The 55851-nt window shown below is 64.2% G+C and carries 55 protein-coding genes and 3 pseudogenes (1 of these 58 only partly in view); 31 read left to right on the top strand and 27 right to left on the bottom strand.

Annotated elements, in window-relative coordinates; all coding sequences use genetic code 11:
• Positions 1 to 124, bottom strand: partial view of a flagellar motor switch protein FliM gene (gene fliM / locus AC629_RS29750; protein WP_084808414.1) — the 5' portion only. Its footprint begins 1079 nt before the window's first position; the window shows 124 of its 1203 coding nt (coding positions 1–124); the start codon lies at positions 122 to 124; its stop codon lies off the left edge, out of view.
• Positions 125 to 143: 19 nt separating this feature from the next.
• A complete protein-coding gene (fliL, locus tag AC629_RS29745; RefSeq protein ID WP_084808413.1) occupies positions 144 to 644 on the bottom strand; it encodes a flagellar basal body-associated protein FliL in 501 nt (166 codons plus the stop codon).
• A gap of 383 nt (positions 645 to 1027) precedes the next feature.
• On the opposite strand from fliL, the gene flgF reads away from it, so the two are divergent.
• The 4 genes from flgF to flgH are packed head-to-tail and all read left to right on the top strand — an operon-like array spanning position 1028 to position 4501.
• Positions 1028 to 1789 (top strand): flagellar basal-body rod protein FlgF, encoded by a 762-nt coding sequence (flgF, locus tag AC629_RS29740; RefSeq protein WP_084808412.1) that lies wholly within the window; start codon positions 1028 to 1030, stop codon positions 1787 to 1789.
• A 16-nt stretch (positions 1790 to 1805) separates the two neighbouring features.
• Entirely contained in the window at positions 1806 to 2594 is a 789-nt protein-coding gene (flgG, locus tag AC629_RS29735) for a flagellar basal-body rod protein FlgG (RefSeq protein ID WP_084808411.1), read from the top strand.
• Positions 2595 to 2605: 11 nt separating this feature from the next.
• A complete protein-coding gene (gene flgA / locus AC629_RS29730; RefSeq protein WP_084808410.1) occupies positions 2606 to 3733 on the top strand; it encodes a flagellar basal body P-ring formation chaperone FlgA in 1128 nt (375 codons plus the stop codon).
• A 3-nt stretch (positions 3734 to 3736) separates the two neighbouring features.
• The gene (gene flgH, locus AC629_RS29725) at positions 3737 to 4501 is read left to right on the top strand and encodes a flagellar basal body L-ring protein FlgH (RefSeq protein ID WP_084808409.1); all 765 of its coding nucleotides are present in this window, start codon (positions 3737 to 3739) and stop codon (positions 4499 to 4501) included.
• A gap of 152 nt (positions 4502 to 4653) precedes the next feature.
• Here the strand turns inward: flgH and AC629_RS29720 are convergent, their stop codons facing one another.
• The 4 genes from AC629_RS29720 to AC629_RS29705 all read right to left on the bottom strand — a co-directional run bounded on the left by AC629_RS29720 (position 4654) and on the right by AC629_RS29705 (position 8127).
• Complete coding sequence (locus tag AC629_RS29720; RefSeq protein ID WP_084808408.1) at positions 4654 to 5433, bottom strand: 2-keto-4-pentenoate hydratase; 780 nt, start codon at positions 5431 to 5433, stop codon at positions 4654 to 4656.
• A gap of 79 nt (positions 5434 to 5512) precedes the next feature.
• Positions 5513 to 6541 (bottom strand): SDR family oxidoreductase, encoded by a 1029-nt coding sequence (locus AC629_RS29715; protein WP_084808407.1) that lies wholly within the window; start codon positions 6539 to 6541, stop codon positions 5513 to 5515.
• Between the two features lie 391 nt (positions 6542 to 6932).
• A complete protein-coding gene (gene dksA, locus AC629_RS29710) occupies positions 6933 to 7298 on the bottom strand; it encodes an RNA polymerase-binding protein DksA (RefSeq protein WP_008554760.1) in 366 nt (121 codons plus the stop codon).
• Between the two features lie 217 nt (positions 7299 to 7515).
• Entirely contained in the window at positions 7516 to 8127 is a 612-nt protein-coding gene (locus AC629_RS29705) for an NAD(P)-dependent oxidoreductase (RefSeq protein ID WP_084808406.1), read from the bottom strand.
• Positions 8128 to 8266: 139 nt separating this feature from the next.
• On the opposite strand from AC629_RS29705, the gene AC629_RS29700 reads away from it, so the two are divergent.
• A complete protein-coding gene (locus tag AC629_RS29700; protein WP_084808405.1) occupies positions 8267 to 8638 on the top strand; it encodes a winged helix-turn-helix transcriptional regulator in 372 nt (123 codons plus the stop codon).
• 4 nt (positions 8639 to 8642) lie between these two features.
• Here AC629_RS29700 and AC629_RS29695 read toward each other — a convergent pair whose 3' ends face one another.
• Positions 8643 to 9056: a flagellar assembly protein FliX gene (locus AC629_RS29695; RefSeq protein WP_084808404.1), complete on the bottom strand. Its 414-nt coding sequence runs from the start codon at positions 9054 to 9056 to the stop codon at positions 8643 to 8645.
• A 269-nt stretch (positions 9057 to 9325) separates the two neighbouring features.
• Between AC629_RS29695 and AC629_RS29690 the strand changes: the two genes are divergently transcribed.
• The 4 genes from AC629_RS29690 to AC629_RS29675 all read left to right on the top strand — a co-directional run bounded on the left by AC629_RS29690 (position 9326) and on the right by AC629_RS29675 (position 11863).
• Positions 9326 to 10450, top strand: coding sequence for a flagellar basal body P-ring protein FlgI (locus tag AC629_RS29690; RefSeq protein WP_084808403.1), 1125 nt, complete (start codon positions 9326 to 9328; stop codon positions 10448 to 10450).
• Entirely contained in the window at positions 10450 to 10830 is a 381-nt protein-coding gene (gene flgJ / locus AC629_RS29685) for a flagellar assembly peptidoglycan hydrolase FlgJ (RefSeq protein WP_084808402.1), read from the top strand. Before AC629_RS29690 ends, flgJ begins: the two co-directional genes overlap by 1 nt.
• Positions 10831 to 10841: 11 nt before the next feature.
• Positions 10842 to 11339 (top strand): hypothetical protein, encoded by a 498-nt coding sequence (locus tag AC629_RS29680; protein WP_084808401.1) that lies wholly within the window; start codon positions 10842 to 10844, stop codon positions 11337 to 11339.
• A gap of 161 nt (positions 11340 to 11500) precedes the next feature.
• Positions 11501 to 11863 (top strand): hypothetical protein, encoded by a 363-nt coding sequence (locus tag AC629_RS29675; protein ID WP_084808400.1) that lies wholly within the window; start codon positions 11501 to 11503, stop codon positions 11861 to 11863.
• 24 nt (positions 11864 to 11887) lie between these two features.
• Here the strand turns inward: AC629_RS29675 and flbT are convergent, their stop codons facing one another.
• From flbT to flaF, 3 genes are all read right to left on the bottom strand, one after another.
• Positions 11888 to 12274 (bottom strand): flagellar biosynthesis repressor FlbT, encoded by a 387-nt coding sequence (gene flbT, locus AC629_RS29670; RefSeq protein WP_084808399.1) that lies wholly within the window; start codon positions 12272 to 12274, stop codon positions 11888 to 11890.
• A gap of 277 nt (positions 12275 to 12551) precedes the next feature.
• On the bottom strand, positions 12552 to 12917 hold the full coding sequence (locus AC629_RS29665) for a hypothetical protein (RefSeq protein ID WP_084808398.1): 366 nt from the start codon (positions 12915 to 12917) through the stop codon (positions 12552 to 12554).
• 31 nt (positions 12918 to 12948) lie between these two features.
• Positions 12949 to 13317 carry a flagellar biosynthesis regulator FlaF gene (gene flaF / locus AC629_RS29660; RefSeq protein ID WP_084808397.1) on the bottom strand — a complete coding sequence of 123 codons (369 nt, stop codon included), beginning with the start codon at positions 13315 to 13317 and terminating at the stop codon, positions 12949 to 12951.
• Positions 13318 to 13644: 327 nt separating this feature from the next.
• On the opposite strand from flaF, the gene AC629_RS29655 reads away from it, so the two are divergent.
• A complete protein-coding gene (locus tag AC629_RS29655) occupies positions 13645 to 14901 on the top strand; it encodes a flagellin N-terminal helical domain-containing protein (protein ID WP_168195610.1) in 1257 nt (418 codons plus the stop codon).
• A 206-nt stretch (positions 14902 to 15107) separates the two neighbouring features.
• On the opposite strand, the gene AC629_RS29650 is transcribed toward AC629_RS29655, so the two are convergent.
• The 9 genes from AC629_RS29650 to AC629_RS29610 form a co-directional block, all read right to left on the bottom strand.
• Positions 15108 to 16367, bottom strand: coding sequence for a flagellin N-terminal helical domain-containing protein (locus tag AC629_RS29650; RefSeq protein WP_084808395.1), 1260 nt, complete (start codon positions 16365 to 16367; stop codon positions 15108 to 15110).
• A gap of 411 nt (positions 16368 to 16778) precedes the next feature.
• Entirely contained in the window at positions 16779 to 18278 is a 1500-nt protein-coding gene (locus AC629_RS29645) for a pyridoxal phosphate-dependent decarboxylase family protein (RefSeq protein WP_084808394.1), read from the bottom strand.
• A complete protein-coding gene (locus AC629_RS29640) occupies positions 18275 to 19528 on the bottom strand; it encodes an ATP-grasp domain-containing protein (protein WP_084808393.1) in 1254 nt (417 codons plus the stop codon). Before AC629_RS29640 ends, AC629_RS29645 begins: the two co-directional genes overlap by 4 nt.
• Before the next feature lies 1 nt (position 19529).
• Positions 19530 to 21179 (bottom strand): hypothetical protein, encoded by a 1650-nt coding sequence (locus AC629_RS29635; protein WP_084808392.1) that lies wholly within the window; start codon positions 21177 to 21179, stop codon positions 19530 to 19532.
• 170 nt (positions 21180 to 21349) lie between these two features.
• Positions 21350 to 23227: a flagellar protein gene (locus AC629_RS29630; protein WP_084808391.1), complete on the bottom strand. Its 1878-nt coding sequence runs from the start codon at positions 23225 to 23227 to the stop codon at positions 21350 to 21352.
• Positions 23228 to 23247: 20 nt separating this feature from the next.
• Positions 23248 to 25131: a flagellar hook-associated protein FlgK gene (flgK, locus tag AC629_RS29625; RefSeq protein ID WP_084808390.1), complete on the bottom strand. Its 1884-nt coding sequence runs from the start codon at positions 25129 to 25131 to the stop codon at positions 23248 to 23250.
• 35 nt (positions 25132 to 25166) lie between these two features.
• On the bottom strand, positions 25167 to 26984 hold the full coding sequence (locus AC629_RS29620) for a flagellar hook-basal body complex protein (protein ID WP_084808389.1): 1818 nt from the start codon (positions 26982 to 26984) through the stop codon (positions 25167 to 25169).
• Between the two features lie 291 nt (positions 26985 to 27275).
• Positions 27276 to 27788: a peptide-methionine (R)-S-oxide reductase MsrB gene (msrB, locus tag AC629_RS29615; RefSeq protein ID WP_084808388.1), complete on the bottom strand. Its 513-nt coding sequence runs from the start codon at positions 27786 to 27788 to the stop codon at positions 27276 to 27278.
• 86 nt (positions 27789 to 27874) lie between these two features.
• A complete protein-coding gene (locus tag AC629_RS29610) occupies positions 27875 to 29332 on the bottom strand; it encodes an NAD(P)/FAD-dependent oxidoreductase (RefSeq protein WP_084808387.1) in 1458 nt (485 codons plus the stop codon).
• 93 nt (positions 29333 to 29425) lie between these two features.
• Between AC629_RS29610 and AC629_RS29605 the strand changes: the two are divergent.
• From AC629_RS29605 to AC629_RS29595, 3 genes and pseudogenes are all read left to right on the top strand, one after another.
• Positions 29426 to 29963: pseudogene (locus AC629_RS29605) on the top strand (SixA phosphatase family protein).
• Between the two features lie 56 nt (positions 29964 to 30019).
• Entirely contained in the window at positions 30020 to 30445 is a 426-nt protein-coding gene (locus tag AC629_RS29600; RefSeq protein ID WP_084808386.1) for a universal stress protein, read from the top strand.
• A gap of 96 nt (positions 30446 to 30541) precedes the next feature.
• Positions 30542 to 31003 carry a hypothetical protein gene (locus AC629_RS29595; RefSeq protein WP_084808385.1) on the top strand — a complete coding sequence of 154 codons (462 nt, stop codon included), beginning with the start codon at positions 30542 to 30544 and terminating at the stop codon, positions 31001 to 31003.
• A gap of 13 nt (positions 31004 to 31016) precedes the next feature.
• Here the strand turns inward: AC629_RS29595 and AC629_RS29590 are convergent, their stop codons facing one another.
• Positions 31017 to 31253: a DUF1127 domain-containing protein gene (locus AC629_RS29590; RefSeq protein WP_084808384.1), complete on the bottom strand. Its 237-nt coding sequence runs from the start codon at positions 31251 to 31253 to the stop codon at positions 31017 to 31019.
• A 185-nt stretch (positions 31254 to 31438) separates the two neighbouring features.
• Here AC629_RS29590 and AC629_RS29585 point away from each other — a divergent pair, with 185 nt between their 5' ends.
• On the top strand, positions 31439 to 32782 hold the full coding sequence (locus AC629_RS29585; RefSeq protein ID WP_074117337.1) for an aminotransferase-like domain-containing protein: 1344 nt from the start codon (positions 31439 to 31441) through the stop codon (positions 32780 to 32782).
• 78 nt (positions 32783 to 32860) lie between these two features.
• On the opposite strand, the gene AC629_RS29580 is transcribed toward AC629_RS29585, so the two are convergent.
• The gene (locus AC629_RS29580; RefSeq protein WP_084808383.1) at positions 32861 to 33460 is read right to left on the bottom strand and encodes a YdcF family protein; all 600 of its coding nucleotides are present in this window, start codon (positions 33458 to 33460) and stop codon (positions 32861 to 32863) included.
• 162 nt (positions 33461 to 33622) lie between these two features.
• Complete coding sequence (locus AC629_RS29575) at positions 33623 to 34210, bottom strand: hypothetical protein (protein ID WP_084808418.1); 588 nt, start codon at positions 34208 to 34210, stop codon at positions 33623 to 33625.
• A gap of 79 nt (positions 34211 to 34289) precedes the next feature.
• Between AC629_RS29575 and AC629_RS29570 the strand changes: the two genes are divergently transcribed.
• Positions 34290 to 34724, top strand: coding sequence for a hypothetical protein (locus tag AC629_RS29570; protein ID WP_084808382.1), 435 nt, complete (start codon positions 34290 to 34292; stop codon positions 34722 to 34724).
• Between the two features lie 4 nt (positions 34725 to 34728).
• Here the strand turns inward: AC629_RS29570 and AC629_RS29565 are convergent, their stop codons facing one another.
• The 3 genes and pseudogenes from AC629_RS29565 to AC629_RS29555 all read right to left on the bottom strand — a co-directional run bounded on the left by AC629_RS29565 (position 34729) and on the right by AC629_RS29555 (position 38615).
• Positions 34729 to 37128 (bottom strand): bifunctional diguanylate cyclase/phosphodiesterase, encoded by a 2400-nt coding sequence (locus AC629_RS29565; RefSeq protein WP_084808381.1) that lies wholly within the window; start codon positions 37126 to 37128, stop codon positions 34729 to 34731.
• Positions 37129 to 37232: 104 nt separating this feature from the next.
• A pseudogene (locus tag AC629_RS29560) lies at positions 37233 to 38189 on the bottom strand (MFS transporter); the annotation flags it as partial.
• Positions 38190 to 38243: 54 nt separating this feature from the next.
• The gene (locus AC629_RS29555; protein ID WP_084808380.1) at positions 38244 to 38615 is read right to left on the bottom strand and encodes a tRNA-binding protein; all 372 of its coding nucleotides are present in this window, start codon (positions 38613 to 38615) and stop codon (positions 38244 to 38246) included.
• Positions 38616 to 38717: 102 nt separating this feature from the next.
• Between AC629_RS29555 and AC629_RS29550 the strand changes: the two genes are divergently transcribed.
• Positions 38718 to 39077, top strand: a complete 360-nt coding sequence (locus tag AC629_RS29550; protein ID WP_084808417.1) for an ArsC family reductase — start codon at positions 38718 to 38720, stop codon at positions 39075 to 39077.
• 3 nt (positions 39078 to 39080) lie between these two features.
• On the opposite strand, the pseudogene AC629_RS29545 reads toward AC629_RS29550, so the two are convergent.
• Positions 39081 to 39413 (bottom strand): annotated as a pseudogene (locus tag AC629_RS29545) (hypothetical protein); the annotation flags it as partial.
• A gap of 371 nt (positions 39414 to 39784) precedes the next feature.
• Here AC629_RS29545 and AC629_RS29540 point away from each other — a divergent pair.
• The 7 genes from AC629_RS29540 to AC629_RS29510 all read left to right on the top strand — a co-directional run bounded on the left by AC629_RS29540 (position 39785) and on the right by AC629_RS29510 (position 46349).
• Positions 39785 to 40540 carry an ABC transporter ATP-binding protein gene (locus AC629_RS29540; protein WP_084808379.1) on the top strand — a complete coding sequence of 252 codons (756 nt, stop codon included), beginning with the start codon at positions 39785 to 39787 and terminating at the stop codon, positions 40538 to 40540.
• A gap of 48 nt (positions 40541 to 40588) precedes the next feature.
• Positions 40589 to 41281: an ABC transporter ATP-binding protein gene (locus AC629_RS29535; RefSeq protein ID WP_084808378.1), complete on the top strand. Its 693-nt coding sequence runs from the start codon at positions 40589 to 40591 to the stop codon at positions 41279 to 41281.
• A gap of 33 nt (positions 41282 to 41314) precedes the next feature.
• Complete coding sequence (locus AC629_RS29530; RefSeq protein ID WP_084808377.1) at positions 41315 to 42538, top strand: ABC transporter substrate-binding protein; 1224 nt, start codon at positions 41315 to 41317, stop codon at positions 42536 to 42538.
• Between the two features lie 71 nt (positions 42539 to 42609).
• Entirely contained in the window at positions 42610 to 43473 is an 864-nt protein-coding gene (locus AC629_RS29525) for a branched-chain amino acid ABC transporter permease (RefSeq protein ID WP_084808376.1), read from the top strand.
• Between the two features lies 1 nt (position 43474).
• Entirely contained in the window at positions 43475 to 44443 is a 969-nt protein-coding gene (locus AC629_RS29520) for a branched-chain amino acid ABC transporter permease (RefSeq protein WP_074124409.1), read from the top strand.
• 156 nt (positions 44444 to 44599) lie between these two features.
• On the top strand, positions 44600 to 45244 hold the full coding sequence (locus AC629_RS29515; RefSeq protein ID WP_084808375.1) for a DUF47 domain-containing protein: 645 nt from the start codon (positions 44600 to 44602) through the stop codon (positions 45242 to 45244).
• A 100-nt stretch (positions 45245 to 45344) separates the two neighbouring features.
• The gene (locus AC629_RS29510) at positions 45345 to 46349 is read left to right on the top strand and encodes an inorganic phosphate transporter (RefSeq protein ID WP_084808374.1); all 1005 of its coding nucleotides are present in this window, start codon (positions 45345 to 45347) and stop codon (positions 46347 to 46349) included.
• On the opposite strand, the gene sugE is transcribed toward AC629_RS29510, so the two are convergent.
• The gene (gene sugE / locus AC629_RS29505) at positions 46342 to 46656 is read right to left on the bottom strand and encodes a quaternary ammonium compound efflux SMR transporter SugE (RefSeq protein WP_084808373.1); all 315 of its coding nucleotides are present in this window, start codon (positions 46654 to 46656) and stop codon (positions 46342 to 46344) included. The genes AC629_RS29510 and sugE overlap by 8 nt on opposite strands.
• A gap of 157 nt (positions 46657 to 46813) precedes the next feature.
• Here sugE and AC629_RS29500 point away from each other — a divergent pair, with 157 nt between their 5' ends.
• The 8 genes from AC629_RS29500 (at position 46814) to AC629_RS29465 (ending at position 55714) form a co-directional block, all read left to right on the top strand.
• The gene (locus tag AC629_RS29500) at positions 46814 to 48433 is read left to right on the top strand and encodes a peptide chain release factor 3 (RefSeq protein WP_084808372.1); all 1620 of its coding nucleotides are present in this window, start codon (positions 46814 to 46816) and stop codon (positions 48431 to 48433) included.
• Positions 48434 to 48650: 217 nt separating this feature from the next.
• Positions 48651 to 49229 carry a UCP034077 family protein gene (locus tag AC629_RS29495; RefSeq protein ID WP_084808371.1) on the top strand — a complete coding sequence of 193 codons (579 nt, stop codon included), beginning with the start codon at positions 48651 to 48653 and terminating at the stop codon, positions 49227 to 49229.
• A gap of 72 nt (positions 49230 to 49301) precedes the next feature.
• Complete coding sequence (locus AC629_RS29490; protein WP_084808370.1) at positions 49302 to 49886, top strand: NnrU family protein; 585 nt, start codon at positions 49302 to 49304, stop codon at positions 49884 to 49886.
• A 133-nt stretch (positions 49887 to 50019) separates the two neighbouring features.
• On the top strand, positions 50020 to 51612 hold the full coding sequence (locus tag AC629_RS29485; protein ID WP_084808369.1) for a class I adenylate-forming enzyme family protein: 1593 nt from the start codon (positions 50020 to 50022) through the stop codon (positions 51610 to 51612).
• A gap of 166 nt (positions 51613 to 51778) precedes the next feature.
• Entirely contained in the window at positions 51779 to 52432 is a 654-nt protein-coding gene (locus tag AC629_RS29480; protein WP_084808368.1) for a tetratricopeptide repeat protein, read from the top strand.
• A gap of 33 nt (positions 52433 to 52465) precedes the next feature.
• On the top strand, positions 52466 to 53029 hold the full coding sequence (locus tag AC629_RS29475; RefSeq protein WP_084808367.1) for a hypothetical protein: 564 nt from the start codon (positions 52466 to 52468) through the stop codon (positions 53027 to 53029).
• A gap of 49 nt (positions 53030 to 53078) precedes the next feature.
• Positions 53079 to 54461, top strand: a complete 1383-nt coding sequence (gene der / locus AC629_RS29470; RefSeq protein WP_084808366.1) for a ribosome biogenesis GTPase Der — start codon at positions 53079 to 53081, stop codon at positions 54459 to 54461.
• Positions 54458 to 55714 (top strand): TCR/Tet family MFS transporter, encoded by a 1257-nt coding sequence (locus AC629_RS29465; RefSeq protein WP_084808365.1) that lies wholly within the window; start codon positions 54458 to 54460, stop codon positions 55712 to 55714. The genes der and AC629_RS29465 overlap by 4 nt, the downstream gene beginning before the upstream one ends.
• The last annotated feature ends 137 nt before the right edge of the window (positions 55715 to 55851 follow it).

Genomic DNA, 55851 nt, shown 5'->3' with positions numbered 1-55851 from the left:
CCATGGTCTCAGATAATTCGTTCTGAGCAGCAGCCTTCGCGGCCTCGGCGGGATCCTCGGAATCGAGCGAGGCCTCCCACTGGGCGGCAATTGCATCCTGGTCGACTTGGTCAGTGCCCGCCATGATCCCTAGCCCGTCATGCTCACTGGATCACGACTTCCTTGAACAGCACCGCGCTGACCTGGATCGGGGCCACGGCCGCGTTGACGCGCTTGGTCAACTCTTCCTTGAGGCGGAAGACGCCGGCGGAGCCGTTGAGGTCGGAGGGGCGCAGTTCGCGCACATAGGTCTGGAAGATGTCGGTGACGCGCGGCATCGTCGGCTTGATCGCCTCGATCTGCTTCTCTTCCTTCAGTTCCAGCACGATCTTCAGCCGCAGATATTGCACGCGCTCGCCCGGCGCGCCGGCGAGGTTGACCATGATGTCGGGCACGTCGACGAAGGACGGCGGCTTCGGCGGGGGCGCCGCCTCGGCGTGATGCTCGTCGTCGCCGTGACGGAAGAGCAGAAACCAGGTCGCGGCGCCGCCTCCGAGCAGGACGAGCGCGGCGACGATGATCACGATCAGCTTGAACTTGCTCTTCGGGGCAGCGGCTTCCGCGCCTTCGGCGGCTGCGCCGCCTTCCGCTTCATTCTCTGCCATGGTCGATCGCGCTCGCTCATCTCATAAGGGGCGAAAGAGCGAAGCCTCCTGGCAGACAGTGACGCGATACAAATGCCCCAGCGCAATGCGCTCCTCTTGCACGCAAACGCTACGGTAATAATGGTTAACGGAACCTTTCGATTGGGCCTCAGGTAGGAAAAATCTGCCGGGCAAACATGGCTAACAGAACCTTTCTGCCGCCTTCCCGCGCCGGCCAAAAATCTCCAATACATTGAAAGTACACAATTTTCTAAGTTGGCACGACTTTCGCTGAGAGAGTGCCGAGACCCCGCGGTTTGGGAGAACCCGACGGTCTCGATCACGGGGTTCGCCAAGGCGCTTGGGAGAGCGAGGTGGCAGATCTCACTCAGGGGAGATTTCCGATGCAGAACGCGCTTCTGATCGGCTTGTCACGTCAGATGACGTTGGAACGGCAGATGGATGTCATCGCCAACAACGTCGCCAATGCCAACACCAACGGCTTCAAGGCCGACCATTCGCTGTTCGAGGAGTACCTCAACTCGAACGCGCGCGAGGACAATTTCGTCGGCTCCGACCGTCGCGTCTCCTATGTCCAGGACCGCGGCACCTTCCGCGACGTCGGCCAGGGGCCGATGGAGCCGACCAACAATCCGCTCGACATGGCGATCGACGGCAACGCCTTTTTCGCGGTGCAGGCCAATGGCGCCGAGCTCTACACCCGCGACGGCAAATTCTCGCTCAACAGCACCGGCCAGCTCGTCACCTCCGACGGCAACCTCGTGCTCGGCACCGGCGGCCCGATCACCTTCCAGCCGACCGACCACGACATCAACGTCGCGCCCGACGGCACGATCACGGTGCTCGAGGGCACGGCAAAAACCGACTCGATCCGCGGCAAGATCCGCATGGCCTCGTTCGACGATCCGGCCAAGCTAACCAAGCTCGGCGCCAACCTCTACAGCGTCGGCTCCGCGACCCAGCAGGCCAACACCAAGTCCAGCGTGCGCCAGGGCTACATCGAGAAGTCGAACGTCAACTCGGTCGGCGAAATGAGCCGCATGGTTGAGATCATGCGCAGCTACACCGCCATCGCCAGCCTGCTCCAGCAGCAGAGCGACCTCCACAAATCGGCGATCGAGAAGCTCGCCGACGTTCCGGCCTGACTGAGGGAGAACTGACATGCAGGCGCTTCACACCGCAGCGACCGGAATGGCGGCACAGGAACTCAACGTTCAGGTGATCTCCAACAACATCGCCAACCTGCGCACCACCGGCTTCAAGAAGCAGACTGCGGCATTCCAGGACCTGATCTACGAGCACGTCCGCCGCGTCGGCGCCCAGTCGTCCGACCAGGGCACGATCCTGCCCGTCGGCGTCGACATCGGCGGCGGCGTCAAGACCGTCGGCACCCCGCGCAGCATGACGCAGGGCACGCTGTCCCAGACCGGCAACGATCTCGACCTCGCGGTCTCGGGCGACGGCTTCTTCAAGATCCTGATGCCTGATGGCACCTACCAGTACACCCGCGACGGCACCTTCCAGACGGACCATCAGGGCCGCATCGTCACCGCGCAGGGAAACCCGGTGCAGCCGACGATCACGATCCCGAACAACGCGTCGGGCCTGACCGTCAACGTGCAGGGCCAGGTCTCGGTGACGCTGCAGGGCTCGTCGGCCTCGACCATTCTCGGCCAGATCGGCCTGACCCGCTTCATCAACAAGGCGGGCCTCCAGCCCGTTGGCAGCAATCAGTTCACCGAGACGCCCTCCTCCGGTCCGCCCCAGGACGGCACGGCGACCGCCGAAGGATACGGCAACATCACCCAGGGCAGCCTCGAGCAGGCCAATGTCGACGTCGTCTCGGAGATGAGCGACCTGATCGCGGCCCAGCGCGCCTACGAGATGAACGCCAAGGTGATCAGCGCCGCCGACCAGATGATGCAATCGACCACGGCGCTGTTCCGCTGAGGGTGATGACAATGATCCGCACCACCCTTGCCACGATCTCCGCTCTCCTCGCGCTGGCGCTACCGGTAGAGGCCGCCGACGACGTCATCGCCGTGCCGACGCTGCGCGCGAGCGTCACCGTGACCGCCGACGTGGTACGGGTCGGCGACCTCGTCGACAATGCCGGGTCCGCCGCGCTGATCCCGGTCTACCGCTCGCCCGATCTCGGCACCACCGGCGCGCTGCCGGTTGCGCAGGTCCTGAGCGTGTTGCGCGCCAAGCAGGTCATCGGCGTGATGACCGGCGACATCAAGGAGGTGTCGGTCACCCGCCCCGCCCGCACGCTCGCCAACAAGGACCTCGAAAATGCGGTCGCCTCCGCGCTCGAGCGCCGCTTCGGCCTTGGCGATGCCGCCAACATCAGCGTCACGTTCGACCGCGGCGTCGCCGACATGCATCTCGATGCGTCCAACACCGGCGCGCTTCAGCCGGTCGCAACCCGCTACGACGCGCGCAGCGGCCGCTTCGACATCGCCTTCGAGATCGGCAATGACAGCAATCCGGCGCCGACCAAGCTGCGCTTCACCGGCACCGCGATCGAGACGGTGGAAGTGGCCGTGCTGACGCGCGACATCGATCGCGCCGAGCTCCTGAAATCCTCCGATATCACGGTCGAGCGAAAGCCGAAGGCGGAAGTCACCGGCGAGCCCGCCTCGCGCGACCGCACCATCGGCATGCTGCTCCGTCGGCCGATGCGGGCGGGCACCCCTATCCGCGTCGCCGACATCGTCAAGCCCGACTTCGTGCAGCGCGACCAGAACGTCACGATCATCTACCAGGTGCCCGGCCTCTACCTCACGACGCGCGGCAAGGCGATGGAGAGCGGCGCCGAGGGCGACACCGTCAGCGTGCTCAACCTGCAGTCCAAGCGCACACTCACAGGCGTCGTCACCGGCCGCGGCCAGGTGACGGTCGAGGGCGCCAGCCAGTCCGCGCCAATGGCGCCCGCGGTCGAACAGACTTCGTCGATCAAGCGGGACGAAACGCCGGCCGCGGCCCTCGCCCGGAGCCTGGTCGAGGCTCCGCTGTCTCCGGCCCAGATTGCGCAAGCCCAGATCCCGCAAGTTCACGTCTCGCAAGCTCCAGCCAAGTCAGAGTAAGTCATGTCCTCGTTCAGTTCGGCTTCCCGTCTCCGTCGCATCGCGATCTCGGCCCTGCTGCTGGCAACCTGTGCACTGGCGAGCGGCTGCTCCTCGATCGATCGCCTGTCGCAGATCGGCGAGCAACCGAAGCTGTCCGCGATCGACAACCCCACGACGCAGCCCGGCTACAAGCCGGTGCAGATGCCGATGCCGAAGCCGGAAGTCGCCTCCTACAATCCGAACTCGCTGTGGCGCAACGGCAGCCGCGCCTTTTTTAAGGACCAGCGCGCCCATCAGGTCGGCGACCTCCTGACGGTGACGGTCAATTTCACGGACAAGGCCAACATCGCCAACGAGACCCAGCGCAGCCGTACCGCCACGGAAGATTCGGGGATTAAAGATTTTATCGGCAGCCAGACGGTGACGCAGCCCCTGAAGATCCTGCCCGGCCGCATCCTGACTACAGACTCCACCTCCTCCTCCGACGGCAAAGGCTCGGTCCAGCGCCAGGAAGCGTTGCAGACCAACGTCGCCGCCGTCGTCACGCAGGTCCTTCCGAATGGAAACCTGGTGGTTGAAGGCAAGCAGGAGATCCGCGTCAACTTCGAGATTCGCGAACTGGTTGTCGCCGGCATCGTGCGGCCCGAGGACATCCAGAGCGACAACACCATCGACTCCAGCAAGATCGCGCAAGCCCGCATCGCCTATGGCGGCCGCGGCCAGATCACGGACGTGCAGCAGCCGCGCTACGGCCAACAAGTCATGGACGTGCTGCTGCCCTTCTAAGTCTCTCCCGAGCTCCCACATCGTGTTCGCGAACCTAGGCGCGAACGACGGTGTACTACGCGGCCTCCGGTAGCTCCCCTGCCGGAGGCCGCATATATTTTGGCGATGGTGCGGCGGCAGCGAGTTCAGCGCCGCCCCCCGAACTCCTGGCGTCAGGTGAACTCCGCCTCGACGGTCCCCAACCCTTCCAGCTCCATCCGCACCTTATCTCCGGCCTTCAGCCACAGCGTCTTGACCAAACTCCCGGTCAGCACGAGCTGTCCCGCGTGCAGGCCCTTGCCCTCGGCGGCGAGATGATTGGCGAGCCAGGCGAGCGCGTTGTGAGGGTGGCCGAGCACGTCGGCGCCGGTGCCGTGGCTCACTTCCTCGCCGTTGACGATGGCGCGGCCTTTGACCGCCCCCAGGTCCGGCACTGACGAGCGCGGCACCGCCTCACCCAGCACGCAACCGGCGGCGAAGAAGTCGTCGGCGATCAGTGTCGGCGCGCCCATCGTTTCCCATTTCACGTAGCGGTCATCGACGATCTCGATCGCGGGAGCGTAGGCGTCGACCGCCTCGCCGACCCATTCGGCTGTAAACGGCGCCTCGCCGGCGGAGAGAGTGCGCAGCAGGCGCACCGCGATCTCGCATTCGACGCCGACCCGGACGTAGTCGGAAGCGGCGAGCTTCACGCCGCTGTCGTGCACGCCCTTCTGGAACACGCCGCCGCCACAGGGATGCCGGATGCCGATATAATCCTGCATCACCTGGCTGGTGCAGCCGATCTTGTAACCGACGAGCGGGCCGACATTCTTCGGCAGAAGGTCGTGCAGCGCGCGCTGGACCTGATAGCCCTCGTCCTCGTCGGCAGGTGGATGCTGCAGCGCCGCGAGTGGCGCACGGTTGCGGCGCGCCAGCGCAATCGCCTTTGCGGCTTCGAGAATGTTGTCCATCGGCGCCGCCTCCCACGCTACGTTGTTCAGAGCGGCAGTTCAGCATTCCCGTCCGGACCTGACAAGCGTGGGTGTCCTCTCAGCGCTTGACGAGGCCGAGGCGGATCAGGCTTTCGGCCGTGCTGAGGATCGCTTCGTCGGTGGAACGGGGCTGCCAACCGAGCAGCGACCTCGCCTTGGCGCTGGTGAAATGCCTGACCTTGCCGAGCATCGGCACGACGGCACGCAGCCGGGGAATCCGGTTTGCAGCCAGCCGCACCAGCCAGTCCGGGGCCTGGAACCGCGGCACCCGGCGCGCCCCCGGTCCGAGTTCCCGCCGCAGCACTTTGGCAATGTCGAGGATCGACATCGTCTCGCCGGAGACCGCGATGAAGCGCTCGCCCCTGGCTTTCGGCGCGGTCATCGCCCGCAGATGCAGGTCGGCCACGTCGCGGACGTCGACCACGCCGAAATAGATCCGCGGCACCGCCGGCATGGCGCCGTCGAGCAGCGATTTGACGATCTCGATCGAGCCGGAGAAATCCGGCCCCAGCACCGGACCGAAAATGGCAGCGGGATTGACGACCGACAGTTCGAGCCCGCCACCCTCGCGCGCGATGAAATCCCAGGCCGCCCGTTCGGCCAACGTCTTGGATTTGACGTAGGGCTGGACGTCGGCGCCATCGAGGTTGGTCCAGTCGGTCTCGTCGAACGGCTTGTCGCGCGGCGAATGGCCGTAGCCGATCGCACCCAGCGACGAGGTGATGACGACGCGCCTGACGCCAGCCTCGCGCGCGGCGCGCAGCACCCGCAGCGTCCCGTCGCGCGCCGGGATGATCATCTCGTTCTCATCCTTGGGCACACTGGTCGACAGGGGCGAAGCGACATGGAGCACGTAGTCACAACCGGCGACCGCCCCGCGCCAGCCGTCGTCCCGGGTGAGGTCGGCTGTGAAGAAGGACAGGCTCTCCGGCGAAGCCGCCCCACCCTCGCGCAGCATTGCGCGCACGTCGGCTTGCCGATCCGGCCGGCGCACCGTGGTCCGCACCGCATGGCCGGCGGCCAGAAGTTGCAGGACAACGTGGATGCCGACGAAGCCCGACCCGCCGGTGACCAGGACAGTGCTCATTGCCAAATTCCCTTCGCTGCGTGGTGCCTGCGTTTAAGGAAATATTGAGCTGGTCAAAGCTTTATGGCGACGCGCACTTGGGAACTCTCAAGCGACGCGCGAGGCGTGATTGCCGCGATACTTGATGCAATTTGATCGGCGTCTCAGCATTCGGGTCGATCTCTTTGATGCGACTCGCAAAATCTCCCGCGCCTGAAGTGAAGGCTGTTTCTCATCCAAACTCACATGAGCTCGGAGGAATAGACCTTAGCCCATTGATCGCGATTCACTTTTCGCGATTGTGCTCGCGCGTTGAGGCGCACGGCTGCTGGCAGCAGGCAAAATGCTAGTTGTGGCGCGAAACGGCGCCCAGGTTCCAAAAACAAAGAGCCGCAACTCTGCGGCTCGGACTCTATTCGTCGCGGTAGACCTTCTCGCGTTTCTCGTGGCGCTCCTGCGCTTCCACCGAGAGCGTCGCGATGGGCCGGGCCTCGAGCCGCTTCAACGAGATCGGCTCCCCGGTATCCTCGCAATAGCCGTAGGTGTTGTCCTCGATACGCTGGAGCGCGGCGTCGATCTTGGCGATCAACTTGCGCTGGCGGTCGCGGGCGCGGAGTTCGATTGCGCGGTCGGTTTCGGACGATGCCCGATCGGCGAGATCGGGGTGGTTCACGTTCTCCTCCTGCAGGGCCTGCAGGGTGAGCTTGGACTCTTTGAGGATCTCATCCTTCCAGGCGAGGAGCTTCAAACGGAAGTACTCCTTCTGCCGGTCGTTCATGAAAGGCTCTTTTTCGGTCGGTCGATAGTTTTTCAACTTTTCCAAGGGCGGCCTACCTAGCTAAGCAACGACTCGCTCAACGGAACGGGGTCCCGTTGAGCGGGGCCTTATATAGCTATGCCCTGTGACAGACAATATTTCCCTGATCGCCCAGATGGCGCCCCCAAGCCCTTGCACAAGAAGGTTTATCCGCGAGGCTCCAGCGGCGGCTCAGTGCTCAGTAGCCAACCGTGAAGCGCTGCCTCAAATGGACCGGCCGCTCGATCTCATCGGCGAGCGCAATGGCGTAGTCCGCGAAGGTGATCCAGCTTTTCCCGTTCGCATCTGCGAGAAGCTGGTCGGTCCCGAGCCGGAACCTGGCCGTCCGTTCTCCCTCGGTGAACAGCGCCGATGGCGAGAGGAAGGTCCAGTTCAGTTCCTTTTCCTGCCGCAGCAGCTCGAGAAAGGCCGAACCTGCCTCCGCCTCAGCCTTGTATTGGGCGGGAAAACCGGAAGCTGTGACCAGCTCGACGCCCGGGGCGACCTCAAGACTGCCGGCTCCGCCGACGACCAGATAACGACCCACCTTGGAGTCCTTCGCCGCGCCGATCAGCTTGAGTGGGTTGCTGGCCAGGAAGTGCACGGAACTCACGGCAACGTCGTGCCCCGACCAGAGTCTGGCGAGACCAGCCTGGTCGAGCACATCCCCCTTGGTGGGCGTGACATTTGGCAGGGCCGCGATCTTCTCGGGGTTCCGGGCGATAGCCGTGACCGCGTGGCCGCGGCGGGACAGTTCCTTGGTGATCACCGACCCGGCCCGGCCCGAGGCACCGGCGACTGCGATTTTCATGGGAGGCTCCTTTGCTATAGTAACTAATGGTTACTAGATATCTCAAAGGATGCTGGTGTTAAGAGAGCACTTTGTGCTTACCTGATTACGCCTAGGTAACCGGCAAGCGCCTGAACGAACGGATCGCGAGGACCCGACAATGAAACCCGATGTCTATGCAGCGAACTGCCCCACGCGCCAGATCCTCGATCGCGTCGGCGACAAATGGGCGGTGCTGATCCTGCTGCTGCTGCGCGAGGAGCCGATGCGTTTCAATCAGCTGCGTCGCACGATTGAAGGCATTTCGCAGAAGATGCTGAGCCAGGTTCTCAAATCGCTCGAACGCGACGGCCTGATCAAACGCCGCGCCATCGCGACCGTGCCTGTGACAGTGGAGTATTCGATCACGCAGCTTGGCGTGACGCTGGCGGCGGCGGTCGATCCCTTGCGCGATTGGGCCGAACAAAATCTGAAAGACGTGCTTGCCGCCCAGCGCCGCTACGACTCGCAGCAGAAGGAAGAAGCGGCGTAAGGCGCTACGCCTGCCCGGCCTTCGCCAGCTCGACCTCGACGCGCAGCTCGATCTCGGAGAGCACGCTATCGAGGCCAGGATCGCCCGAGGACGATTTCAGGTTCGTCGCCGCATCGCGCAGCCGCATCACGGTCGAAGCGTCGAGATTGCCGGACAAGAGCCCCATCTTGAGATCGTCGAGCACGTCGAGCGCCGTCCTGCCGCGGGCGACCGAACGTTTGCGGCGCTCGACCGGATCCTCCTCGATGCCTTGCAACGCAAGCAATGCGTCGATGTTGGCGGCGGCCTTCGGCGCCGCTGCGGCCCGCGTCTCCTGCGCCGACGAGGTGTCGGGCAGCACGAAGGTGCCGGAGCCCGTCCGCCTGGCCTGGCTGGCCGGCGTTCCAAGCGTGGTGCCGTTCGGTCCGTAGATGCGCATCGCAGCAATCCAGGTGATCGATGCCTCACCTTCGCGGTATTATGGTTAACGGCGCGTAAACAACCCGGCAAAATCTGCCGCCATGCGGCAGTTTCGCTCCTCAGGGACAACACCTGCTGGCGCCGGCCGCAACAGATTTATTCAACTCATTCAATCACCTACCCCCGCCGCCCCGCGTTGGCACAGCACTCGCAAGGAAAGCGTCGGACCAGCTCGTCATGGGAGTGTCGCAGACGGTCCGAGATTTGAGGAGCCTCGGGGAGCAGAGGATGCCAGGCGTTCGTTGGGTGAGAATCGTTGGGGTGGCCTGCGCCGCGCTGTCAGCGCTGGCGCTCTCGGTCGCGCCTGCAGCCGCGACCTCGCGCATCAAGGATCTCGCCAACATCGAAGGCGTGCGGCAGAACCAGCTCATCGGCTACGGCCTCGTGGTCGGCCTCAACGGCACCGGCGACACACTCAACAACATCCCCTTCACCAAGCAGTCGCTGCAAGCGATGCTCGAACGCATGGGCGTCAACATCCGCGGCGCCACTATCCGCACCGGCAACGTCGCCGCAGTGATGGTGACCGGAAACCTGCCGGCCTTCGCCACCCAGGGCACGCGCATGGACGTCACTGTCTCCGCGCTCGGCGACGCCAAGGATCTGCGCGGCGGAACCCTGCTGGTCACTCCCCTGCTCGGCGCCGACGGCAACGTCTATGCGGTCGCCCAGGGTTCGCTCGCGATCTCCGGTTTCCAGGCCGAGGGCGAAGCGGCCAAAATCGTGCGCGGCGTTCCGACCGTGGGCCGCATCGCCAACGGCGCCATCATCGAGCGCGAGATCGAATTCGCGCTCAATCGACTGCCGAACGTGCGGCTCGCGCTGCGCAACGCCGACTTCACCACGGCCAAGCGGATCGCGGCCGCGATCAACGACTATCTCGCCGTCAAGACAGCCGAGCCGATCGATCCCTCGACGGTGCAGCTTTCGGTCCCGCCCGAGTTCAAGGGCAACGTCGTCGCCTTCCTCACCGAGATCGAGCAGCTTCAGGTCGATCCAGATCTCGCCGCCAAGATCGTCATCGACGAACGCTCGGGCATCATCGTGATGGGCCGCGACGTCCGCGTCGCCACCGTCGCAGTGGCGCAAGGCAACCTCACAGTCACCATCTCCGAGAGCCCGCAGGTCAGCCAGCCCAACCCGCTGTCGCGGGGACGCACCGTGGTGACGCCACGCAGCAGCGTCGGCGTCACCGAGGATGGCAAGAAGTTCGCCGTCGTCAAGAATGGCGTCTCGCTTCAGCAGCTCGTCGACGGGCTCAACGGCCTCGGCATCGGCCCCCGCGACCTCATCAGCATCCTCCAGGCCATCAAGGCCGCCGGCGCAATCGAAGCCGACATCGAGGTGATGTGATGCAGACCGGCATGATCAATACCGCGCACGTCGTCAACTCCGCTTTCTCGAACTCCGCCTTCTCGGTGGAGAGCCGCAACGGCCGGCCCGATTTCGAGCTCGCCGCCGCGCTGCAGAAGGTCTCGCCGCAGCAGCAGACCAAGGCGCAGAAGACCGCCACCGATTTCGAGGCGATGTTCCTCAACAGCATGTTCTCGCAGATGACCTCGAGCCTGAAGGGCGAAGGCCCGTTCGGCGACACGCCGGGCACCGGCGTGTGGCGCTCGATGCTGACCGAGCAATATTCCAAGAACTTCGCCAAGGCCGGCGGCGTCGGCGTCGCTACTGAAGTCTACCGCACCCTCATCCTGCAGCAGGCGAAGACGATCCGCACGGCATAAGGTCAAACGAGATGAACCACTTCAACGCCTCACGCCGGCCGATGCAAGCGCCGCGCCCGAACGCTGCGCCCGAGAGCGCCGTGGCACGCAAGATCGCCGAGCACCTGATGGATGCGATGAGCTCGCTGCTCGGACTGATCGAGCGCGAGACCGAGCTCGTTCGCGCCGGCAACGTCCGCGAGGCCATGACCCTCGAGGGCCAGAAGCAGGAGCTGTCGCGGAACTATGTCGGCGCCGTCAGCCAGTTGAAGGCGAACCAGGCCGACCTCGCGAAATCCGCGCCCGAGCTGCTCTCGACGCTGCATCGGCACCACGACGCGTTCCGCGCAATGCTCCAGGTCAACCTCACCGTGCTCGCGACCGCACACGCGGTCTCCGAAGGCGTCGTGCGCGGCGTCAATGCCGAGATCCAGAAGCGAAACGTGCCGAACACCTACACGGCGGCCGGGCGTCGCGCCGCTCCCGGGCCGCGCCACATCACGCCGCTCGCGGTCAGCCGCTCGCTCTGAGCGCGCAAGCCAAGAACACGCGACAATTTTAGCAAAAAGCGCGCGGCTGCGTCGTCGCGCGGTTAGGTACGTTTCCTAACCCGACCTTTAATCCTGGTGTTCCATAGTTGCGCGATCAGACGGGTTGGGATTTGACTCGGGGGCAAAGCCAGGAGGCTGCCGTGAGTACAGATTTCAGCATTCGACCGGTGGGGATACCGGTCGCTACGTTACCCATAGCGACGTCGAGCGCGGCGGCGAACGATGCCGTGCGGACCGATTTGCCCACGCACCAGACCGTCGGCGCGAGCGACGCTGGGGCGGCCGCGCGCAATGATCTGCAGTTTAGCCAGAACGTTTCGCGTCAGGTCGTGTTCGACCAGGCCGCCGCATCCTTCGTTTTCCAGGTCGTCAACGAGAAGAACGACCAAGTGGTGGAGCAATTTCCGGACGAGGCGATGCTGCGCCGCCGTGCCTATTTCCACGCGCTCGACCTCAGCAAGGCCGATGCAGAACGCCCGCTGTCGACCGATCGCAGCGCCTGACGTCGTGAAGGCTGATCGGCAGAGCTAAACGGTCTGCTTCAGCAGCTCCTCCTCCCGTCTGATGAGCTTCTGGATCTCCTTCAACGAGTTGTACAGAGAGCCGCTCAGAATCAGCGTGCTTGCATCCTCGATCGACTTTCTAAAGCTCGGCACCGCCTCGAGCAGATCCTTGACGAAGCTCACATAGAGCTCCTGATATTTCGGAATATCGTTCTCCAGGTACATCATCTGGACGCAGAGATAGAGCCGCTTCACGGGCGTATTGGCTGTCTCCGCGGTCAGCAGATCCTTCTCGCGCAGGATCGGCGCCTCTCCAGAGATCAATAGCCTGGTTCGCGTATCGGAGTTGGTGATGAGACTTTGACCGATGATGATTCGCTCGAAGGGCTTCAGTTCAACTTTCAGCGCCATCGCTGTTACCTCCTGCGCTCATACCAAGAACAAGCCGTCTTCGGCTGGCCCATTCGACGAAGCGAGAGATGAAAGGCTCCTGCTCCGGCGGGCTGACCAGGTTCATCGAATGGAATCCCACCGCCGACTGCGCAGGAGCCACTTCGAACGTCCTGCTTGCGGCCCAAGCCACTTCCGTTGCCAAACGGTAAACGGATTTGGTTAACGAGACTTTAACTACCCCGGCGCGGCACGCTGACCGGTGAGCCGAACGCCGCGATGCGAAGTCCGGCCGCGATCAGACCAGGTCGGCGTAGGCCGTATTGAGCACGCTCGCGCCGGTCGCAGGATTGGTGACGACCGTCTTGATCTGCGCGTGACCGACCTTTTTCAGCAGGAACTTGGTATCGCCGATACGGAAGGAATTGTCCTTGATCAGCACGTCCTGGTACTGAATTGGACCCGTGCCGCTCTGGTACTTGACCTTGGCGCGAAACCCTTGAACGTCAAAGATGGAGAACGAAAACTTCTCGCCCGTGGAGTACGTGCCCTTCCAGGTTCCCGTGTAAAGGGTGGAATCGACCGGAACATACTTCACATTCGATGACGACGGCGTTGGCGCCGTCTTATAGCTGTTGCTCAGAATGCTAAAGATGTCTGCCATCGCTTGAATTCCGTTCGCTCGGAACGTCCTCTCAGGCGCGCCCGCTCAATCCCGCCGCGATGTTGCGGTTGATCTCGATCAACGGCTTGAAGTGCTCCCGCTGCGGGCTGATCTGCAACGCCGCTGTCTGGGACAGCACGAAGACGCTGATGTTGGCGATGTTCTGCCGCACGTGCAATGGCTGCGGGTTTTCATCGCGCTGAGCTTCGCTGAGAAAGATCGACCAGAGCTTGCGGTTGTAAATCAGCGCTTCGGACATCTGCGCATAGGTCGCATCCGGATCGGTCATCGCGACATGCAACTTGTTCGCAGCTTTCAATAGTGCCTGGGCTTCAATATCTCGCGGGGATGAGGTGGCAGTCGCGACGCGCGCGTAGGCTTGAGCGGCAGCACTAGACATTCGTCACCTCAGCAACCCCTTCTCCCGTCCGGCAAGCTTCCGGATTCCGTCTTGCTAACCCCTAAAGGCGGCCAATTAAGATTAACTTACTCGCTGCCTGAATTCGCCTCATCACTGGACGGCGCCGCGCTTTTGGCCGGGAAAGTCCGCTTCGGCCGAACACTGCCACTGCCGTCGCCGTACCGGAACGTCTCGTTAACCACGTTTCGTAAACAGTGGTTAACCATATTTTAAAAGCTCTTGTTCACTCTTTGCGACGGCTGAAACCACTGAGCGCATTGACCCGGACCAGGACGCCGGCGGTGCCCACCAAGGGAAGTCATTCAAATGTCCGACATTGTCCTAACCGCGTCAGTCCGCCAGAATCTGCTCTCGCTGCAGGGAACCGCCGAGCTGCTCGCGACCACGCAGACGCGCCTCGCTACCGGCAAGAAGGTCAACAGCGCGCTCGACAATCCCACGAACTTCTTCACGGCGGCCGGCCTCGATGCCCGCGCCAGCGACATCAGCAATCTCCTCGACAGCATCGGCAATGGTGTCCAGGTGCTACAGGCGGCTGATACCGGCATCACCTCGCTGCAGAAGCTGGTCGATACCGCCAAGTCGATTGCCAACCAGGCACTACAGCAGCCAACGGGCTACAGCACGAAATCAAACATCCAGTTCACCGGCACGGGCGTTCCCACCGGCACGGGCGGAGCCATTGCCGCGGACCTCACCACCAGCAAGCTCAACGGCGGTATATACACCTTCACGAATGCCGCCGGCACGGCTGTCACGATCACCATCGGCACTTCGCCAACGAGCTTCAATCCGGTGACCAAGACCGCGCAGGTCCAGTCCCTGGCCCAGCTCAACCAAGCGCTGGCGGATGCAGGCGTCAACCTGGCGGCCTCGATCACCGGCCCCGACAGCCTGACCTTCATCTCCACCAATGACGGCGCGGGTCAGGTGATCACCGGGACCGCTGCACCCACGGCTCCCTCGGCTCTGGACGCGATCAACATCAGTGCCGATGCTGTCGGCGGCGGCGCAGGTGGCGCGGTGGTGGCAGCGGTGCCCGACCCCGTGTCGCAGCAAGCTCGCGCAACTCTCGTCAGCCAGTACAACCAGATCCTTCAGCAGATCACCACGACGGCGCAGGACGCCTCCTTCAACGGCATCAACCTGCTCGATGGCAACTCGCTGAAGATGATCTTCGACGAGACCGGCAAGTCGACGCTCACCATCGCAGGCGTCACCTTCAATCCGAACGGTCTCGGCCTGACCCAGTTGGCCCCCGGCACCGATTTCACCGACAACGTCCTGACCGGCAAGGTGCTGACGGCGCTCACCAACGCCAGCGCTACGCTGCGCTCGCAGGCCTCGGCCTTCGGCGCCAACCTGTCGATCGTGCAGATCCGCCAGGACTTCTCGAAGAAGATCATCAACGTGCTGCAGACCGGCTCGTCCAATCTGACGCTCGCGGACTCCAACGAGGAAGCGGCCAACAGCCAGGCACTCTCGACCCGCCAGTCGATCGCGGTATCGGCGCTCGCGCTCGCCAACCAGTCACAGCAGAGCGTGCTGCAGCTGCTGCGCTGACGGCTCGTCTCCGCTACGCTCGCGAAAGGCGGCAGGGCTTTGTCCTGCCGCCTTTTGTTGTCGCAAGACTCTTCGACGCCAGCATTGGATCAATTGCGACTGCGGCGTCCGAGCAGGATTGATCGACATCTCAAACAACTCATACGCTCAAATGAAAAAGCGGCGGGACCGAAGTCCCGCCGCCTGGTCTTCGCTATCCGTTGAGCTCAGCGCAACAGCTGCAGCACGCTCTGCTGCGCCTGGTTGGCAAGCCCCAGCGCCGATGTTGCGATCGACTGGCGAGTAGACAGCGCCTGGCTGTTGGCCGCTTCCTCGTTGGAATCGGCCAAGGTCAGGTTGGACGAGCCGGTCTGCAGCACGTTGATGATGTTCTTGTTGAAGTCCTGACGGATCTGCACGATCGACAGGTTGGCGCCGAAGGCCGAGGCCTGCGAGCGCAGCGTGATGCTGGCGGTGTTGAGCGCCGTCAAGACATTGTTGGTCATGAAGTTGTCGGTGAGGTCGGTGCCGGCCGTAAGCTTGCTCAGACCGAGACCATTGGGATCGAAGGTCACACCCGCGATTGTCACGGTGGATTTGCCGGTCTCGTCGAACACCAGCTTCAGGCTGTCACCGTTGAGCAGGTTGATGCCGTTGAAGGAGGCGTCCTGCGCGGTGGTCTTGATCTGGTCGATGATCTGGTTGTACTGCGCAACCAGACCGGCGCGGGCGTTTTGCGACACCGTGTCCTTGACCGCGGCCGTGACCGAGCCGAGGGTGCCGCTGGCGGCCGCTGCCGAGATGTCGACCGCGTCGAGCGCGGTGGGAGTGGTGGCGGCGGCGCCGGCAGTGATGGTCTGGCCCGACGCATCGTTGCTCGAGGTGAAGGTCAGCTTGGTGGGCGCCGCGGCGTCGAACGAGGCCTGCAGGTTGACGCCCGCGTCGGACAGCGCCTGGTTGAGCTGATCGAGCGAGTTCACCGTGGCCGTCTTGGCGGTGCTGTCGAAGGCCGTGTAGGAAGCGCCGATCGTAATCGTAGCCGCCGTACCCGCCTTGGTGGTGAAGGTGATCACCGAACCCGTGAGCGCGCCCTGGTTCAGGTTCGCGGCGGTGGCGGTGCCGGCTGCTGCGTTGGCGCCGGTGAAGGCGACGCTGGCCTTCGACGTGTAGCCCGAGGGCTGCTGCAGCGCCTGGTTGGCGATCGACTTCGCGGTATCGACCAGCTTGGAGAGCGAGGTGATGCCGGTGTCGGCGGCCTGCAGGACCTGCACGCCGTTGCCGATGCTGTCGAGGAGGTTGCTGATGTCGCCGGCGCGGTTATCGAGGCCGGCGGCCGTGAAGAAGTTGGTGGGGTTGTCGAGCGCGCTGTTGACCTTCTTGCCGGTGGCGAGACGGCCCTGCGTGGTCGCGAGCAGGTCGGCGGTGCCCTGCAGCGAGAGCAGGTTCTGGCGGACTGAGGCAGTGAGGGTGATGTTGGACAGAGACATAGAACAACCTTTCTGGCGTTACACAACATCGGCCTTCTTGGCCGGGTACCGGACCCTACGAAGCCATTGATCAATGAAAACTGAATCGGACCGGTAGGATGCTCCGAATCCCTGCGGGCTTCGAAACTCATGCTTTAAGAAGGATGAAGATCGTTCGGAATACTCGCATCGCACGCCGATATCGTGGTTAACAGGCAACGAAGGTGTTGCAGGAGCGATCGCTCACGCGGCCAAATCGCGGCGGTAGCCGTCCACGAACGCGCGATAGTCGCTCGTGACCGACCCGTTGATGGAGAACAGGTACGACTCTCAAAGTCGCGATCAGCACGGCCGCCTGAGCGCTGTCTCACACCTGAAGCAAAAACGCCCCGGACCAGATCCGGGGCGTTTTTGTTTCGAAGCTCTCTGAAGTCACTGCGCCGCGAGCGGCGGCGCCACGACCTCGATCAATCCGTCGCCGCTTCGCTGCGCGCCGAACTCCAGCACGGCAGCCACAAGCGCATCGATGTCGGTCTCGTCGGTGCGATGATTGACGATGGCCGCGCGGATCGCGAACTTGCCGTCCAGCGTCGTGCTCGACGGCGCCGCGATGCCGGACTCCTGGATATCGGCAACGATCTCGCGGTTGGTCTCATCGTTGGCGCGATAGCGGAAGCAGACGATGTTGAGATTGACCGGCGCCAGCAGCTCCAGCCGCGGCTCGGCGAGAACGCGCACTTCCAGATATTTTGCCAGCGCACAGCTTCGCGCGATCACCGCACCCAGTCGGTCGGTGCCGAACGTCTTCAGCGTGAACCAGGTCTTCAGCGCGCGGAAGCCGCGCGACAGGTCGGGGCCGAGATCGCAGGGCCAGACGGTGCCCGCCGCAAGCCCCCTCGCCTCGCGGCGCAGATAGGCCGCCGGCTGCGCAAAGGCCTGCCGATGCTGCTCGCCGTCCCGCACCAGCAGGAAGCCGGCGTCGTAGGGCACCTGTCCCCATTTATGGAAGTCGAGCGCAATCGAATCCGCAAGCTCGATGCCGCCGAGCATCGGCGCGAGCTCGGCCGAGAGAATCGCGAGCGCACCGAAAGCACCATCGACGTGAAACCAGATTCCCTCTTCGCGGCACAACGCCGCGATGGCCTTGAGATCGTCGATCGCGCCGATGTCGACCGTGCCGGCGGAGGCGACGACGAGGAACGGCTTGAAGCCGACCTCGCGATCGATCGCGATCCGCGTGCGCAGCGCGGCGACATCGATACGATGATCGGCATCGACGTCGATCTTGCGCAGGGCATCGGTGCCGAGCCCGGCAATGTCCATGGCCCTCGACACGCAGCCATGCGCGGCACACGACGTGTAGGCCGTGAGCAGCGCTCCGTCATTGCCGATGCCGTGCTGCCGCGCCAGCGTACCGAGCGCGCTCGTCCGCGCCACCAGCACCGCCATCAGATTGGCCATCGATGTGCCGGTGACGAAGATGCCGCTCGCGCCTTGCGGAAAGGCGAACAGGCGGCGCATCCATTCGACGATCTGGCGTTCGACCTCGATCGGCATGTGGTCACGCCCGCCGAGATTGGCGTTCAGGCCGGCCGCGAGCATCTCCGCGAGCATGCCGACCGCGGTGCCGCCGCCATGTACCCAGCCCATGAAACCGGGATGGACGTTGCCGGTCGCATAGGGCGCAACACGCTCGGCGAACTCGCGATAGACCTCGGCGAGATCGCTCGCCTCGCGCGGTACATCGGCCTTCAATGCCGCGCGGACATCGTCGGGGATCGGCTGCCACACCGGCCGCGCGCGAACATTGGCGATGCTATCGATCGTCTCGTCCAGCATGCGATGGGCGAGCGCGCGAAACGCGCTCCAGTCCTGCGGATCGAGCGAGGTGTGCCTGACGGAGCTTTGCGTCTTGCGGATCATCTCGTTCATGCTGCACTCTCCTTGCTCGCTTTGGCATGGCGCGACAGCATGGCCGTGAACGCGGCAAAGATCTTCCGCATCTGCGGCGGCTTGTACGGGAACACGACCGGCGAATCCATGTTGTGCACGACGGCGGTGTTGTCGGCTTCGAAGACCAGCAGTTCGCGGTCCTGGTTCTCGGCACAATCGACGATGAAATAATCGAGGCCGACGCGCCGGCTCATCTCCTCGAGCGCGGCCTTATGGCGCGCAGCGAAAGCTTGATCGAAGTCGAGCATGAAGATGGCTTCCTCGGCTCGCTTCTCTTCGCTGAACGCCATGTAGGCGTTGAGATACCAGATGTCCCAGCGATCGGCGATCGCCATATGGCAGGCGTAAGGCTTGCCATCGACCATCGTGAGGCGATATTTGCGGTACAGTCCGTCCGGGCTCGCGTAATCGACGAAGCGCGCGACGAAGAAGTCCTGCTCTTCCCGTTCGGCAAGATAGGCCGTGAGCGCCGAAGCATCGTCGAGCTTTGCGAGCCCGACGCCGGCATGCGAACCGCGCGGCCGCGCGATCATCGGAAAATGCAGTTCGCTCGCGATGTCCCCGCAAGCGAGTTGCCCTTTCGAGAGCTTCGACAATTGCGCACGCGTCGCGTGGATGGTGGCGGGAATGTCGAGACCGGCGATGCCCGTCAGCAGCCGATACAGCTTGTCGCGATCGAGGTTGCCGATGAGATCGGGGCGGTTGAGCAGCGGCCGCGGCCAGTACGGCGCGGCCTTTCCGATGACGGCGAGCGCCCCGCGGCATTCTTCGGAATCGGACGCAACGACGATTGCAACGTCGTGATCCGGCAATTGCTCGGGCAGCCCGATGCCGTCGACCACATAGAGCGTCAACAGCTCGATATCGGAGTCCTCCAGCAGAAACTCGATCGGCGTGTTGCCGCCCATGTCGATCGCGGCCGCGAGCGCGAGCACACGCAGGCGCGGTCGTTCGACCGCGCAGGGCGAGCGAAACAGCCGATGAAAGGTCAGCACCTCGGCCTGGATAGCAAGGCCCATCTGCTTGTCACCGAGAAGCTGGACGATGAGCGAGAGATCGAGCCCCTCGCCCGCGTGTCCCGCTCCTGCAGAGAGCTTGGTGACGAGTTGGTCGCGCAGCGGCTGCAAATCCACCCCCTCGAAGGCCTGACGCGTCAGCTGCGCAAAGCCCATGCGGTCGGCAGATTGCGCCGCCGTCATGCTGACGGGCGACAAACTCGGATGTTGCATCTTAGACCTCGATGGCTGGCGTACCCGGCGACACCGCGCCGGCGGCGCGGTCAAGCAACAGCTCGATCTTGACCAGGACGTGGGCGACCCGATCGAGCACGTGTTGCAGATTCATTTGCGATCGTGTGACATCGGCTGACCACGCCTCCGTCACGAGCCGTGCGCCGACGCAGAGGCGCAGCACGGACTGCGGTGCGCTGTAGGGCCACTCCAAGCGAGCCGGCTGGCCGATCAGGCAGCGCTGCTCGGCGACCTGCCGGTCGGCCGCGCTACCGCTGATCTCCTCGCTCATATCACGCGCCAGTGCCCGGTGAACGGCGCTGGTCTCGGCAATCGAGACCGGTCTGCCGTCGCGCTGCAGCGTGAATGGAAAGATCGTGGCTTGCGCGAATTCTTCGTCATCAGCGCCACCGCTCTCAGCTGGGCTCGGGACGGCTCGAAGCGATGGTGACAACGCGATCATGCTGTCGATGCCGACGGCAAGTTCGGCCAGCGCCTTGGCGCGGAAAGCCCCGGGGACGGCATAGTAGCTGCCGATCTCCGCGAGCGCCGCCTCCCAGCGCAGCCATTGCCCGAAATTCGGCCGTCGCTCGAAGCGAGAGCGCAACCCCGTCCAGGCCATCGGCCAGTCGCAGCGGCCGGCATAGTCGAAGAAGCCCGGCGCAATCTCGCCAAGTCGATCGACCGCGCGAGAAAATCCCTTGGGAACCAGCAGCGCGCCGCTGAAGGCAGGTCCGCCGAAAAACTTCGAGCCGGTCATCAGCACCATGTAGCCGCGATCGAGGCAGGCGCGCAGGCGCCGGCGCCCGAGCCGCATCTGGCAAGCATCAACCACAACCTGCACTTGGCTATGCCAGCGCCTGGCAATCTCGTCGAGGCAGGCCTCGCTTGGGGCACGCCAGCCGAGTTTTGACGAATCCATGATCTGCAACAGAACGCGGCGGCCTTGCGCGAGGCTGTTCTCGATTGCGCGCAGTACCGCGGCATCCGCATCCGCGCGCATCGCGATGTCGGACCCGGTGTCGAGCAGCGGCACCGCAATGCTGTCGCCGGCAAGCCCCGCAACCGCGCCATCCTTGCGGACCGCAAAGCCACTCGCCGTCATGGAGCTGAAATGGTGCCCGCGCGCGGTATGGACCGTACCGCTGCCGGTCTGGTCGGTCCCGACCACGATGGTCACCAGCGATGCGCCAAGCACTGCGCGCGCCAGGAACAGGGCGTGGAGCTGCGAGTCCGTTCCGGACGGCGAGAACACGACGTCGACGCGCGGCGAAAGCTGGAGATGGCCGCGCAACTCGTCTCGCATGTCCTCGCAGCGCGCGTCGAAGGCGACTTCGACCTCGTCGAACAGGCACTTGTGCGTCAGCTCTTCGCGCGCCAGCGCGGCGCGGTCATAGGCTACTTGCGAGATCGAAGACGCCGTCGAGGACGCGAAATTCCAGAGCTCCGGCTCCGGCGAGGCCGCACAGCCATAGGCGTTGACGCGATCCATCGGATCGAGCAGCAGCCGCGGATCTCCGCCGGAGACGAGAAGCGTATCAAGCGGAGTGAAGAGATCGAGCAGACGGTAGCGCGAGTCACCGTCGGACGCTCGCTCGGTGATTGGCAGATGGGATGCGCCGGCGCTCATCCCGAAAGGCTCACGCCGCATCGGCCGCCGCCGCGGGCGCCGGCGCGAATTGCGAGGAAATGCTCGACACCTGCCCGCCGAAGCACGGCGTGGCCACCACCAGCTGCATCTTGTCCGACATAGATGGCTCCGCCCCGCTCAATCCTCACCAAGAGGTAAAGAGGCGTGGTTAACGGCGCCTTAACGTTTCCTTACAGGAACTTGACGAGCGAGAGCTGTGCGAGTTTCGCGGTAGTCTGGTAGGATGCCTGGAGCACGTTCTGGAGCGCAAGGATCTCGCTCGCCACCTGGTCCGGCGAGGCCGACTCCGCCTGGTCGATGATGTTCTGGAGCTGCGCCTTGGCCTGGGTCTGGCGCGTGGTCGCGTCCTTCATGGTGTTCTGGGCCATCGCGATGTCGGTCTGGATATCCTCGATGCGCTGCTGCCCGGGCTGCTGGGTCAGCGCCTGGGCCGTACGCTGGCTCAGCGCCGCAATCTGCCCACTCGCGTACTGCCCGGTCGGCGAGGTCGAGAACGTGCCGAACACGGCGATCGACTGCAGCTGGCGCCGGATCGCATCCTCATCGGCCTGGGCGCCGTACTGCACCGTGACGGAATCGTCGACCCGCGCCACCGCGGTGGAGCGTGCCGAGCCCGGCCCGTCATTGCCGGTGTACCACTTCACGGTGTTGGCCGAGCCGTTGACCAGCGTTGTCGCCGAGCTCGCCGGCGAAGAGCCGACGCGCAATGGTGGCTGCGTAGCTGTCACCGGGGTCGAGCTGAAACCGAGCGAACCGAGCGCGGCCACCGCGCCCGGAGTCGAGCCCGATATGCTCAGGCTCGCTGCATCGTCGGTATTGATCGTGATTGCGCCGCCGTGGATCGTCGACGGCTTCGAGGTCCCCGTGATCGAGTCGATCTTGCTGAGCAGGGTCTGGATACTGTCGGTGACATTGAGCTGGTTGCCGGTCGCGCCCGAGGCAACGAAGCTAAGCGCGGTACCGTTGACGGTGATGGTGTCGCCGACAGAGAAGCCTGGCGAGATCGAGTCCGAGGGAACTGTGCCGGACAGTGCGGTCGCTCCGCTGATGGGTGTTGCCGCCTGGCTGGTCTTGGCACTGCCCATCGCCGAACTCGCGGTGTTGAAGAAATTGTCACCGGCGACGACGGCGGACGCCGCCACCAGCGAGGTATTGGCAAGCTTCGTGATCGCGGAGTTGAGGGCCGCATTGAGATTCGCGGCGGTGTTGGCCGGACTGGTCGTGTCGATCGCGAAACTGCCGGCGGGCGTCGGCGTGGCGGTCGACGCGGTCAGGTCGATCTGCTCGGTCGAGCCGTCCGGCAACGTGAACTTGACGCTCAGCTTGTCGCCATTGCTCGGATTGGTGCCGTTGAGATCGACCGAGAACGACACCGGAGAGCCGCTCGGGCCGCTGACGGTTGCACCCGTCAGCGTCGAAGAGACTGCCGCGATCTTGAGCCCGAACGGCGAGCCGGCGACGTCCTCCGACACCTTTACCGAGCTCGGCGTCGGCTGCGTCTGCACCAGCCGCCCCATGCCGTTGGCGCCGAGGTCGGCGGCCTGACGCTCCGCCATGACGGTCTTGAGGCCGGCCTGCGTCGTGGTGCCGTTGATGATGTCGTCGGCATTGGCGACCGACGGGGTGTTGAAGGCCGTTCCGGAAAACAGGTAGCGATTGCCCGTCTGCGTGTTCAAAACACCGACCATCGAGCCGAACTGGGCCGCGGCCGTGTTCTGCGCAATCGTCTGTCCATTGACGTTGAGGTCCTGCCCGGTGTTCGCGGCCCCCGTCTGCACAGTGTTGCGAATGGTCGTCAGCGCCTGCAACGCCGTATTGGCGAGGTTGATGCTGACATTCACATTGGTGATCGTGTCGGTATAGGCGGCGATGTTCGACAATTGCGCCCGCGAGGCGATCGCGAAGCCCTCGTTGGTGCCCATCCCGGAATAGTTCTGCGACAGCTTGCCGGTCGAGAGCTGCGTCGACAGGTCGGTGAGCTGCTGGTTGATGTTGCGGATCTGGGAGCCGAGAATCGACGAGGAGTAGTTGATGCTGCTGATCGACATCTTTCAGAGCCCTGTACTGGTTACGCTTGAGCCTGGAGCAACGTGTTCATCATGCTCTGCACCACCGACATCACGTGCGCATTGGCGGCATAGGCATTCTGAAGCTGGATCAGGTTCGACATCTCCGAGTCCAGGTTGACGCTGGCGGTCGAATTGAACTTAGCCTGGAGCGTCGAGACCACGACGCTCTGGCCCTGCTGGAGCTGGGTCGCCTGGGTCGCGGCATTGCTCTGAACGCTCAGGAACTGCTGGAGATAGTTGGAAATGCTGCCGCTGAACGGCTGGCTCGCCGAGCCGAGACCGGTCTGCGGCGAATAGGAGTACACCGCCGTAGTGAGCTGCGAATAGAGATAGTCCGAACGCGTGGTGTCGCCCGCGGGCGTCACCGGCGAGGTGCTGTAGACCGACATCCTGGTCGGATCGGTCACCAGCTGCGTATTCACCGCGATGCGCCCGGCAAGGCCGGTCATCTGTGAGCCCGAGGCCGTGATCGCGCCGGTGTAGAGCGCCTGCCCGCCGTCGGTGAACAGCGGCAGTTGCGGATTGCCCGAGGTCAGCGACGAGATCGTCGTGGTGATCGAGGACGAATTGACCTTGGCGAGGCCGGTGCCGTCATCGGTGATCCTCAGCGTCGTGGCCGTCGCTGGCGACGGGGCGGCGGAGAACGTCAGATGCGCGCCGGAAAGCGCGGTGTTCAGCGCAGAGGCGATCGCGCCCATGCCGCCGGAGAAGTTGACGCCGACCCGCATCGGATTGGCATTGGTGGCGTTCTGCAGCGGCAAAGCCGCCGGATCGGTCACGTTGACCAGCGTGATCTGGCGCTGGGTATTGGTCGTCGTGTCGGTATAGGTGATGTTGACGGTGTTGCCCGGCTGCGCACCGGCGAGGTCGACGTTGAAGCCGGCCGGCGGACCCGCGACCGCGCTGCCGGCCGTGGTCTTGTCCGAGAGCGCGCTCGACATCGTCGCGGCGAGCTGGTCGATCTGGTTCTGCGCCTGCACCAGCGTCTGGTCGCGCAGCTTCAGATCGGCCGCGATCTGGCCCGAAGAGACCACGTTGTTGGCGACGACGTCGAGCGACGATCCATTCGGAAGCTTGATGGTGAGAGCGCCGACGCCGGATTTTGCTGCATCGGTGTTGTATAGCGACGTCGCCGACAGGGCGCCTGCGGACGAGTAGGAGAATTGCGAGGCGAGCCCGGCGCCGACGAGCTGGATGCCGGTGGTGGTGTAGATGTTGGCCTGGTTCGACCCGTCGGTCGTGACGCGAACGTCGACATATTTCGACAGCGTGTTGATCGCCTGATCGCGCTGATCCATCAGCGTTGCGGCGGTCGGATCGTTCGGCGACAGGCCCTGGAGCTTGGTGTTGATGTCGGCGATCTGCTGCATCGCCGCGTTGGCCTGCTGCGCCGAGGTGCCGAGGTCCTGGTCGACGTTGGAGCGCAGCGACTGGATGCCCTTGGTGGTGACGTTGAGCTGCTGCGCCAAGGCCTGCGCGGCACCGACGGCGACTGTCTGCGCCGACGACGAGCCCGCGCTCGTCGACAGCGCCTGCAGCGCGGTGGTGAAATTGTTCAGCGCGGTTTCGAGCGTGCCGCTGTTGCCCGGCGTGCCATAGACATTCTGAAGCTGTTTCAGGATGTTGGCCATCTGGTCGGCGTAACCGCTGCCGCCGGTCTCGGTACGCAGCTGATTCAGCACAAAGCTGTCGAGCTCCCGGCTGACGCCGGTCGTCATCACCGTCGCACCGAAGCCGCCGGTGGTGACCTCGATCTGGTTCGGCGTCTGGACGACGTAACCCGGCGTCTGCGAATTCGCGACGTTCGAGGAAACGATCGAGAGCGCGGCCTGGTTGGCACGCAGGCCGCTCATCGCACTGGCGAGGGCTGAACTCAAACCCATGTTGACTAGCCGCCTTTGGTTACGTCACGCGCCGATCAGCGCAACACGTTCAAGAGGTCCTGCACCATCGAATTCGCCGTCGTGATCACCTTGGTGTTGGCCGAATAGGCCTGCTGGGTCACGATCAGCTTGGTGAACTCGTCGGCAATGTCGGTGTTCGAGCCTTCCAGCGACGAGCCGCTGATGGTGCCCGAGGCACCCGCGATCGCCGGACCCGACTGGTCAGTGACCGCATAGGCGCCGCCGTCCATCGCTTTCAGGTAGTTGGTGCCGTTGAAGTGCGACAGCGTCACCTGGGCGAGGTCGAGGTTCTGACCGTTGGAGAAGGTACCGATCACCAGGCCATTGTTGCTGACGGAGACCGAACGGAGCTGACCGGCAGCGTAGCCGTTCTGCGTGATGGTGTTGATGGTCACCGCGCCACTGGTGCTGGCATATTGCGTCAATCCGCCCGAGGAGATGTTGAAGGCCACCGAGCCGAGCTGCTGACCGCTGACGCTGACGTTGTTGATGGTGATGCCGGAGCCGCTCGGCGAGGTGAGCGAGCCGTCGCTGGCGAAGGTGAAGGCCTGGCCGGTGTTCACCCAGGCGGTCTGCGTACCGGTCGCATTCGGGTCGGTCTGGTAGAACAGGTTCCAGGTGTCGGAATGCCCAGCGCCGAGCGAGGCGCTGTCAGTCTTGGCCCAGCGCAACTGCAGGTCCACCGGGGTGCCGGAAGCGTTGTAGGCCGTCACCGCACCGCCACTGATCGACTCCTTGGTGAAGGTGGCGACGTCGTTGCCGATCACCGTACCGGTTCCGACCGTGCCGGTGCCACGTGCCTGGGTTACCGGGCTCGTTAATCCGAGCGCGGAGAACGCGGACGCCGTGCTCGTGATGCTGAGGTCCTGCGCCGTGCCGGTGTGGAAGGTGATGGCACCGTTCGAGGCGCTGATGGTCGGCGCTACACCCGTGGCGGTGCCGATCGCCGCAAGCAGGTCGCCGACGGTGCCGTCGGCGGGAACGTGCGTCGCGTCATGCAGGCCGCCCGCCGCAGTAATCGTGATCGTCGTCGCAGGGGACGTACCGACGATAATGGTATCGCCCGCCGCAAAGCCTGTTGTCAGCGAGTCGCTCGGCGCGGTGCCCGACAGTTTCGTCGCAGCGGTGATCGGACCCGGCACACTGTTGGAGGCAGCCCCACCAGTGAAGGTAGCGTCCTTGCGCGGAGCCGGAGAGCCGACCGGCAGGGGATTCGTTGCGAAGTCAGCCGGATCGAGACCACCAGAGGCCACGAGCGTGCCGCTCGCCGCAGTGGAGCTCGCCACCGTCTTCGGCTGCGTCGGCAGGTTCGCCCCGTACTGGATCGAGGTCGTCGCCTGCGCCGGGACAAAGTTGTTCTGGAACTGCAGCACCGTCGGCACGCTGCCGGTGGGATTGCCCGTCTTCGGATCCACCGTGACGCCCATCAAATAGTAGCCGGCGCCGTTGACGAGATTGCCGTTGGAATTGAGCTGGAAGTCGCCGCGACGGGTGTAATAGTTGACGCCGTCGAACACCGGTACGTTGTCGACGACGCCGCTCGCCTTCTGCACCGAGAAGAAGCCGTCGCCGGTGATCGCCATGTTGGTGGCGACGGAGGAGGACGAGATCGTGCCCTGCGAGGTGATGGTGGCCTTCGCGTTGGCCGTCACGCCGCCCGCGACCTGCTTGCTCGGCACCGAGGCGTCGGGAATAAGATCGACGAAGCTGGTCCCGATGCCCTTGTAACCGGTGGTGGACGAGTTCGCGATGTTGCCGGAAATGTTCTGAAGCGCAAAGGACTGCGCCTGCAGGCCACCCACCGAGGTGTTCATTGCATCGAAGATACCCATAACTTTGTCTCCAAATCCGATCCCGGCGGCGCCGACGCAGGGCCGCAATCGAAGGAGACTTCGCAAGGGCTATGCCAATGCGGGTATTCTCAGGAAATCAATGACTTGAATAGACAGGCTCAGTTCGGATGACCGGGGCACAATTGCCGGGCCGGCAACAATTGCCGGGACGTTAGGGTCATTCCGGGGCGGTCCACAGGACCGAACCCGGAATCTCGAGATTCTCGAGTACGCAATCGCACACCATAGTTCGATGCTTACACATCGCCCCAGAATGACAACTACAACTGCCTAGGTCGCCGACGCAGCCGCCGGGTGGAAGACCAGACCGAAACCGTCGATGCAGTAGCGCAATCCGGTCGGCTTCGGACCGTCGTCGAAGACGTGGCCGAGATGGCCGCCGCAGCGCCGGCAATGCACCTCGGTGCGAACCATGCCGTAGGTACGGTCCTCGGTCTTGCCGACATTGCCTTCGATTGGCTGGTAGAAGCTCGGCCAGCCGGTGCCGCTCTCGAACTTGGTGTCAGACGCAAACAGCGGCAGGTCGCAGCCGGCGCAGGCGAAGATGCCCTTGCGGTGCTCGTTGAGCAGCGGGCTGGAGCCAGGCCGCTCGGTGCCGTGATTGCGCAAGATCTCATATTGCTGCGGCGTGAGCTGGGCACGCCACTCGGCCTCCGTCTTCTGGATCTCGAACTTTTCCGCGGCCTTCTCTCCGGCCTCGGCCGGGGATCCTCTCAGCCAGCGGAAGGCCGAAAGACCGAACAGGCCGGCGACAGTCGTCAACAGGATGCGGCGGTCAAACATCTCATTCTCCGTGCGCGGGGAGTCCACGCCCTGAGATACGGGCTCTAACGGCCGACGTTACACTTCCGGGCGAAGTTTTTCTCAACTTATTGCGAGACGCTGATGTCGTCCGAGGCCGGTTCCACGTGCTCCGCCACAGGTTTCGGCGGCGGGGTCAGCCGCGGCCGGACACCGGGCAGCGGACGTCGCGGACCAGTGCCGGCGGCCCGGTTAGCCTCGGCGAGACGCGCCTCGCGTTCCCTGTCCTTGACCCGCGCCCGTTCGCGGTAGCGGGCAAGCGTGCCTGCGGCGGCAGAACTCGCCCTGCCCCAGATCCCGACCAATTGGCCGGCGACGCGTCCGGCCGCACCGCCCGCCCAGACCAGCTCGAACGGCAAGAACAGCCGCCAGCGCTCGTCGCCCCACAGGATGCTGCGCGCGATCAACTGCCCGGCCATGGCCGAGGTGTTCATGCCCTGGCGGCCGAATCCGCTTGCCACCCACAGTCCTTTGCGCAACTGGCCGATCTGCGGCATGCCATGCACGGTCTGACCGGTGGCACCGCCGAACATGTCGGTGACCTCGACATTGCCGAGTTGGGGAAAGATGGATCGGATCCGTCGCCTGACGGCGCCCGCAAAGCGCTGCGGACGCGCGGCCCAGGTGGTCTCCGGGCTCTCCCACATCAGCCGGTCGCCGTCGACGATGCGGAAGTGGTCGACACCATCGGAATCCATCACCGATCCCTTGAAGGCGATGATCTCATGCACGCGCTCACCGAGCGGCGCGGTGATCCCGGCATAGCGCCAGACCGGCAGCAGCGTCTCCGACAGGCGCCTCAAGGGCGCGCCGAGATGAATGTTGCCGGCGAGTACGATGTGCGTGGCGCGCAGCCGCGCCGTGGGCGTCACGATGCGCTTGCGGACGCCGGAATGATCGATGCTGACCACCGGCGTATCTTCGAAGATGCGGGCGCCGGCGCGCCGCGCCAGCGCCGCAAGGCCGTGCACATATTTGCGGCCGTCGACCTGGAATGCCCGGGGATAATACACGCCGTGGAAGTAACGATCGGTCTTCAGCACCTTGCGAACGCGATCGGCCTGCCAGCCCTCGACCTCGGTGTCGAAATCCTCGCTCAGCATCTGCAACCGGCTGATCAGCCGGTCGCCGGCATCGACATTGGAGACTTCCAGCACGCCGTCGCTCGGGCCGATCCCCGGCATGTTCTCTTCGGTGGCGTTGGCGCGGACGAACTCTGCGCCCTCCTTCGACAATGCCCACAATTCGCGCGCGTCCTCGAAGCCGACGCGCTCGATCAGCTCGGTGAGCGGCAGCGCAAAACCCGGCGTCACCGTGCCGAGCTGGTTGCCGGAGGCATTCCAGCCGATATGGCGGCCCTCGAGCACCGCGACACTGGCCCCGAGGCGGGCCGCCTCCAGCGCGATGGAGAGCCCGGCAAGCCCCGCCCCGATGACGCAGATGTCGGCGTCGAGATCGAACGACAGCCGCATGCGCTCGCGAAGGCCGGCTTCTTCCTGGGACTCGCTTGTGAAAGTCTCACTCATGTCGTTTTCTTAAAGGACCGATCGGGCGCTTGTCACCTTGTCCTCAACCGGCGTCTGTAGATTATTCTGGACGTGTAACGATTCGAGAATGCCATGCGCCGTTTGATGCTGCTGCGTCACGCCAAGACCGAGACCGACGCACCGAGCGGCCGTGACCGGGATCGCCGCCTCGACGACCGCGGCCACAGGGATGCCGCGCAGATCGGCGACTGGATCGCCGCCCATCCGCCCTTCCCCGATACCGTGCTGGTGTCGCATGCGGTCCGGGCCCGGCAGACCTGGGACATTGCCTGGACCGCGATGAAGGACCGCGTCGCGGCGCCGCAGGTCGAGATCCTGTCGGAACTCTACGGCGCCCATCCCGCGCAGATCCTGGAGTCCATTCGCACTGCAACCGTCCCGGCCAACCCGAAGCGGTTGCTGCTGGTCGGCCACAATCCCGGCATGCACGAGGTCGCGCTCATGCTGATGGGCGGCGGCGATCACGCCGGCGCCAAGGCGCTCGCCCACAACCTGCCCACTGCGGGGCTTGCGATCTTGGACTTTGACGTCAAGGATTGGGGGGGACGTGGCCTACCGCCACGGCAAACTGGTGCTGTTCGTCAGCCCCAAGCTGCTTCGAACGGGATGAGACGCGCGGGCGCCGTCTCGACCGTTTGATCCAGCCTGGTCAATTGGGAGGCGCAGATGTTCAAGTCCATTCTCGTGCCCATCGATCTCGCCGACACTGATCTCGCCAAGCCGGCGATTGCAACTGCGTTGACGCTGTCGCAGACCTGGAACGGATCGATACGCCTGCTCAACGTGCTGCCGATGACGCCAGTGATGCTGGCCGAATACGTGCCAGCCGATTTCGACGAGCAGCAGCGCCAGACTTCGGAAGAAGCACTCGCCATCGTCGCACGCGAATCCGGCATCGAGCCTTCCCGCATCTCCAGCGTGGTGCGCCAGGGCGGCATCTATCACGAAATCCTGGAGGAAGCAGCGCACATGAAAGCCGACCTGATCGTGATGACCTCGCACCGGCCGGCGATGCGCACCTATTTCCTCGGCTCCAATGCCGGGCACGTCGTGCGTTATGCGAAGTGCTCGGTGCTGGTGGTCAGGCACTGAGCATGATCCGGAAAGCGCAGCGGTTTTCCGAAGAGATCATGCTCGAATAACAACCTAAAGCGCGATGCCATCGCGCTTTGAGCTCGGAGCAATAGCGTGAAGCAATGGTGGCGGAGATGGACTTACGAGGTCCCGCTCGCGATTGGCGACGCCTTGTGGGAGGTGCTGGTCGTACAATTGGCGGCGCTGCTGGACAGACTGACGGTGCGGAAGGTCATCGCCTTCATCCCCGTCGCTATCATCGTACTAGCCTATTACCACAGGATCCCGATTCCGCCGGAGCTAATGCTGGTCGGCGATTTCCTCGCCTATATCGACATCTTCTCGGTGCTGTTCCTGCTAGGCGTGTTGAGCCGCGTCACGACGATTCTGTTCGTCGTGAGGCAGGCGGCGGCGCGCATCGTCCTGCTCGCCGGCAGCCTCGTCGCGCGTATGCAGCGCATGGACGTCCGGCATGGGCGCCAACGCGGTGCCTCATCGAGGCCTCGCCGCAAGCCCGACCGGTCCGAGGACGATCGAGCTTTGGGCGGCGTGTGGGACCAGGCCGCGATCGCCTGATCCCGGCGGTCCGTTACAGATACCGCGTCAGCTCGGCCTTGACATGCCCGTAGACCGCGTCCTCGATCTGGCAGCGCGTGATCCCGATGTCGCGCAGGGCGCGGTCGTCGAGCTCGCTCAGCGTCTTGACGGCGGAGCGGTGCTCCAGGCGGTCGAACAGCGCATAGGCGCCGCTGGCGAGTGCGCGGAAAAATCCGCCCGATGAGGATGGGCGTAAACTCCGCCCGGCAGTTTGCGAGATCGTGTTCATTTTTCTTCTCCGGCCTGCTGTCCACGCGGCGAAGCGGATGCCGTTGGCGCAGACGCGGCAAGCGCCTGAACCTCACTTGCCGTCGGATTGCTCTCGCTCACCTCGGCTCAATCGCGGACCTTGATGGAACCTAAATGCTCCAGTACATTGCTCGGTACAAGGGAAACATTGCTCTCGGTGCAATAATGTCCAAGTTCGAGTACGTGAAGCTTGCCGATGCCATTGCCGCCGATATCTCTAACGGCACGTTAAGGCCCGGCGACCGGCTGCCGCCGCAGCGCAATTTTGCCTATGATCGTGGCATTGCCGTCTCGACCGCGAGCCGGGTTTATACGGAATTGCTCCGCCGCGGCCTCGTCGTCGGCGAGGTCGGCCGCGGCACCTTCATCTCCGGCGATATCAGGCGCGAAGTCGAGACGATGAGCGAGCCGCGCGATGCGCGCATCGACTTCGAGGTCAATTACCCCCTGGTGCCGCAGCAATGGGCCATGATCGCCAAGAGCCTTGCGGGGCTCGAGCGCGTCGACGCGCTCGAATCCGTGCTGCGCATCTCGACCAGCACCGGCACCAAGAGCGCGCGCAATGCCGCCGCCGCCTATCTCGCGCGCAAGGATTTCGCGCCGCAGGCCGAGCAGATCGTCTTCACCGCCAATGGCAAGCAATCGCTCGCGGCCGCGCTCACGGCGCTCGTGCCCACCGGCGGCCGCTGCGGTGTCGAGGCGCTGACCTATCCCTACGTCAAGAGCATCGCCGCGCGGCTCGGCGTGACGCTGGTCCCGATTCCGATGGACGAGTACGGCGCACGGCCCGACGCCATCCAGAAAGCGCATCGCGAGGCCCACCTGTCGGCGCTGTATCTCCAGCCCATCATCCAGAATCCGCTCGGTGTCACCATGAACGCGACACGGCGCGCCGACATCATGCGCGTCGCCGAAAAGCTCGACCTCACCATCATCGAGGACACCGTCTATGGCTTCCTCGCCGACGACACGCCGCTCGCGGCGCTCGGGCCGGACCGCTGCATCGTGCTCGACAGCCTCTCCAAGAAGGTCGCGCCGGGGCTTGCGCTCGGTATCCTCGTCACGCCGCCGCATCTGCGCGAGAGCGTGATGAGCGCCGTCCGCACCGGCGGCTGGATCGCCTCGGGCCATGCGGTTGCGGCCGGGCAGCGGCTGATGGCCGACGGCACCGTCGCCGAACTGACGCGGCTTAAGCGCATCGACGCCGCGCGCCGTCAGCAGACCGCGGCAAGGCTGCTGGCCGGCTATCAGCTCGCCGCCGACCCGCGCTCCTATCATCTCTGGCTCACGCTGCCGCCGCACTGGCGCTCGCAGACCTTCGTCGCGGCGGCAGCCCGGCGCGGCATCGCATTGACGCCATCCTCGACCTTCGCGATCGCGCATGGCCACGCGCCGAATGCCGTGCGCCTGGCGCTCGCCCCGCCCTCGCCCGAGCAGCTCGATTCCGGTCTGCGCACGATCGTGTCGCTGCTCGGCACCAAGGAAGAGGATTTCGACTCGACGGAGTAGCCAGAGCGTTTTCGAGCGAAGTGGATACCGGTTCGCGTAAAGAAAACGCGTTAAAACAACAATCCAGCCGCTTGCCTCTCAGGGCTCCGGCCATTCCGCGATGAAGCCCTTCGCCTTGTACGGCTCGATCTTGTCCCATTCGTACAGCATGCGGCGGCAAAATTCGGCGTCGGTATGCCATAGCTTGCGCGGCGTTGCGAAACTGTCGACGGTGAGCAGCATCTTCTCGACCTCCGGCCAGTGCCGGTGCAGCGTCATCGGATAGCGCCGCGCGGTCCAGGTATTGCCGACGCAGATCACGCGGTGGATATTCCGCAGTCCCAGCGCGGCCTCGATGATCGGCAGCGAGAGGATCACATTCTCCCCGGTGTTCATCGCGCGATGCTCCTCGAGGATCCGCTCCGCCGGAATGCCCGCCGCGACCATCGCCGCCTTGATGATGGTGCACTCGGATTGCTCCGAGCCCGGGGTCACGCCGCCGCTGACAACCGACCAGCGGAAATAGCCCTCACGCCACAGCCGCGCAGCGGTCCCGGCGCGCAATGCGACATCCTCTCGCGTGCCGAACATGAACAACAGATCGGCCGGCACGAGTGGCGTGTCGATCAGATGCCTGCGGTTGATCTCCGAAATCTCATCCGCGCTCGGCAGGCGAGCGGTGCTATCCTTGGTCGACATGCCTGCACGATGCGGCAGCGGCGCTCGACCGCGAAGTCACGTTTGATTGCGGCCGGTTGCAAAGCTAGAGCGTTTTCGAGCGAAGTGGATGCCGGTTCGCGTAAAGAAAACGCGTCAAAACTAGAATCTAGAGCCGCGTTCCGATGGAATCGGAACGGGGCTCTAGGGCAGCAGCGACTCGGGCAGACGGTGGAGCGTATAGCTCCGCGGCTGGTTGCGCCGCACGAAACCGCCAACCTGCCAGGCGAACAGCGCGGCAAAGCCGACGATGAACAGCGCGCCCGCAAATTCGCCGATCGTAAGCGCACGGATCAATAGCCCCGCCATCGCCACTGTCAGCATCGCCAGGAACGCCAGCACCGCCGCATAGGTCTTGTGGCCAAGCCCCGCAGTCAATTGGGCGCGGCTACCGGCCTGCGCCATCCGCGCATGCAACGCGACGATGAACTCGCGAAAACCGTTGTCTTGCGGCGCCATCAGTGCTGCGCTCTGCCAGCTCGTCGACAGGATCGCGATGCGGCCGCCACCGGTGCGACTGATGTCGGCGCGAAAGCGGTGCCGCTGCATCGACACAGGGCGGAACGACAGCCGGATCGCCGAGATCTCGTCATAGCGCCACAGGCCGGAGCGGCCGGCGATGTGCCAGGAAAGCCCGTCCTCTGTCAGCTCGAAGCGATGCGCCGAGCCGATCAGCGACGCCTTGTAGGCATAGCTCCTGGCCGAAGCGGCCTCAGCTCCCAAAACCTGCATCTTCACAATCAATCCCGTGCGCGCAATCCAGTCTGCGATCGGCTTGCGCGATCGCCCTCGCCCATCCTACAAGCGGGGCATGGCTGAGACGACCTTTTTCCCGCGCCGCCTGATTCTCGGCGCCGCCGTGATCTCCGGCGTGCTGCTCGCGCTCGCGGTGCACATGCTGGGCGCGCGCTACGGGCTCGACCTCGGCGGCCTCTGGCGCTCCGACACCCACGAGTTCATACCCGCGGGCGCGGCGATCGCCTGGTGGCTGATCGCGACCGTGGGCTTTTCCGGCGGATATTTCACGGCGACATTGATGCAGAGCGCTGTCTCCGGCCAGATACCGCAACGGATGCGGCAATTCCTGATCGCCGTCGGCGTGCTCCTGCTTGCGGGTGCGGGCCAGGTGGCCTCGGCGCCGAGCCCGATCCCGACCGTCTCGGGTGTGCTCGCCGGGCTCGCCGCGCTGTGCCTCGGCGCCGTGATGGCGTTCTGCGGCGCGCATTTCGCACTTCGCCGCGGCTAATCCTTCACGCGGACGCGCGCAGCCTTGGACGTTCCAGCATTATCGTGACGTCTGACGCAGGCCTCGGCTTGCTGAACAGATAGCCCTGCGCCTGGATGCAGCCTTCACGCCGCAGGAGCTCGAGCTGCTCATCGTTCTCGACGCCTTCCGCCGTGGTCACGATGCCGAGGCTGCGCCCCAATCCCGTCACCGCGCGGATGATCGCCACGGAATCCTCGCGCCTCCCAAGCTCGGACACAAAGGAGCGGTCGATCTTGATCTTGTCGAAGGGGAAGCTGCGCAGATAGCTCAGCGACGAATAGCCGGTGCCGAAATCGTCGAGCGAGATCCGCACGCCCATGGCGCGCAGCTCGTGCAACGTCGTCAGTGTCGCCTCGCTGTTCTGGAGCAGCACGGATTCGGTGATCTCGAGCTCGAGGCGGCGCGCAGCGAGCCCCGAGGCGGCCAGCGCCTCGGTCACGGATGCGATCAGGTTGGGGTTCTTGAACTGCACCGGTGACAGGTTGACGGCAACACCGATCTCGTCCGGCCAGGTCGCCGCGTCAGCGCAGGCGCCACGCAGCACAAGCTCGCCGAGCTGGACGATGAGACCGGTTTCTTCGGCGAGCGGAATGAAGTTGATGGGCGAGATCAGGCCGCGGTGCGGATGGTTCCAGCGCAGCAGCGCTTCAAAGGCGACGACGCGATCGCTCGCGACGTCGCGGATCGGCTGGTAGTACACGGCGAATTCATTTCGTTGCAGCGCTGCGCGCAAATCCATTTCCAGGAGGCGCCGCGCCTGCGCGCGGGCATCCATGCCGGTCTCGAAGAAGCGGTAGGTACCGCGGCCGTCCGCCTTGGCGCGGTAGAGTGCCAGGTCGGCGTTCTTCAGCAGTTCATCGGGGTTGTCGCCGTCCTGCGGCGACAGCGAAATACCGATCGAGACGCCGATGACGATCTGATGATCGTCGATCTCGTAAGGTGCGGAGATCACTTCGACGAGACGGCCGGCAAGCACCGTTGCGGCGGCTTCCTCGGACCGGCCGATCTGAACCACGGCGAACTCGTCACCGCCGAGCCGGGCCACGGTGTCGTTCTCGCCGACACAGGACGCAAGCCGCCTGCCAACTTCTTTCAGCAGCGCGTCGCCGATCGGATGTCCCAGCGAGTCGTTGATGTCCTTGAAATGATCGAGATCGAGACAGAGCACCGCGAGCTGGTCATTCGTCTTTGCCCGGCGCAGTCCCTGTTCGAGCTGCTCGTGGAACAGCACGCGGTTCGGCAGATTGGTCAGCGCATCGTGGCGCGCCATGTGCGAGATCCTGGCTTGCGCCTCCAGCCACTCTGTAATGTCCTCGAAGGTCGCGACCCAGCCACCGCCCTGCATCGGCTGGTTGACGACCCGGATCGAGCGGCCGAGCCGATTGACGACTTCGCTCGTGGTCCGCCCCTCACGCGCATCGGCGACGAGGCGCGCGAAGAATTCGACGGGATCTCCGTTCCACTGGCCCTTGCTCTGCTCTTCTTTCAGCACGTCGAGCAGCGGGCGGCCGGTGAGCTGCATGTCCGAGCGGCGCAGCATCGTGGCATAGCGCTCGTTGAAAAGCAGAATCTTGCCGTCAGCATCGAACATGCACAGGCCCTGCGACATGTTCTCGAGCGCGGTATCCAGCACGATCTGCTGACGTCCGAGTTCGCCCTTGGCGCGACGGTCGAGCACCGCCGCGGCAAGCGCGATAGCGAGAATGGCAGCGGCCGCGCTGGCGGTCAGGATGGACAACGACGCCGGCGGGATCGAAAGACCGCCGATCCCTACCGTAGGATCGGGCGTCAACTCCAGCGCCCCCATCGCGGTGAAATGGTGTGAGACGATGGCAACCGTCAACAGGACCGTCCCGCCCAGCGCATTGGACAGGCTGTCGCCTCTTCCCGCGACGAGCAGGGCGAACGATCCAAAAACGATGCCGAGCAGGATCGAGATTGTGACGGTACCGGTTGCCCAGCCGACATGGGCGGGAATCTCGAACGCCATCATGCCGGTGTAATGCATGGCCGCCACGCCGCCGCCGACGACGGCACCGCCGAACGCAACCAGCGGTCCCCGCGTCGTCGAAACCGAGATGCTGAGACCGATGAAGGTGACTGCGATCGCAAAGATCAGCGACAGGACCGTCACCGGGATGTTGTAGGCGCCGCCGGCGCCCGGCCCGTATGCCTGCATCGCGATGAAATGGGTCGCCCAGATGCCGCAGCCGGCAACGGCAGCATCCAGCGCGATCCACGCTACGCGAGCACCGCCACGCGCGGCACGGGCCCGATGAAACAGGCTGATCGCCGCCGCGCTGGCGAGCAGGCACACCGCGCCGCCAAGTGCGACCAGGCGCCAATCGTGCTGGTCCGTGAGACAGTAAAGAACTTGGTACATTGCCGGCCCCTGTTGGACAGGCACTAGAACCGGCAGAAGTGGACAGTCGGTAACTGATCAGGAGCCGGTTACCGCAATGGTGAACAGACAATGTGTGCGGTCGCTCACATTGGATGCCCCTGATCCTTTGCGCCAAGGCCGATCACGCCGGCAGCGAGCAGCAGGACGGCTGCCGATATGATTAGCGACTGGTGAAGGCCCGTCATGAACGCGCCGTTCGACGCCACCAGCGAGCCGAACAGCGCGACGCCGAGCACGCTGCCGGTCTGCCGTGTCGCATTCAGGATGCCTGCCGCGATGCCGGAGCGCGCCTTCTCGACACTGCCCAGCAAGGTCGAGGTCAGCGGCGGCACAAGGAGACCAAGTCCGCCGCTGATCGCGATCAACTGCGCGCACATCGCCCAATAGCTCGTCCCGGCTTCGATCCGGAGCAGACCGAGACAGCCGAGCGCCGATACACAGGCGCCGATGACGATGGTCGGGCATGCGCCGATGCGCTCGGCGAGGCGCGGCGCCAGCAGGTTGACCGGCAGCACCGCGCCCATCATCGGCACGAAAGCAAGCCCGGTCCACCACGCCGACAGCCCGTTGATCCTCTGGAAGTAGAGGCTGAGCACGAAGATCAGGCCGTAGATGGCGATGTTCACGAGCAGGCCGACGATGGTCGTCAGAGTAAACAGCCGGTGACTGAACAACAACAGGGGCAGCATCGGCTGCGCGGCGCGGCTCTCGCGCCAGACAAACAACACGGCGAAGACGGCGGCCGCCGCGAAGGCGGAAAGCACGAGCGGATGCCGCCAGCCGAGCGCGCCACCCTCGATGATCGCCCCGGCAAGTGCACCCAGCGCGCCGATCGCAGCGAGTTGTCCGGGAAGGTCGAGCTCGCGCGAGGGTGCGCGGGTGGTCTCGCTCGCATGGCGCCAGCTCAGCCAAAGGCCGATGAGGCCAATGGGCAGATTGACCAGGAAGATCGCGCGCCAGCCGACCAGCGTGATCAGCGCGCCTCCGACGAAGGGGCCGGCGGTGAGCGCAAGGCTCGCTCCGGCCGCCCAGAMCRYKMCGAAGCGGCCGTGAGACTTAACTCAGCGCCTTATGGGGCATGGACTCGTGCGCCGCTAGAATAGCCGCCCGCCGTTCGGCACGGGCTTGCACGGCTGGACCAGCACGACCTTGCCATCGGCGTCGGGGAAGCCGAGCGTCAGCACCTCCGACACAACCGGCCCGATCTGGCGCGGCGGGAAATTGACGACAGCCGCGACCTGTTGTCCCACTAGCGTCTCGAACGGATGATTTTCGGTGATCTGCGCCGAGCTCTTGCGCACGCCGATCGCGGGGCCGAAGTCGATCCACAGCCGCCAGGCCGGCTTGCGCGCTTCCGGGAACGGCTTGGCATCGACGATGGTGCCGATTCGGATATCGACCGCGAGGAAGGTACTGAAGTCGATGGTGGGCGACGCAGCCGCGGCGGGATCGTGGGTGACGTGCATTGAATGTCCGTTTGGAGAGTGGCTTCGTTCGCAATATTGTGGCGCGAAGCGGAGTTTCGTACAACGCCGCAGCCGAAGCATCACGCATGCGCGAGGAACGTCTTGCCCAACATCATCTACGGCATCAAGAACTGCGACACCATGAAGAAGGCGCGGGCCTGGCTTGACGCCCATGGCGTCGCCTACGAGTTTCACGACTACAAGTCTGTGGGCGTGGAGAAGGACAAGCTCAAGCTGTGGAGCGACAAGCTCGGCTGGGAGACGCTGCTCAATCGCGCCGGCACGACCTTCAAGAAGCTGCCCGACGCCGACAAGGAAGGTCTCACCGAAAAGAAGGCGTTGGCGCTGATGCTGGCTCAACCATCGATGATCAAGCGTCCGGTGCTGGAAGTCGGCGGCAAGCTCCTGGTCGGCTTCAAGCCGGACATCTATGCTAAGGAAGTCGGCGCCAAATCACGCTGAGCGCTAGTTCAGCTCGATGATCTTGGTGGTGACGCCGGCCGAATCCGCGAATTCGACCAGTTCGGCAGCGGCGATACGGCCGGGGGCGTGGTGAAAGAGGTCGCGGTCGATCACCGCGCGCAGTTTGGGACGCGGCAGCGCGTCATTTCGGCGCATCAGATTCTTGATCTCGAAACCGCCGTCCTCGCAGAAAGCCTTGAGCGAGGCGATGATGTGACAGACGCTTCCGTCGGTCTGGAACGGCGGCAGCAGGCGTTCATAGGCAACGATACGACCGTAGATGTCGTCGACGTCGGCAACGCTGTAAACTGGAAGCCCGCGCGCCACGCATTCGTAGGTGCGGCGCTTGCAAAATCCAAAACAATATTCCCGGCAGATCGAAAGCCCGCGCATGATCCGTGCTTCGGGAAAACTTTCTATGAAGGCTGGCGCGTGGGACGAAAGACCGCTAACGACGGCTCGATGACCGGTGCCTTCGCGAACCGGGAGGCCAGGGCAGGCGCGACATCAAAACAGTTCCGACTAAGGGAGCATATGTCTCCCGGCTGGAGGGCTGACTTGCTCAGCTTTCCGCCTTGCCTAACCCCCGTCACCTCCGGCATATTCCGCGCCCGGAGGCGGCGTTCCGGGACGGGCTCCAAGGCCTCCGGAAAGCCGAAGTAAACTATGGACAGCCACGCGCGGCGCGCGGGCAGGGGGAAATCTGTTTGGCCGATGAGTTCATTCTCGAAACGGAAGGCTTGACCAAGGAGTTCGCGGGCTTCTTCGCTGTCCGCGACGTTGCGCTCAAGGTTCGCCGTGGGAGCATCCACGCGTTGATCGGCCCGAACGGCGCCGGCAAGACGACGTGCTTCAATCTGTTGACCAAGTTCCTGCAACCGTCCGCCGGGAAGATCCTTTACAAGGGACAGGACATCACCGCGATGGCCCCGGCCGACGTGGCGCGCATGGGGCTGGTGCGTTCGTTCCAGATTTCAGCGGTATTTCCGCATCTCACCGCGCTGGAAAATGTCCGTGTCGCGCTGCAGCGCCAGCACGGCAGCTCCTTCGATTTCTGGCGCTCCAAGTCGGTGCTCAACCGCTTCAACAACCGTGCGCTGGAGCTGTTGAACGATGTCGGCCTCAGCGAGTTTGCGAATACGCCAGCAGTCGAGATGCCTTATGGGCGCAAGCGCGCACTGGAGATCGCAACCACGCTCGCGCTCGACCCGGAGATGATGCTGCTGGACGAGCCGATGGCCGGCATGGGCCATGAGGACATCGACAAGATCGCAGCGCTCATCAAGCGGATCTCTGCGAAATATACCATCCTGATGGTCGAGCATAATTTGAGCGTTGTAGCCAATCTCTCCGACATCATCACCGTGCTGACGCGCGGGCAGGTGCTCGCGCAAGGCAATTACGCCGAACTCACCAAGGACGAGCGCGTCAAGGAAGCTTATCTGGGAGCCGGTCATGCCTGAGACTGCCAAGCCGCGGAAGCTCCGGCAAGGGCCGCAACCGGAGGCAACATCCTTCAGGTCCGTAACCTCGAAGCATGGTACGGCGAGTCCCACATCCTGCACGGGATCAACTTCGACGTGAACGCGGGCGAGGTCGTCACCCTGCTCGGGCGTAACGGCGCCGGCAAGACGACCACGCTGAAGTCGATCATGGGCATCATCGGCAAGCGTACCGGCTCGGTGAAGTTCAACAACCAGGAAATCATCCGCGCGACGTCGGACAAGATCGCGCGGATGGGTATCGCGTTCTGCCCGGAGGAGCGCGGAATTTTCTCCAGCCTCGATGTGCGAGAGAATTTGTTGCTGCCGCCGGTGGTCCGCGCTGGCGGATTGCCGCTCGAGCAGATCTTCGATCTGTTTCCGAACCTGAAGGAGCGGCTCAACAGCCAGGGCACCAAGCTGTCCGGTGGCGAGCAGCAGATGCTCGCGATCGCGCGCATCCTGCGCACAGGCGCGAGCTTCCTGATGCTGGACGAGCCGACCGAGGGCCTTGCGCCTGTTATCATCCAGCAGATCGGTCACACCATTGCGCGGCTCAAGAAGGAGGGTTTTACGATCCTCCTGGTCGAGCAGAACTTCCGCTTCGCATCCACCGTCGCCGACCGCTACTATGTGGTCGAACACGGCAAGATCATTGACGGATTTTCCAACGCGGAGCTTGCCGCCAACATGGACAAGCTCCACACCTATCTCGGCGTCTAGAACGGCCACGAGAAAATTCACAAGGGAAGTAGCATGAAGACAAAGTCGATTGCATCGTTTCTGCTTGGCACGGCGTTGGCCGTTACCACCGCTGGCGTCGCCTTCGCGCAGGACAAGACCGTCAAGATCGGTGCGCTGTCCGATCAGTCCGGCCTCTATGCCGACCTCGGCGGTCCCGGCTCGACGCTAGCCGCGCAAATGGCCGTCGAAGATTCCGGCCTTGCGGCGAAGGGCTGGAAGATCGACATCATCTCGGGCGATCACCAGAACAAGCCCGACATCGGCACCGCGATCGCGCGGCAGTGGTTCGACGTCGACAAGGTCGACATCATCGTCGACGTGCCGAATTCCGGCGTGGCGCTTGCCGTCAACAACGTCGTCAAGGAAAAGAACGGCGTCTACATCAATTCCGGTGCGGCGACCTCGGACCTTACCAACGCGCAGTGCACCCCCAACACCGTGCACTGGACCTACGACACCTACATGCTGGCCCACACCACGGGCCAGGCGCTGGTGAAGGCCGGTGGCGATACCTGGTTCTTCCTGACAGCGGACTATGCCTTCGGTGCGGCGCTCGAGCGCGACACCACCTCCGTCATCACCGCCAATGGCGGCAAGGTGGTCGGCAGCGTCAAGCATCCGCTGAACACGCCGGACTTCTCGTCCTTCCTGCTCCAGGCGCAGTCGTCCAAGGCCAAGATCATTGGCCTTGCCAATGCCGGCGGCGACACCACCAATGCGATCAAGCAAGCCGCGGAGTTCGGCATCGGCAAGGGCGGCCAGAAGCTCGCCGCGCTGCTTCTGTTCCTCACCGACGTCAAGGCGCTCGGACTCGAGACCGCGCAGGGCTTGAACTTCACCGAAACCTTCTATTGGGACATGGACGACAAGACCCGCGCCTTCTCCAAGCGCTTTGCCGAGAAGATGAAGAACAACGCTCCGCCGACCATGGTGCAGGCCGGGGTCTATTCGGGCCTGCGGCATTACTTCAAGGCGCTCGAGGCGCTTGGCGGCAATCCGCATGACGGCGTGAAAGTCGTCGAGAAGATGAAGTCGATGCCGACCGAGGACGATCTGTTCGGCAAGGGCGAGATTCAGCCCAACGGCCGCACCATCCACAACGCCTATCTGTTCGAGGTGAAGAAGCCCTCCGAGTCCAAGGGACCGTGGGATTTCTACAAGCTCGTCGGCACGGTGCCAGGCGACCAGGCCTTCACGCCGCTTTCCGAAAGCAAGTGCGCGCTGCTTAAGAAGTAAGACCAACAGCCCGCCGGCAGTCAGCCGGCGGGCAGCTCTAAGGAACGCCGAAGGGACCGGGTGCGGGATCGATGCAGGCTCTTTACGCTCAGCTACTGGTGGGACTGATTAACGGCTCGTTTTACGCGCTGCTCAGTCTCGGGCTCGCCGTGATCTTCGGCATGCTCAACATCATCAATTTTGCCCACGGCGCGCTCTACATGATGGGCGCCTTCGTCGCCTATTTCCTGCTGAGCCTCGGCGGGATCAATTACTGGTGGGCGCTGCTGCTTGCGCCGATCATCGTCGGCATCTTCGGCATGATCCTGGAGCGGACCATGCTGCAATGGCTGACCGGGCTCGATCACCTCTACGGCCTGCTCCTGACCTTCGGCATCGCGCTGATCGTGCAGGGCGTGTTCCAGAATTACTTCGGCTCTTCCGGCCTGCCTTACGCCATTCCGGACCAGCTCAAGGGCGGCATGAATCTCGGCTTCATGTTCCTGCCGATCTATCGCGGCTGGGTCGTCATCTTCTCGCTGGTCGTGTGTCTTGCGACCTGGTTCCTGATCGAGAAGACCCGGCTCGGCGCTTACCTGCGCGCCGCGACTGAAAATCCGACGCTGGTCCGCGCCTTCGGCATCAACGTGCCGCGCATGATCACGCTGACCTACGGCCTCGGCGTCGGCCTTGCCGCGCTCGCAGGCGTGCTTTCGGCGCCGATCAACCAGGTGCGGCCGCTGATGGGCGCCGACCTGATCATCGTCGTGTTCGCCGTGGTCGTGATCGGCGGCATGGGATCGATCATGGGCTCGATCATCACCGGCTTCGCGCTCGGTGTGATCGAGGGCCTGACCAAGTATTTCTACCCCGAGGCCTCCAACACTGTCGTGTTCGTGCTGATGGTGCTGGTGCTCTTGGTGAAGCCAACGGGATTGACGGGAAGGGCGGCCTGATATGACAGCCTTGACGGACGACACATTGCCGATGACGCCGCGCGCGATGCGCGACGAGATGATCGTGTTCGTGGTGATGGCGCTGCTGCTGGCGTCGGTGCCGTTCACGGGAGTCTACCCGTTCTTCGTGATGCAGGCTCTTTGCTTTGCGCTGCTGGCCTGCGCCTTCAATCTCCTGATCGGCTACGGCGGACTTTTGTCCTTCGGACACGCGATGTTCCTGGGGACCGCCGGCTATTGCAGCGCTCATGCTCTGAAAGTGTGGGCACTTCCGCCGGAACTCGGCATCCTCGTCGGTGTCGCCGCGGCCTTCGTGCTCTCGATCATCACCGGCTACATCTCGATCCGCCGCCAGGGCATCTACTTCTCGATGATCACGCTGGCGCTGTCGCAGCTCCTCTACTTCATCTATCTGCAGGCACCGTTCACCCATGGCGAGGACGGTATCCAGGGCATTCCGCAAGGGCGCATGTTCGGCCTCTTCGATCTGTCCAAGCCGACTGTGCTCTACTATGTCGTGCTGGTTGGCTTCCTCGCCGGCTTCCTGCTGATCTACCGCATCATCAATTCGCCGTTCGGCGAGGTCCTGAAGTCGATCCGTGAGAACGAGCCGCGCGCGATCTCGCTGGGATACCGGACCGACCAGTACAAGTTCCTGGCGTTCATCCTGTCGGGGACGCTGGCCGGCTTTGCCGGTTCGCTGAAGGTGTTTGTGGCGCAGAACGCCTCGCTGACCGACGTCCATTGGACGATGTCGGGCGAAGTCGTGCTGATGACGCTGGTTGGCGGCCTCGGCACCATCTTCGGCCCGGTGGTCGGCGCCTTCGTGATCATCGCCATGCAGCAATATCTGGCGGGCTTCGGCCAGTGGGTGACGGTGATCCAGGGCTCGATCTTTGTGATCTGCGTGCTCACCTTCCGCCGTGGCGTTATCGGTGAAATCGCGCATTACTTCCGGCGGTCGCTCTAAGTAATTGATTTAAGGTCGATTTACCTATTGCGTGAAAGCGGTGGATGACCCGGCTCCGCGGGCGTGAGGTGGCACGCGCGCGGATCGGAAATGGTCTATGACAGTTTTGTGACGGCCCGCCCGGGCCGGGCCATTTCCAACCGGTAGCCTATCCCCATGATGCGATGGTTTCGCGCTTTCCTCCCAAAGGAAGAACGGTTCTTCGACCTGTTCGACCGCCACGCCCAGACCGTGATCCAGGGCGCGATCGCGCTCCAAGGCGTGCTCAACGGGGGCGAGGAGACGCCGGTTTATTGCCAGAGCGTCAACCAATTCGAGAACGACGCCGACAACATCACCCGTGAGGTGCTGACGGCGGTGCGCCGCACCTTCATCACGCCGTTCGACCGCGGCGACATCAAGAACCTCATCACCTCGATGGACGACGCCATCGACCAGATGCAGCAGACGGCAAAGGCCGTGATGCTGTTCGAGGTCCGCACTTTCGAGCCGCCGATGCGGGAGATCGGTGCGCTTCTCATCGAATGCGCCAATCTGGTCGGCCGCGCGCTGCCGTTGCTGCAATCGATCGGCCCGAACGTGGCGATGCTGACCGCGATCACGGAGGAATTGACCAAGCTCGAAGGCCGCGTCGACGATCTCCACGACATTGGCTTGAAGGAATTATTCCTCAAGCATCGCGAGGGTAACGCGATGGATTTCATCGTCGGCGTCGAGATCTACGACCATCTTGAAAAAGTGGCCGATCGCTTCGACGACGTCGCGAACGAGATCAACAGCATCGTCATCGAGCAGGTCTAGCGCATGATCCGGAAAAGTGTGCAGCGGTTTTCCTTCGCGACAAACGCGGAACGCGTTTGCGCGGAGATCATGCGTAAGCTTTGAAGGCAGGGGCCGCGCTGTGGATGCTGCGTTGGGTCTTCCCGTCCTGGTCGGACTGATCGCCGTCGCGCTGCTGTTCGATTTCCTGAACGGCTTGCACGACGCGGCCAATTCGATTGCGACCATCGTCTCGACGCGCGTGCTGCGGCCGCAATTCGCGGTGATCTGGGCCGCGTTCTTCAATTTCATCGCCTTCATGGTGTTTGGGTTGCACGTCGCGCAGACCATCGGCACCGGCATCATCGATCCCTCCATCGTCGATGCCCAGGTGATCTTCGCGGCCCTCGTCGGCGCCATCGTCTGGAACATCGTGACCTGGGCGCTCGGCATCCCGTCATCGTCGTCGCACGCGCTGATCGGCGGGCTCGTCGGCGGCGGCATGGCCAAGGCCGGGATATCGGCGGCGGTCTGGAGCGGACTAACCAAGGCCGTACTGGCGATCGTGCTGTCGCCGCTGGTCGGCTTCCTGCTTGCGATGTTGCTGGTCGCGATCGTGTCCTGGGCCTCGGTGCGCTCAACGCCCTTTGCGGTCGACCGTGCCTTCCGCATCCTGCAATTTGCCTCCGCCTCGCTCTATTCGCTCGGCCATGGCGGCAACGACGCGCAGAAGACGATGGGCATCATCGCCGTGCTGCTCTATTCGCAGGGCCATCTCGGCGGCGAGTTCTCGGTTCCGTTCTGGGTGGTGCTGTCGTGCCAGGCGGCGATGGCGCTGGGCACGCTGATGGGCGGCTGGCGGATCGTCCGCACCATGGGCCTGCGCATCACCAAGCTGACGCCGATGCAGGGGTTCTGCGCCGAGACGGGCGGCGCCGCGACCCTGTTCATGGCGACCTTCCTGGGCGTTCCCGTCTCGACCACCCACACCATCACCGGCGCCATCGTCGGCGTCGGCGCGGCCCGCCGCGTCTCGGCGGTGCGCTGGAACGTTGCGAGCTCGATCGTCTATGCCTGGGTGATCACGATCCCGGCTGCGGCCGTCGTGGCGGCGCTGTCCTGGTGGGCGGTCCAGATCTTCAAGTAACGAGCTTCAGGCCGATGATCCCGGCGACGATCAGGCCGATGCTGGCGATGCGGAATGCCGCGGCCGGCTCGCCGAACAGGATGATGCCGAGCGCCGCCGTGCCGACCGCGCCAATACCGGTCCAGACCGCGTAGGCGGTTCCAATCGGGAGCGATTTGAGGGCAAGGCCGAGCAGGATGACGCTTCCGGCCATGGCCGCGAGCGTCAGGACGGACGGAACGAGCCTGGTAAAGCCCTCGGTGTATTTGAGGCCGATCGCCCAGGCGATTTCGAGAAGTCCGGCAACGAACAAGATGCTCCAGGCCATGACGACCCTCCATTCAAGGCAGGGTCGTCCCCGCGACAAGTGTGCTGATGGGCAGGAAGGCCGTCCTTCCCAATGTCGATATGGGGCTGGCCGAAGGGCTTCGCAATCACCAAATGAGGCTTGATCAGGCCCATATTCCCTGCCAAACGCTCCCGCCATGTCCGACATCGCCATTTCCGCCGACTCGCCGGCCCGTTCCTCGCTTGCCACCGAAGTGGCGCGGCGGCGCACCTTCGCGATCATCTCCCACCCGGACGCGGGCAAGACCACGCTGACCGAAAAGCTGCTGCTGTTCGGCGGCGCCATCAATCTCGCCGGTCAGGTCAAGGCCAAGGGCGAGCGGCGCAACACGCGTTCGGACTGGATGAAGATCGAGCGCGAGCGCGGCATCTCGGTCGTGACCTCGGTGATGACCTTCGAGTTCGAGGGTCTCGTGTTCAATCTCCTGGACACGCCGGGCCACGAGGACTTTTCGGAAGACACCTATCGCACGCTGACAGCGGTCGATTCCGCCGTGATGGTGATCGACGCGGCCAAGGGCATCGAGGCGCGCACGCGAAAGCTGTTCGAGGTCTGCCGCCTGCGCGACATCCCGATCATCACATTCATCAACAAGATGGACCGCGAGAGCCGCGACGTTTTCGAGCTCCTCGACGAGATCGAGAAGACGCTGGCGCTCGACACCACGCCGATGACCTGGCCGGTCGGCCGCGGCCGTGACTTCCTCGGTACATATGACGTCGTCAACGGCGGCGTGCGCCTGCTCGAAGGCGGCGGCGCCAAGACCGGCGCGGCGCAGCAGATCGAGATCGCAGAACTGGTCAAGCTCAACGCGAACCTCGATGTATCCGCAGTGAAGGACGAGCTCGAGCTCGTCACCGAGGCTTCCAAGCCGTTCGAGCTCGCCGCGTTTCGCGAGGGCCATCTGACGCCGGTCTATTTCGGCAGCGCGCTGCGCAATTTCGGCGTCGGCGACCTCCTGGAAGGCCTCGGCAAGTTCGCGCCCGAACCGCGGGCGCAGGAGAGCGACCAGCGCAAGGTCGAGGCGACCGATCCGCGTATGAGCGCCTTCGTGTTCAAGATCCAGGCGAACATGGATCCGAACCACCGCGACCGCATCGCCTTCGCGCGCCTGTGCTCCGGCAAGCTCAGCCGCGGCATGAAGGCCAAGCTGGTGCGCACCGGCAAGAGCATGCCGCTGTCGAGCCCGCAATTCTTCTTCGCGCAGGACCGCTCGGTCGCGGACGAGGCTTTCGCCGGCGACGTCGTCGGCATTCCCAACCACGGCACGCTGCGCATCGGCGACACGCTGACCGAGGGCGAGGATTTCACGTTTGTCGGCGTGCCGAGCTTCGCGCCGGAAATCGTCCGCCGCGTACGTCTCACCGACGCGATGAAGGCGAAGAAGCTGAAGGAAGCGCTTCAGCAGATGTCGGAAGAGGGGGTCGTGCAGGTGTTCCGTCCGCGCGACGGCGCACCGGCGCTCGTCGGCGTGGTCGGAGCGCTCCAGCTCGACGTGCTGAAAGCGCGGCTCGAGGCTGAATATGCGCTGCCGGTGGAGTTCGAGGTGAGTGAGTTCCAGCTTGCGCGCTGGGTTTCTTCCGATGACCGCAAGAAGCTCGACACCTTCATCGCGGCCAACACCTCCAGCATCGCCGACGATGTCGACGGCGATCCCGTGTATCTGGCGCGGAACGAGTTCTATCTCGGCTATACCAAGGAGCGCGCCGAGGGGATTGAATTCACCAACGTCAAGGACGTCAAAAAGAAGGGGTAGGGCGCGCCCACACCCTCCGCCGTCATGCCCCGCGAAGGCGGGGCATCCAGTACGCCGCGGCCTCTTGGCTCAACAACGACCGCCTCTGGAATACTGGGTCGTCCGGTCAAGCCGGACGACGACACCGAGGTTAAACGCGAGCATGTGAACGCGCGCGGGCTTGACGCATTCAGGGACGGTGCCACGTTTCATCCACGTGACATCGCGAGCTCAAAGCATGTGGCGCGGCATCCTCGTTCTTGTCCTGTTGGCGATATCGGCGGTCGCCGCCGACGCGCGACGGCGCCAGATCAACCCGATCCCGTTTTCGCATGAGCCGTGCAGCGTGCTCGATCACCGGCCGTGCACACCGACCTTTTGCAGCGTGCTCCAGCGCGGCCCCTGCATTCCCGAGATCTTCTATCCTTACGGGCAGGATCTCCAGCTCACGATCGAGAGCGTGCCGTCCGACGCCGAGCGCACCAAATATCAAAGGCCCGATCACGATCTCGATACGATCAGTGATCTCTTTGCCGAGCTGCGCACCTGCTGGTCGCCACCATCGGACAATGCGCGTGAGGGCATGCAGATGTCGGTGCGCTTCAGCTTCAACAAGGCGGGCAGCCTGATCGGTCCGCCGCGATTGACCTTTGCAACCGCAGGCGTTCCGGCCGACACCCGGACCACCTATCTGAATGCGATCAATGAATCGCTGAACGCCTGCCTGCCGCTGAAATTCACCAGCGGCCTCGGCGGCGCTTTGGCCGGGCGTCCGATCGCGATCCGCTATGTCGATAATCGGGAGCTTGGCAAGTAGCGTTTCAGTTGCGACCGGCGGCCAATCGATGATACCTCAGAGGCGGGGGCGCTTGCCAAAGGGGAGGATGTCGTGGGTCTGCTTGTCATGATCCTGGGGCTGGTGCTGTTTTTTGCCGCCCATGTTTTCACCACGAAACGCGAGGCGCGCGAGCGGGCGGTCGCGAAGCTGGGCGAGGGGACCTACAAGATCCTCTATTCGCTGGTCTCGCTCGCGGGGCTGGCGTTGATCATCTGGGGCTTTGCGCATTATCGCGCGACCGGCTGGATCGATGTCTGGTATCCGCCGAAGGCGATGAAGCACATCACGGTCGCGCTGATGCTGCCGGCCGTGATCCTGGTGGTGGCGTCCTACTTGCGTGGCCGCATTTATGCGACGCTGAAGCATCCGATGCTGGCCGGCATCAAGCTGTGGGCGGCGGCGCATTTGTTGGCCAATGGCGACCTCGGCTCCATCATCCTGTTCGGCTCGTTCCTGGGCTGGGCGGTGTATGACCGCATTTCGCTGAAGCATCGCAAGGATGCCGGGGCCCCGCCGATTCCTGTGGGCGGTGTCACCAACGATCTGATTGCGGTGGTCGTGGGCATCGTCGCTTATCTGGCGCTGGCCTTTGCGTTCCATCCTGTGGTGATCGGTGTTCCCGTGATGGGCGGATAGCGCATGATCCGGAAAAGTGTGCAGAGGTCTTCCGATAAGATCATGCTCCGACAATAAGAGCAGCCGATCAGCACAAGACAGTTCGCGCTCTCATGCGCGGAAGGTGATAAAAGCAACAGGCCGAGGGCCCTTTATGGACTGGTCACAATCTCAGATTCCGCCGATGCGGTTCGAGGCGCGTTTTGGCGATCGGGTGGTGCCGGCATTCTGCGACCGGCCTTCGAGCCTGTGGGCGATGATCGCGGAGGCCTGCGCGCGCAACGCCGATGGCGAAGCGCTGATCTGCGGCAATGTCCGGATGAGCTGGCGACAGGCGGTGGAGCGGGCCGGACGGATCGCGGCGGGCTTTCGCAAGCTCGGATTGCGGCGCGGCGACCGCGTTGCGATCCTGCTCGGCAACCGCATCGAATTTCCGCTGCTGTTGTTTGCCGCCGCGCATGAGGGGCTCGTTACGGTTCTGCTCAGCACGCGCCAGCAGAAGCCGGAAATCGCATATGTGCTCGCCGATTGCGGTGCGAAGATCCTCATCCACGAAGCCGGGCTCGCCGCGCGGCTGCCCGATGCGCAGGATGTGCCCGATGTGATCCACCGCATCGCCATCGATGACGATCCGACCCTGTCCCGCTTCGCGTTGCTCGCTGACAACGAGCCGGCATCGGCGCCGGTCGAGATCAGCGAGGAGGACACCGCGATGATCCTCTACACCTCGGGCACGACCGGCAAGCCGAAGGGCGCGATGCTGGCCCATTGCAACATCGTCCATTCTTCGATGGTCTTCGTGTCCTGCCTGCAATTGACGCAAGTGGACCGTTCGATCGCGGCGGTGCCGCTCGGCCACGTCACCGGCGTCGTCGCCAACATCACAACCATGATCCGCTGCGGTGGCGCGCTGATCATCATGCCGGAGTTCAAGGCGGCCGATTACCTCAAGCTCGCTGCACGCGAGCGCGTTACCTATACTGTGATGGTGCCGGCGATGTACAATCTCTGCCTGCTCCAGCCCGATTTCGCCAGCTACGACCTGTCGAGCTGGCGCATCGGCGGCTTCGGCGGCGCGCCGATGCCGGTCGCCACCATCGAGAAGCTCAAGGCGACGATTCCCGGCCTCAAGCTGGCGAATTGCTACGGCTCGACCGAGACGACGTCGCCGTCGACGATCATGCCGGGAGAGTTGACGGAAAGTCATATCGACAGCGTGGGCCTGCCGTGTCCCGGCGCGCGCATCGTCGCGATGGGGGCTGACGGGCGCGAGCTGCCACATGGCGAGATCGGCGAGCTTTGGATCCAGAGTGCCTCCGTCATCAAGGGCTATTGGAACAATCCGAATGCCACGGCCGAGAGCTTCACTGGCGGTTTCTGGCACTCGGGCGATCTGGGATCGGTCGATGCGGAGGGATTTGTCCGCGTGTTTGACCGGCAGAAGGACATGATCAATCGCGGTGGCCTGAAGATCTATTCGGCCGAGGTCGAATCCGTGCTGGCCGGCCATCCCGCCGTGGTCGAGAGCGCGATCATTGCCAAGGCGTGCCCGGTGCTGGGCGAGCGGGTCCACGCCGTCGTGGTGACGCGCGCGCCGGTCGCCAGCGACGTCTTGCGGACTTGGTGCGCCGAGCGGCTGTCCGACTACAAGGTCCCTGAAACTATGGCGATCACCGCTGAGCCGCTGCCGCGCAATTCCAATGGCAAGGTGCTGAAGCGGCAGTTGCGGGAGCTCTTGGGAACCTGAGCCGCGCGGGCAGGTATCGGGCCATCCGGGTGGTTAACGCCTTGATCGGGCTCGCTTTGCCTTGCCACCGCCATATCATTAGGGTACCTCGCCGCCACGTGGGGGACGGGATTCCTGACGCGAACGCTTTGGCGCGCGCACCCGAACGGGCATGGGATTAGCATAAGTGTCTGAATTATTTGACGAAGTCGACGAGGAAGTACGTCGCGAACAGCTCAAGAAGCTGTGGGATAAGTATTCGATCTACTTCATCGCCCTGATGGTGCTGATCGTCGCCGCCGTTGGTGGCTGGCGCGGCTACCAGTATCTGGAGGCCAAGAAGGCCGCCGAGGCCGGCGCTGCCTTCGAGAAGGCTGTCGAACTGTCGGAGCAGGACAAGCATGCGGAAGCCGAGGCGGCCTTCACCGAGCTCGCTGCCAAGGCTCCTTCGGGCTATCGCACCCTGGCGCGGCTGCGTGCTGCGGCCGCGGCTGGGCCCCGCGATCCCAAGGCCGCCGCGAAGATGTATGACGATATCGCGGCCGACCGTAGCGTCGGCAGCGAGTGGCAGGATCTGGCGAAGATCCGCGCGGCCGGCTTGCTGCTCGACAGCGCTGGCTATGCCGACATGCAGCAGCGGCTGGAGGCTTCCGCCGCGCCCAAATCGACGTTCCGCCACAGCGCCCGCGAGATGCTGGCGCTGTCGGCCTGGCGCAACAACGACATGACCGCGGCCCGCAAATGGCTCGACACGATTGCCGAGGACGGCGAAACGCCGCCCGGCCTGCGCTCGCGCGCCGAGGCGCTCCAGGCCTTGCTGCCGCCCGTCGCCAAAAGCTGATCACGGCCCTCTGACGTTAAACGAGACACCAAGATGCGCCGCATGCCACGTTTGATCGCAGCCGCCGTCCTGATCGCCTTCACGGGCCTCCTGGGCGGCTGCTCCAGCGGCGGATTCGATCCGAGCGACATGCTCGACTTCCTCGACACCAAGAAGAAGCTGCCGGGCGACCGCAAGCCAGTCTTCCCGGAGGGCGTGCCGGGCCTCGAGCAAGGCGTGCCGCGGGAGCTGTACAAGGGCGCACAGCAGCAGGCGGATCCGAATGCGCCTGCCGTCGCGGCTCTGCCCGCGGAGCCGCCGCCTGAACCGGCCAAACCGGCGAAGGGTGCCAAGGCAAAGAAGACCCGGCAGCCGACTGCCACTGCAGCCGCGCCCGCCGAGGCGCCTGCAGGCGAAGTCGACGGCGAGGCCCAGCCCGAGGCTGCGCCGGCGACGGCCGCTCCGCCGCCCAAGCACAAGATCGTGCGCAAGCGCACCACCGCGCCGCCGCCCGATCAGACCGCCCAGCAGCCGGCGCAACCGACCCAGACCACGCAGCAACAGCAGTCACAGGGCGCTTTCCCGGCGCCGTTGCCGAGCGGCAGCTTCTCGCGCTGATTGTTTCATTGCATTGAAAGGCGCAGCTCTCGCAGCGCACGAATGACTGATGTCTTTTACTATCGCCATCATCGGCCGGCCCAATGTCGGCAAATCGACGTTGTTCAACCGCCTGGTCGGACAGAAGCTCGCGCTTGTCGATGACCTGCCCGGCGTCACCCGCGACCGTCGCGAGGGTGAGGCCCGGCTCGGCGATCTCCAGTTCACCATCATCGATACCGCCGGCCTCGACGAGGGCGCCAAGGGCTCGCTGACTGCACGGATGCAGGAGCAGACGGAGACCGCGATCGCGCAGGCTGACGCGCTGTTCTTCGTGATCGATGCCCGCATCGGCCTCACGCCCACCGATCGCGCCTTCGCCGATTTCGCCCGCAAGGCTAATAAGCCGGTGCTGCTGATCGCCAACAAGAGCGAAGGCAAGCATGGCGATGCCGGCGCGATGGAAGCCTTTGCGCTCGGTCTCGGCGATCCCATCCAGATCTCGGCCGAGCACGGCGAGGGCATGGGCGAGCTTTACGATGCGCTCAGCAAGCTGATGCCGGAGCCCGTCGACGAAGATGAGGAGGAGGACGACGAGCCGCTCTCCGAGGAAGAGGCCGCGACGCGCCCGATCCGGGTTGCCATCGTTGGTCGGCCCAATGCCGGCAAGTCGACGCTGATCAACTATTTGCTCGGCGAGGAGCGCCTGCTGACGAGCCCGGAGGCCGGCACCACGCGCGATTCCATCGCGGTCGAGATCAACTGGAAGGGCCGCGATTTTCGCGTGTTCGATACCGCTGGCCTCCGTCGGCGTTCGCGCATCGAGGAGAAGCTGGAAAAGCTCTCTGTCGCCGACGCGCTGCGTGCGGTGCGCTTTGCCGAGGTCGTCGTGCTGATGATGGACACGCAGAACCGCTTCGAGGAGCAGGATTTGCGTATCGCCGACCTGATCGAGCGCGAGGGCCGGGCGGTCGTGCTCGCCGTCAACAAATGGGACCTGATGGAGACCAAGGGCGGCGGCGCGATTTCGGGTCTGCGCCGCGACGCCGACCACTGGCTGCCGCAGGTCAAGGGCGTGCCGATCGTTGCCGTCTCCGGCCTGATGGGCGAGGGTATCGATCGCCTGATGCAGGCGATCCAGGACGCCTATGCTGTCTGGAACAGGCGCGTGCCGACGTCCGCGCTCAATCGCTGGTTCGAGCAGGCGATCCAGGCCAATCCGCCGCCGGCGGTATCCGGCCGCAGGTTGAAGCTCAATTATATCACGCAGAACAAAGCGCGCCCGCCGAGCTTCGTGCTGTTCTGCTCGCGCGCGGACGCGGTGCCGCAGTCCTATCTGCGTTACCTTACCAATTCCATGCGCGAGACTTTTGAGCTGCCGGGTACGCCGGTGCGCATCACCTTGCGCGAGAAGGCCAACCCGTTCGCTCACAAGCGCAAGCGGCCATCGTGAGCGGAGAGGCCGGCGAGGCGATGGCGCAGGACGCTGCGCCGGTCCGGCGCGGTGCGGTCGCCTTCATCTTCGTCACCATTCTGCTCGACATGCTCGCGCTCGGCGTGATCATGCCCATCCTGCCAAAGCTCATCGAGAGCTTCGTCAACAACGACACGGCGCATGCGGCACGCATCTTCGGCCTGTTCGGCACCGCCTGGGCGCTGATGCAGTTCGTGTTCTCGCCCGTGCTTGGCGCGCTGTCGGATCGCTTCGGACGGCGGCCGGTGGTGCTGCTGTCGAATTTCGGCCTCGCGGCCGACTACGTGCTGATGGCGCTGGCGCCGTCGCTGACCTGGCTGTTCATCGGGCGCGTGATCTCAGGCATCACGTCGGCGAGCATCTCGACGGCGTTTGCCTATATCGCCGACATTACGCCGCCGGAGCGGCGCGCGGCGATCTTCGGCAGGATCGGCGCGGCGTTCGGCGCCGGCTTCATTCTGGGCCCGGCGCTCGGCGGCCTGCTCGGCGATATCGATCCGCGCCTGCCGTTCTGGGCGTCGGCTGCCCTGAGCTTTGCCAATGCGCTCTATGGCCTCTTCGTCCTGCCGGAATCGCTGGCGCGGGAGAAACGCGCGCCGTTCCGCTGGACGCGCGCCAATCCGATCGGAGCGCTGCACCTGCTGCGTTCCAACGCGGCGCTGGCTGCATTGTCAGTTGTCAATTTCATCGGGCAGGTCGCGCATGTGGTGCTGCCCTCGACCTTCGTGCTCTATGCGACCTATCGCTACGGCTGGGATTCCAAGACCGTGGGACTGACGCTCGCGATGGTCGGCGTCTGCACCATGGTGGTGCAGGGGCTCGCCATCGGCCCGATCGTGCGCGTGCTCGGTGAGCGGAGCGCGCTGCTGATGGGCCTGTGCTGCGGCGCGATCGGTTTCGTGATCTTCGGCGCTGCCCCGACCGGACCGCTGTTCTGGCTCGGCATTCCCGTGATTTCGCTGTGGGGCATCTCGGGTGCCGCCATGCAATCGCTGATGACGCGGCTGGTCGCGCCAGATCAGCAGGGGCAGTTGCAGGGCGCGACCGCGAGCGTGCAGAGCGTGTCGCAGCTCGTCGGCCCGTTCCTGTTCACGCTGACGTTTTCCTACTTCATCGGCGCCAGCGCGCCGCTGCATCTGCCCGGCGCGCCGTTCCTGCTCGCGGCGGTGTTGATGGTGGTCTGCGTGGCGATCGCGATGCGGTTGCTGGCGGCGACGAAGACGGTCTCGTAGCAACCATTAAATGACGGCTGTGTTTGCGCCGTTCGGATCGTCGGCGTCTGCCATGATGACGCCGTGCTCGCGTCCGTCCAGGCATGGCCTGGCGGCAGATCGCGTGAGGTCCGGGCGCGCGACGGCCATCCTTGACG

The organism is Bradyrhizobium sp. NAS80.1, assembly GCF_001908205.1.
Lineage (GTDB): Bacteria > Pseudomonadota > Alphaproteobacteria > Rhizobiales > Xanthobacteraceae > Bradyrhizobium.
Note: the sequence above shows the minus strand (reverse complement) of the source record. Positions and strands in the feature narration are given on the sequence as shown.

What these genes read in the sequence shown, in the direction of transcription:
- fliL (WP_084808413.1), bottom strand. Translation starts at nt 644, where the DNA reads ATGGCAGAGAATGAAGCGGAAGGCGGCGCAGCCGCCGAAGGCGCGGAA.
- flgF (WP_084808412.1), top strand. Translation starts at nt 1,028, where the DNA reads ATGCAGAACGCGCTTCTGATCGGCTTGTCACGTCAGATGACGTTGGAA.
- flgG (WP_084808411.1), top strand. Translation starts at nt 1,806, where the DNA reads ATGCAGGCGCTTCACACCGCAGCGACCGGAATGGCGGCACAGGAACTC.
- flgA (WP_084808410.1), top strand. Translation starts at nt 2,606, where the DNA reads ATGATCCGCACCACCCTTGCCACGATCTCCGCTCTCCTCGCGCTGGCG.
- flgH (WP_084808409.1), top strand. Translation starts at nt 3,737, where the DNA reads ATGTCCTCGTTCAGTTCGGCTTCCCGTCTCCGTCGCATCGCGATCTCG.
- AC629_RS29720 (WP_084808408.1), bottom strand. Translation starts at nt 5,433, where the DNA reads ATGGACAACATTCTCGAAGCCGCAAAGGCGATTGCGCTGGCGCGCCGC.
- AC629_RS29715 (WP_084808407.1), bottom strand. Translation starts at nt 6,541, where the DNA reads ATGAGCACTGTCCTGGTCACCGGCGGGTCGGGCTTCGTCGGCATCCAC.
- dksA (WP_008554760.1), bottom strand. Translation starts at nt 7,298, where the DNA reads ATGAACGACCGGCAGAAGGAGTACTTCCGTTTGAAGCTCCTCGCCTGG.
- AC629_RS29705 (WP_084808406.1), bottom strand. Translation starts at nt 8,127, where the DNA reads ATGAAAATCGCAGTCGCCGGTGCCTCGGGCCGGGCCGGGTCGGTGATC.
- AC629_RS29700 (WP_084808405.1), top strand. Translation starts at nt 8,267, where the DNA reads ATGAAACCCGATGTCTATGCAGCGAACTGCCCCACGCGCCAGATCCTC.
- AC629_RS29695 (WP_084808404.1), bottom strand. Translation starts at nt 9,056, where the DNA reads ATGCGCATCTACGGACCGAACGGCACCACGCTTGGAACGCCGGCCAGC.
- AC629_RS29690 (WP_084808403.1), top strand. Translation starts at nt 9,326, where the DNA reads ATGCCAGGCGTTCGTTGGGTGAGAATCGTTGGGGTGGCCTGCGCCGCG.
- flgJ (WP_084808402.1), top strand. Translation starts at nt 10,450, where the DNA reads ATGCAGACCGGCATGATCAATACCGCGCACGTCGTCAACTCCGCTTTC.
- AC629_RS29680 (WP_084808401.1), top strand. Translation starts at nt 10,842, where the DNA reads ATGAACCACTTCAACGCCTCACGCCGGCCGATGCAAGCGCCGCGCCCG.
- flbT (WP_084808399.1), bottom strand. Translation starts at nt 12,274, where the DNA reads ATGGCGCTGAAAGTTGAACTGAAGCCCTTCGAGCGAATCATCATCGGT.
- AC629_RS29665 (WP_084808398.1), bottom strand. Translation starts at nt 12,917, where the DNA reads ATGGCAGACATCTTTAGCATTCTGAGCAACAGCTATAAGACGGCGCCA.
- flaF (WP_084808397.1), bottom strand. Translation starts at nt 13,317, where the DNA reads ATGTCTAGTGCTGCCGCTCAAGCCTACGCGCGCGTCGCGACTGCCACC.
- AC629_RS29655 (WP_168195610.1), top strand. Translation starts at nt 13,645, where the DNA reads ATGTCCGACATTGTCCTAACCGCGTCAGTCCGCCAGAATCTGCTCTCG.
- AC629_RS29650 (WP_084808395.1), bottom strand. Translation starts at nt 16,367, where the DNA reads ATGTCTCTGTCCAACATCACCCTCACTGCCTCAGTCCGCCAGAACCTG.
- AC629_RS29645 (WP_084808394.1), bottom strand. Translation starts at nt 18,278, where the DNA reads ATGAACGAGATGATCCGCAAGACGCAAAGCTCCGTCAGGCACACCTCG.
- AC629_RS29640 (WP_084808393.1), bottom strand. Translation starts at nt 19,528, where the DNA reads ATGCAACATCCGAGTTTGTCGCCCGTCAGCATGACGGCGGCGCAATCT.
- AC629_RS29635 (WP_084808392.1), bottom strand. Translation starts at nt 21,179, where the DNA reads ATGCGGCGTGAGCCTTTCGGGATGAGCGCCGGCGCATCCCATCTGCCA.
- AC629_RS29630 (WP_084808391.1), bottom strand. Translation starts at nt 23,227, where the DNA reads ATGTCGATCAGCAGCATCAACTACTCCTCGTCGATTCTCGGCTCCCAG.
- flgK (WP_084808390.1), bottom strand. Translation starts at nt 25,131, where the DNA reads ATGGGTTTGAGTTCAGCCCTCGCCAGTGCGATGAGCGGCCTGCGTGCC.
- AC629_RS29620 (WP_084808389.1), bottom strand. Translation starts at nt 26,984, where the DNA reads ATGGGTATCTTCGATGCAATGAACACCTCGGTGGGTGGCCTGCAGGCG.
- msrB (WP_084808388.1), bottom strand. Translation starts at nt 27,788, where the DNA reads ATGTTTGACCGCCGCATCCTGTTGACGACTGTCGCCGGCCTGTTCGGT.
- AC629_RS29610 (WP_084808387.1), bottom strand. Translation starts at nt 29,332, where the DNA reads ATGAGTGAGACTTTCACAAGCGAGTCCCAGGAAGAAGCCGGCCTTCGC.
- AC629_RS29600 (WP_084808386.1), top strand. Translation starts at nt 30,020, where the DNA reads ATGTTCAAGTCCATTCTCGTGCCCATCGATCTCGCCGACACTGATCTC.
- AC629_RS29590 (WP_084808384.1), bottom strand. Translation starts at nt 31,253, where the DNA reads ATGAACACGATCTCGCAAACTGCCGGGCGGAGTTTACGCCCATCCTCA.
- AC629_RS29585 (WP_074117337.1), top strand. Translation starts at nt 31,439, where the DNA reads ATGTCCAAGTTCGAGTACGTGAAGCTTGCCGATGCCATTGCCGCCGAT.
- AC629_RS29580 (WP_084808383.1), bottom strand. Translation starts at nt 33,460, where the DNA reads ATGTCGACCAAGGATAGCACCGCTCGCCTGCCGAGCGCGGATGAGATT.
- AC629_RS29575 (WP_084808418.1), bottom strand. Translation starts at nt 34,210, where the DNA reads ATGCAGGTTTTGGGAGCTGAGGCCGCTTCGGCCAGGAGCTATGCCTAC.
- AC629_RS29570 (WP_084808382.1), top strand. Translation starts at nt 34,290, where the DNA reads ATGGCTGAGACGACCTTTTTCCCGCGCCGCCTGATTCTCGGCGCCGCC.
- AC629_RS29565 (WP_084808381.1), bottom strand. Translation starts at nt 37,128, where the DNA reads ATGTACCAAGTTCTTTACTGTCTCACGGACCAGCACGATTGGCGCCTG.
- AC629_RS29555 (WP_084808380.1), bottom strand. Translation starts at nt 38,615, where the DNA reads ATGCACGTCACCCACGATCCCGCCGCGGCTGCGTCGCCCACCATCGAC.
- AC629_RS29530 (WP_084808377.1), top strand. Translation starts at nt 41,315, where the DNA reads ATGAAGACAAAGTCGATTGCATCGTTTCTGCTTGGCACGGCGTTGGCC.
- AC629_RS29525 (WP_084808376.1), top strand. Translation starts at nt 42,610, where the DNA reads ATGCAGGCTCTTTACGCTCAGCTACTGGTGGGACTGATTAACGGCTCG.
- AC629_RS29520 (WP_074124409.1), top strand. Translation starts at nt 43,475, where the DNA reads ATGACAGCCTTGACGGACGACACATTGCCGATGACGCCGCGCGCGATG.
- AC629_RS29515 (WP_084808375.1), top strand. Translation starts at nt 44,600, where the DNA reads ATGATGCGATGGTTTCGCGCTTTCCTCCCAAAGGAAGAACGGTTCTTC.
- sugE (WP_084808373.1), bottom strand. Translation starts at nt 46,656, where the DNA reads ATGGCCTGGAGCATCTTGTTCGTTGCCGGACTTCTCGAAATCGCCTGG.
- AC629_RS29500 (WP_084808372.1), top strand. Translation starts at nt 46,814, where the DNA reads ATGTCCGACATCGCCATTTCCGCCGACTCGCCGGCCCGTTCCTCGCTT.
- AC629_RS29495 (WP_084808371.1), top strand. Translation starts at nt 48,651, where the DNA reads ATGTGGCGCGGCATCCTCGTTCTTGTCCTGTTGGCGATATCGGCGGTC.
- AC629_RS29485 (WP_084808369.1), top strand. Translation starts at nt 50,020, where the DNA reads ATGGACTGGTCACAATCTCAGATTCCGCCGATGCGGTTCGAGGCGCGT.
- AC629_RS29475 (WP_084808367.1), top strand. Translation starts at nt 52,466, where the DNA reads ATGCGCCGCATGCCACGTTTGATCGCAGCCGCCGTCCTGATCGCCTTC.
- der (WP_084808366.1), top strand. Translation starts at nt 53,079, where the DNA reads ATGTCTTTTACTATCGCCATCATCGGCCGGCCCAATGTCGGCAAATCG.